This is a genomic window from Achromobacter sp. GbtcB20, from assembly GCF_019091095.1.
Classification (GTDB): Bacteria; Pseudomonadota; Gammaproteobacteria; order Burkholderiales; family Burkholderiaceae_B; genus Achromobacter; species Achromobacter mucicolens.
Genome location: NZ_JAGXJZ010000011.1, coordinates 1 through 57,671 on the forward strand (window position 1 = coordinate 1; position 57,671 = coordinate 57,671).

Genomic DNA, 57,671 nt, shown 5'->3' on the forward strand with positions numbered 1-57,671 from the left:
GTGCTTCGGCGTGCTTAAAACTCGGACACCGTATCGGCCCGACTACGCCTGAGCGCTTGACGGTCAAGACGGTATCTGGTCATCTTTAATCGAACTGATAGGCGTCCATCGCCAGCGCCCCGTACGACACCTCGTCGTTCAGGCGCCTTGCCGTTTCTCCGCCCGCGCCCAGCGCCACGTACAGCGGCATCAGGTGGTCGTCGTGCGGGTGCGCCTGCATCGCGCCGGGCGCCTGCGCCTGCCAGTCCAGCAGCGCGGGCACGTCGTGGTGCGCCAGCTTGTCGGCGTACCACGCTTGAAATCCCGGCACGTAGTCCGCCGCGGGCGCGTTCTGCGGCATGCGGACGTGGCGCAGGTTGTGCGTCAGCGACCCCGAGCCAATGATCAGGATGTCTTCGTCGCGCAGGCGCGTCAGCGCGCGGCCCAGTTCCATCTGGCCGGCCGCGTCGCGGCCCATGTCCAGCGACAGTTGCACGACGGGGACGTCCACGTCCGGATACAGATAGCGCAGCGGAACCCAGGCGCCGTGGTCCAGCGGACGGCGCGGATCGCGGTCGGCGGCGATGCCCGATTCCGCCAGCAGCGCCTGCACGCGCGCGGCCAGTTCGGGCGATCCGGGCGCGGCGTATTGCAGCGCATAGAGCTCGGCCGGGAATCCGCCAAAATCGTGCCAGGCAACCTGCTGGTCACGGGTCGACAGCGCCAGGCCTTCGCCCATCCAGTGCGGCGAAACCACCAGAATGCCGCGCGGCTTGCGGCCCTGCGCGGCGCTCCAATCGGCCAGCGCGGGGCCGGTCCGGCCGGGCTCGACGGCCAGCATGGGAGAACCGTGGGAAACGAAAAGCGTAGGCCAACGCATGGCGATGCCTCCAGAAGCAATTAACGATGCTCACATTGTCAGCCGATTCAAATGCGCAATAAACCCCCTTCGTGGGGATTGTCTGTTGCCCGATCAGCATCAATCCGTCATCTTGCAGATACTGCCGGCCGCCCCGGCGGCGGCGGTCGGCGCAGGGCGAACCTCGCGCCCCCGCCGCGAGTGGCGGGCGTTAAACTACGTCGTTACACACTGAATGGACGTCCCCCGAAGTTATGGCCCGATCCCGCAGCCAATCCGCTCCCCGCATGACCCGTGACGCCACCCGGCTGGTCGCGCTTGCCCAGTCGCTGAATCGCTCGGGCAGCCGCGTCGAAGACGTCTTTTGGGAGACCCAGCTTGGCGAAGCGATCCCGAAGCTGCTCAAGGCCGGTCAGGATGCGCCGCTTGAAGCGGCGCTGGACCACCTTGCCCAAAGCGACGTGGGCGCCTACGAGGTCCTGATCGAACAGGCCGAAACCCTGTCCGAATCGATGAAGATCGAGAAAAACGGCGTTCGGTACGACGTGCTGCTGATCGTCGCGCCCATCGTCGCCTGGACCCGCTATGCCATTCCGACCGGCCCGATTTCCGCCAGCGCGCAGCAGGCCCTGCTGGCGCAGCTTCATGGGCACGTCCTTTCCAGCAACGCGCGCACCGCGCTGATGCCCATGCTGGTCAGCGTGGACCAGATGCCGCGCACGTTCTCCGAGACCTGGCAGTGGCTGCAACGCCTGGGCGCACAAGCGCTGGGCGCCGAAACCACCAAGCCGGCGCTCAATACCGACACCGAAACGGCCAACATGCTGGCCGACACGCGCTACATCGTCGGCACGGTGGCCGTGCCCGAGGGCGAGCCGATCTTCCGCTGGCAGGAACACGTGGGCGATGCCGACGCCAGCCGCGATGCGTGCCTGGCGCAATGGGCGGCGCAAGCGCAGCCCACCCTGGCCGCGCTGCTGCCCGGCTGCGGTTTTGAAGCCCTGCTGCCCGATGCCTACTACGTCAGCAATCGCGAAGCTGATCGCCAGGTTCGTCCGCTGTCGCTGCGCGCGGCGGTCAGCTGGCTCGAAGGCGCCGTCAACCTCGAAGCCGCGCAATTGCGGGCCGTCGTGGCCGGCTGCGGCGAAGGCCGCATCGACGAATACCGCATCGGCTTTACCGCGCGCAACAGCAACGACGTGTACTACGGCTGCGTCTGGCCGCTGTACGGCCGCGAGGAAGACCTGGTCATGGACGAGGGCCAGCCCGACGTGGTCGACGAGATCGCGGCGCTGCTGAAGGAATACGGCGTGACCGACGTGCGCCGCATCCCCGGCGTGCTGCCGCCCGAATACTGCGAGGACTGCGGCGCGCCCTACTTCCCCAATCCCCTGGGCGAACTGGTGCACGCCGAGCTGCCCGAGGACGCCGAGGCCGCGCCCGCCCAGTTCCACTAGGCCTGCCATGCAAGCGGACATCTTCTGCCGGGTCGTCGACAACTACGGCGACATCGGCGTGTGCTGGCGCCTGGCGCGCCAGCTTGCGCGCGATTTCCACTGGGATGTCCGCCTGTGGGTCGATGACCTGGCCAGTTTCGCGCACATCCAGCCCGGCATCGTGCCGGGCGCCGCGCGCCAGCAACTGGCAGGCGTCGACATCGTGCACTGGCGGGAAACGCCCGACGCCGCGCTGCAGGCGCGCGACGTCGTGATCGAAGCGTTCGCGTGCGACCCGCCCGAGGCATTCATCGCGTCCATGCGCCGCACCCATCCCGTCTGGATCAACCTGGAATACCTGAGCGCCGAAGCCTGGGTCGAAAGCTGCCACGGCCTGCCGTCGCAGCGGCCGGACGGTCTGGTGAAGCACTTTTTCTTCCCCGGCTTCACTGCCGCCACCGGCGGCCTGCTGCGCGAGCCGGCCCTGGCCGCGGAACGCGAAGCGCTGCAAGGGTCGGCCGGCTTGCAGGAGGCCTTCCTGCGATCGGCCGGGGTGCCGGACGATGCGCTGGCCCTGCGGCGCGATGGCGCCCGTACCGTGTCCCTGTTCTGCTACCCGTCCGCGCCGGCGGGTGAACTGGCGCAGGCGTTGGCGGCCGATGCGCGTCCGACCTTGCTGCTGGTTCCGCAAGGCGTCGCGCCGGCGCTGGAAGCCGCCTGCCAGACTGCAGGATCGCCACGCGTCGTCCGCCTGCCCTTTCTTGCCCAGCCCGATTACGACCGCCTGCTGTGGTGCGCCGACCTCAATTTCGTGCGCGGCGAAGATTCCTTCGTACGCGCCGCCTGGGCCGCGCGCCCGCTGGTCTGGCAGATCTATCCGCAGGACGAAAACGTCCATCTGGAAAAACTCGAGGCCTGGCTGGCGCGCTATCCGGCCCCCGAATCCGCCCACGCGCTGATCCGCGCCTGGAACCAGTCCGAACCAGGCCGCACGGCCCCGGCCATCACGGCCGCGCTGGCGCCCGACGCCTGGCCGGCATGGGTGGACGCGGCGCACGCCTGGAACGCCAGCCAGTCCGCGCTACCCGGTCTGGCGGAAAATCTGGCCGCATTTTGCGCAGAGTTGGCCAAGAAACGCTAGAATAGAGAGTTTTCTGAGTCGCCCTGAATGTGTCGGGCCTCAACTATGACGCCTCCCGGGGTGTGCAAAAGCCTGATGCGGCTTATGCAAGCACGGCGAGTGCACCCATCACCCCCGGAGTTTTATCGATGAAAACCGCTCAGGAATTGCGAGTCGGCAACGTGGTCATGGTCGGCAAGGATCCCCTCGTGGTCCAGAAGGCCGAATACAACAAGTCGGGCCGTAACGCCGCCGTCGTCAAGCTGAAGTTCAAGAACCTGCTGACCGCCTCGGCCAGCGAATCGGTCTACAAGGCCGACGAAAAGTTCGAAGTCGTTCAACTGGATCGCAAGGAATGCACGTATTCCTACTTCGGCGACCCGATGTACGTCTTCATGGACGAAGAGTACAACCAGTACGAAATCGAAGCCGAAAGCATGGGCGACGCCCTGAACTACCTGGAAGAAGCGATGCCCGTGGAAGTGGTCTTCTACGACGGCCGCGCCATCTCGGTTGAACTGCCCACCACGCTCGTGCGCGAAATCACCTACACCGAACCCGCCGTCCGTGGCGATACGTCGGGCAAGGTGACCAAGCCGGCCAAGATCAACACCGGCTACGAACTGAACGTGCCGCTGTTCTGCGCCATCGGCGACAAGATCGAAATCGACACCCGCACGAACGAATACCGCAGCCGCGTCAACAACTGATCCGGCCCAGCGTCAAAAAAGCCAGACCTCGCGGTCTGGCTTTTTTTATTACTGCAGCCGTTCGTCGTCCAGGAAGTCGGGCACGGCCATGACTTCAATGCCGTCTTCGGCGAGGGCTGCGCGTTCTTCGACGGTGGCGGTGCCGCGGATCGGGCGGTCGTCGGCATCGCCTTCGTGGATGCGGCGCGCTTCTTCGGCAAAGCGCGGGCCGACGTTTTCAGTGCTGCGCACCAGCGCCCGGACCTGACGCATGACGGCGGCCTGCAGGGCGGCCATCTTTTCGGCGTCGGACGCGCCGGGCGGCACCAGGGGCTGAGCGGCAGGCGCATGCAGGTGCGCGACGTTCAGGCGGGGCGCGGACAGGCGCTTGGTGATGGTGGCCGACCCGCAGACCGGACACGTGACGAGGCCACGCGCCTGCTGCGCATCGTAGTCTTCGTGCGAACCGAACCAGCCTTCAAAAATGTGGCTGTGGTCGCACTCGAGGTCAAAAACTTTCAGTGCCATGGCGGGTATATGGAGTTCCGCACGCAGAATACAAGATTTGATCGGCCAGCGCTGCAAGACGTCCCCACTTCTGTCGGGACGCCTTGATAACCGGATCAGGCCGCTTCGGGCGGCCCGAAGTGCAGGCGCGGCACCGCGGCCAAGAGGCGGCGGGTGACTTCCTGGCGCGGCGCCAGCAACACCGCCTCGGCCTGTCCCAGTTCGACGATGCGGCCCTTGTCCATGACCGCGATGCGATCCGCCAGGTATTCGACCACCCCGAAATTGTGGGTGATGAACAGATAGGCGATGCCCAGTTCGGCCTGCAGTTCGCGCAGCAGGTCCAGGATCTGTGCCTGCACCGACACGTCCAGCGCCGATGTGGGCTCGTCGCAGATCAGCACCTTGGGTTCGACGGCCAGCGCGCGGGCAATCGCGATGCGCTGGCGCTGCCCGCCCGAGAACTCGTGCGGATAACGCGTCAGCGTGTTGGCCGGCAACCCGACCCGCTCGATGAGCTGCGCGGCATGCTTCTCGCGGTCCGGACGGCTCATGCCGCGCTTGAGCGACGCCAGCCCCTCGTCCAGGATCTCGCCGATGCGCATGCGCGGGTCCAGCGACGCATACGGGTCCTGGAACACGATCTGGATGTCCTGGCGCAGGCGCTGCAACTGGCGCCGGTCGGCGGTCAGCAGGTCCTGGCCTTGCAGCATGGCGCGGCCCGACACCCGCGCGCCGTCGATCAGCCGCAGCAGCGCCTTGCCGGTGGTGGTCTTGCCGCAGCCGGACTCGCCCAGCAGGGCCAGGGTTTCGCCCGCGCGCAAGGTGAAGGTCACGCCGTCCACGGCCTTGACCCACGACACGATGCGGCGCAGCGGCCCCTTGCGCACCGGGTAATGAACTTTCAGGTCCTGCACGTCCAGCACCACGCCGCCGGCCTTGGCCGGTTCGCCCCGCGCGCGCTCCTGCGCGGCCGCGGCGCGACCGTGTTCGGTCAGCGGCACGCCGCGCTTGTCGAACGTGGGGATGGCTTCGAAGAGCTGTTTGGCGTAGGGATGACGCGGCGCGCGGAAGAATTCCTCGGCGCTGGCGCTCTCGACGATCTCGCCGCCGCGCATCAAGGCGACGTGGTGCGCCACGTTCTTGACCACGGCCAGGTCATGCGTGATCAGCAGCACGGCCATGCCCATTTCCTGCTGGATGGTGGCCAGCAGGTCCAGCACCTGCGCCTGCACCGTCACGTCCAGCGCAGTGGTGGGCTCGTCCGCGATCAGCAGCAGCGGCTCGGCCGCCAGTGCGATGGCGATCATGACGCGCTGCTTCTGGCCGCCGGAAAACTGGAAGGGATAGTCGTCGATGCGGCGCTCGGGCTCGGGGATGCCGACCCGGCGCAGCCAGTCGATGGCCCGCGCGCGCGCAGCCGCCCCGCGCAGGGGCGTGTGCGCGGTCAGCGTTTCGATGATCTGGTCGCCCACCCGCATGACCGGATTCAGGCTGGTGGCGGGTTCCTGGAAGATGATGCCGATGCGTCCGCCGCGCACGCCGCGCATGGCGCTCTCGGGCAGGCGGTTGAGGTCTTCGCCGTCCAGGTCGATCTGCCCGCCCACGATGCGTCCGGCATCCGGCAGCAGCCGCAAAAGCGCCAGCGCGGTCATGCTCTTGCCGCAGCCCGATTCGCCCACCAGCGCGAAGGTCTCGCGTTGGGAGATGGCCAGCGCCAGGCGCTTGACCGCGTGGGTGATGCCGGCTTCGCCCGCGACGTCGACATCCAGGCCCTGCACGGTCAGCAAAGGGGTGCCTTCGCTCATGGCGCCTCCCCGGTCTTGGAGGCGCGGCCGTCGGCCGCCAGCATGGCTTCCGGACGGCGGCCCATAAAGCCCAGGCGCGCGAGGCGGCTGGGCTTGTAGCGGCGCGTGCGCGGATCGAAGGCATCGCGCACCGCGTCCGCAAACAGGTTGGCGGCCAGCACCAGCGCCAGCATGAAGATGAAAGCGGTCATCAGGTTCCACCAGATCATGGGATCGCGCGACATTTCCAGCCGCGCGCCGTCGATCATCGAGCCGAAGGAATTCATGCTGGGATCCACGCCGATGCCCAGATAGGACAGCACGGCTTCATACAGAACGAGCCCCGAGAATTCCAGCACCACGGTGATCAGCACCAGATGCGCGACGTTGGGCAGCAGGTGGCGCGTCATGATGCGCCAGTGCGAAACCCCAAACGCGCGCGCGGCCTGCACGTATTCCAGCTCGCGCAGCTTGAGGGTCTCGGCGCGCAGCAGGCGGCACAGCCCCGCCCAGCCCGTCAGCCCAAGAATCATGCACAAGAGGAACAGCCGAAGGTCGGCGCGCGCGGCGGACGTGTCGAAGAGATCGGAATGGTTGTCTATGTAGACCTGCATCATCAGCGCGCAGGCGGCCACCAGCAGCACGCCGGGAATCGACGTGATGGTGGTGTAGAGGTATTGGATGGCGTCGTCGACCTTGCCCTTGAAATACCCGGCCGCGATGCCGAAGACGATGGCGGGCGGCAGCATCGCCAGCGTGGTGAGGCTGCCGATGACGAGCGCCGTGCGGATGCTTTTCAGCGCCTGCCACAGCACGTCGTTGCCGATGCGGTCGGTGCCCAGCGCGTGGTAGCCGCTGGACAGGCCGGCCAGCGCGCCCACGGCCAGGCACAACAGCGCAAAGGTGATCGTCATGGCGCGCCACGGGATGTCGGCCCGGCCGGCCAGCAGTTCCTCGGCGGCGTGGGACGCCGACCCGGTGGCGCGCGCCAGGCACGCGAACAAGAGGACCGCGCCCGCCAGCGCCACGGCCAGCCCGGCGGCCAGGCCCCAACCCAGCCGCATGGCGATGTCGCCCCCGCGTTCCTTCTCCGGATCGGTCAGGTGCAGCGCGGCGCCGCGCAGCCGCGGAAAGTCGCGCACCGGCTTGTCGTCGATCAGCATGGTCTCTTTGGTGAACTGATGCGCGGCCAGCGGCTCGGAATAGGTTTTTTCGGGGCGGGTCAGCACGGTGCCGGCCAACAGGCCGTCCAGCGCCGACCGCACCGCCGGCGCATAGACTGGCGGGGCGTCGGCCGCCGCGCCCGGTGCGGGCGGCAGCAGCGGGCGGTAGTGCACGGAATCCAGCAGGCCGATCACCGAAAACGCGACCAGGATGACGGCCGAGCACATGGCGGGGGTATCGCGCGCCACGCGCGCCCAGGTCGCGCGCAGGTTGGGACTGCGGCGCACGTGCCACACATAGGCCAGCGCGCCGGCCACCATCAGCCACAGCGCGATATCGGTCCAGAGAAAGACGAACTTGGGCATGGCGGCTACTCGAAACGCACGCGGGGATCGGCCAGCGTGTAGGAAATGTCGGCCAGGATCAGTCCCACGATGTACAGGGCCGCGCCCAGGAACACCATGGCGCGCACGATCGAGAAATCCTGCGCATTGATGGCGTCGATGGTGTAGCTGCCCAGGCCGGGAATGCCGAAGAACGACTCGGCGATCAGGCTGCCCATGAACAGCAGCGGCAGCGCGGCGACGGTGCTGGTCAGGATGGGCAGCATCGCGTTGCGCAGCACATGGCGGAACAGCACCACGCGTTCGGCCAGCCCCTTGGAACGCGCGGTGCGCACGTAATCCTTGCCGATTTCTTCAAGAAACAGCGTGCGGTAAAAGCGCGCCTCCGGCCCCAACCGCGAGACGATCGCCACCAGCACCGGCAGCGCCAGGAACTTGATCACGTCCAGGCCGCCCGAATAGCCCGAGAACGGCACCAGCCGCAAGAGCTTGGCGAACAGCCATTGGCCCGCAATGATGTAGAACAGGCTGGATATCGACAGCAGCATCACGCACAGCACGACGCCCCAGAAATCCAGCCGCGTCGCCCGGAAGTACACCAGCGTGAGCGAAAACACGATGCTGGCGAACAGGCCCAGAAAGAACGTGGGCACCGCCAGCGCCAGGCTGGGCCCCATGCGCGTCTTGATCTCGCGGCCGATGTCGCGGCCGCCGTCGGAGGCGCCAAAGTCCATGACCAGCAGCGGCACCGAGCGCCGGTAGAACACCGTGTCCGTCAACTGTGCCGTGCCCTGGGCCTGGGCATTGAAGAAGAGCGGCTTGTCGTAGCCGCGCTCGGCCTTCCATTTTTCGACGGCGTCCTGGCTGACACGCTGTCCGCCGATGGCCAGCCGCGCCATGTCGTCCGGCGTGTTCACGGCGAAGAACAGGATGAAGGTGAAGAGATTGACGCCGATCAGAATCAGCACGCCATACAGCAGCCGGCGGATCACATAGCCGATCATGATTGATGCTCCTTGCGTTCGGGCGGCACGAATGCCGTCTGGCGTTCACGCCGCTTGAGCGCCACGTACGAAGGCCAGATCGCCAGCGCCAGCAGCAGAATGAAAACGCCGATGGGCCACCAGATGGGCGAATTCCATTCGTCGATCTTCTGCTGGCGCAAGGCCGGATCGATCTTCATGTACTGCAGCGTGTTGCGCACCATCTGCGTGGGCTTGGCGTTGCCGACCCACTGCTGGTAGGCCCCGCCCGACATCGGGAAGTAGCCGAACATCCACGGCGCATCGCGCTGGACGACGGCGATCATCTGGGCGATCAGTTCGGCCTTTTCGGGGCCGTCGTCCAGGAATTTCATCTGCTCGAACAGTTTGTCGAACTCGGGGCTGGCGTAGTTGGCCGCGTTTTCGCCGCCGCCCTTGGCCTTGGCGTTCGGGCCGTAGAGCAGGAAGAGGAAGTTTTCGGCGTCGGGGTAGTCGGCGTTCCAGCCCCACAGGAAGATCTGCGCGGCGCCGCGCAGCATCTTGTCCTGGAAGCGGTTGTAGTCGGTGGCGCGCACGTCGAGCTGCACGCCGATCTTGGCCAATTGGCGCCGCATCCAGTCGAACTGCGGGTTGGACCCGCCGCCGCTCATCGAGTCGAAATACAGCACCAGCGGCGCGCCCGTCTGCGCGTTGCGGCCATCGGGGTAGCCCGCCTCGGCCAGCAGCCGCTTGGCCACGTCGATGGACTTGCGCACGGGCTTGCCATCGACCAGGTCATACACCACCGGATTGATGCCTTCGGGCGGGTCGCGATAGCCCAGCACGCCGGGCGGCACCGGGCCGTATGCGACGGACGCCTGGCTGTTCTCGAACACGGCCACGTATTCTTCCCAGTCGAAGGCAATGCTGATCGCCTGGCGCAGCTTGCGGTTGCGCTCCTGTTGTTCGGGCGTGTCGCCCTTGCCCACCACCGGATCCAGCCAGTTAAACCCCATGTACCAGTTGGCGGTCTCGACCGTGGTGGGCAGCTTGATGCCGTGTTCCTGGTATTTGCGCGCCTTGTCCTGGCTGTCGCCGGCCGCCACCAGCATCGCCACGCCGTATTCGCCGCGCTCGATCTGCGGCACGTCGTAATAGCCCTGCATGAACTTGCCGGTCAGCGGAATGGCTTCTTTTTCGACGCTGAACTCGGCGCGGTCGATGAAGGGCGTGGGCTTGCCGCAGTCGGCCAGCAGGCCGGCGGCCTTGTCGCCGGGCTCGCCTTCGCAGGGATAGGGCTCGCCGTGGTAATTGGGGTTGCGGCCCAGCACGTGGCGGCGGTTCTGCAGCGATTCGACCAGCATGTAGGGGCCGGTGCCGACCGGCCAGGTGTTCAGCGACAGGTCGTGCGCGGCCATGCCGGGCTGACTGTAGAAGCGGTCCGCCTCCCAGGGAATGGGCGCGGTGAAGGTCATGGCCAGCCAGTATTTGAACTGCGGATACTTGCCATCGACGCGAATGCGCAGCGTGTGGTCATCCAGCGCCTCGACGCCCTTGAAGCCGTCGTCCTCGCGCAGATCCAGCCAGGGCAGCGTGCCGCTGCCGCCCGGCACGTCGCGCCGCAGATCCTGGTCGCGCTGGCGCAGCCGGTCGCCGTAGTCCTTCAGGCCCTGCACGTGCTCGGCCATGAGCGAATAGATGGGCGACACGACCCGCGGGCTGGCCAGGCGCCGGAAGGCATAGGCGTAGTCGTGGGCCGTGAGCTCGCGGGTGCCCGTAAGGGGGAAATCGGGGATGTAGAACTTGTCGTCCAGTTCGCCCGGGGCGAGCGGATAGTAGGCGTAGCTGCCATCCTGCTTGCGGGCAAAGGCCGGGTGCGGCGCAAAGCGTATGCCGGGACGGATCTTGATGTCGTAGACGCTTTGCGCGATCTGCTCGCCGGGCGCGTCCTCGGGCAGCGGGTTGCCCGCCTTGTCCAGGTAGACCGGCGGATCGATCGACGCCGCCGCGCGCGGCACCAGCTCGTAGGGCCGCTTCAGGTAGTGATACCCGTAAAGCGGCTCATAGATGTTGTAGGTGTAGGGCGTCTCGTCGCCGGAATAGGAGCTGGCCGGGTCCAGGTATTTGGGCGAGCGTTTGACGAAAGCGGAATACAGCGTGTTCTGGCTTTCGGCGCCGGATGGATAGGGGCTGTTGATGGGGCTTTCCTGCGAGCAGCCCGCCAACGCCAGCGACAGCAGCATGGCCGACGCCCAGAGCCGCTTCAGTACACCCATGGAAACCTTCCCGTCGTTTTGTAGCGACAGAGGATAGCAAATGGGGGGCCCGGGAAGTACCCCGGCATCCCCCTAGGGACGAAATGCGGGGGTGGCGGCCTTCAGCCGCACTGGCGCTGGCGCCAGCAGTCGTAGCGCCACTTCCAGGGCTGCACGGGGTCCGGACGCGCCCACAGCCCGCGGCCAGCCGCCTTGGCCTGGCGCTGCAGGTCCGGCATGGCCTTGTCGCGCAGGTAATCGCCCTTGCGGGCCGTGTAGGCCCAGGCGTAGCCGGCTTCGACCTGCACGCGGTTGGCCGAGCGGCCGTCGGCCAGGATCAGCGCGCAGACATCGCGGCCATACTGGTCCTGCTCGTAGCACTGCGCCGTGAGCGTCTTGCCGGCCACCAGATCTGCCAGGTGCTTGCGCGACGCCTCGGCGTCGGGCTGGCCGGGCTGGTCCGTGCCGTGGCCCTCCTCCGGCGCGTCGATGCTGTCCATCCGGATACGCCGCTGGCCGTCAGGCGCCCGCAACGTCACGGTATCGCCGTCCGCCACGTTCACGATCGTGCCGGTCAGCGCATAGCTGCCCTGCGGCACACTCCCCGCAGGCGCCACGGCCGACGGTTTGCCTGCAGCCGGCGCCGAGGGCTTGCCGCTTGCCGTCGGCCCCGGGCGCTGCGGCGCCGAATCCTGCGGTTCAAGCCAGTTCACGATGGCACCCGCCACCGCCAGAACCAGGGCAACGACAAGGGCGGTCAGCTTGCTGCCGCCACGAAAGGGAGATTTGGGGCGCATCACAACCAGCCGGACTTGCGGAACCGCCAGTACAGCACCGAGCAAATGGACGCGATGACGCCCAGCGTGATCGGATACCCCCACGGAGACTTCAGTTCGGGCATGAATTCGAAGTTCATGCCATAGATGCCGGCGATGGCGGTAGGCACGGCCAGGATGGCGGCCCAGGAGGCCAGTTTGCGCGTGGTGTCGTTCTGCGCCGCCTGCCCGATCATCAGGCTGGCTTCGAAGGCGAACGCCAGCGACTCGCGCAGTGAATTGAATAGTTCATCCACCCGCAGCACCCGGTCGGCCACTTCGCCGAAGTAGGGCCGCGCATGCTCGTCGACGGCGGACATTTCGACCCGCGCCAGCCGGCGGCAGATCTCGGCCAGCGGCGAGACCACCGTATGGATGCGCAGCAGGTCGCGGCGTTGACGGTACAGCCTGCGGATATCCGAGTCTTTGGCGCCGCGGATCAGGAGCTTTTGCTCCGCGCCTTCGACGACGCTCTCGATCTTGACGGCCGCCGAGACATAACGGTCCACCAGCCAATCCAGCAGTTCGGACGCCACATAATCGCTGCCGCGCTTGAGCAGGTCGGGCGAGGCCTCCAGACGCTCGCGCAGCGGGCTGTGGCCCGCCGTGGCGCCGCGCCGCACCGTGACCAGAAAGCCGTCGCCGATGAGGAACTGCGTCTCGCCGAAGATGGGACGTTCAGCCTCGACCTCGACCGTGATGGCGACGATCAGGATCATGTTGCCGTAGTCGATGATCTTGGGACGCCGGTGGGTTTCCAGCATCTCTTCCTGGTTCTTGTCGCAGGCGCCCAGTTCGCGCGCCACCTTGGCAAGCGTTTCGGGGCTGGGGTTGCGCAGGCCGATCCACAACATGCTCTGACCCTGGCGCTGGGCGACGTACTGGCCGGCTTCTGCAAGGGGGACCTCGCGGTCCCGCCGTCCGTTCACGTAGGCGATCGATGCCACGACCTCGCCCTTGGGCGCGTCGGCGGCTTGTGCTTCAGTAGACATAGACTTCCTCGGACAAATCGATCCCTGCCGCGCAGCGTGTGGTTATCGGCCGATGATAGCCCAGCCCGCTGACGGGCCGCTGGCTCAGAAAAGGCTGCGCACCCGCTTGGCCACGTCGATGCGCGGGGCCTGCGGCTCGCGCGGCTCGGCCCGTCCGGGCGGCAGGTCGGGCAGCTTGGGCAGGTGGTCAAAGAGCGGCAGCATCGCGTTGGTGATGAACCGCGTGCGCGAGCCATAAACGTGCCGGTCGCCCATGCCCGTCTGCTGGTGCACGTAAAAGCGCTGCGGCACGACGAGCTGAAGCCGTTCCTTGGCCCGCGTCATGGCCACGTAAAGCAGCCGGCGCTCTTCCTCGATCTCTTCGGCGGTGCCCGTGCTCATGTCCGATGGAATGCAGCCATCCACGACGTTCAGCACATACACCGCCTTCCATTCCTGGCCCTTGGCCGAATGGATGGTGGACAGGATCATGTAGTCCTCGTCGCGCAGCGGCGCGCCAGATTCGTCACTGGTGGCGTCGGGCGGGTCCAGCGTCAGCTCGGTCAGGAAGCGCTCGCGCGACGGGTAGCCCGACGCGATGCGCACCAGCTGGTCCAGATCGGTCTTGCGCACGCGCGCATCGTCGTACAGGCGCTCGAGCTGGCCGTTGTACCAGCGCAGCGCCAAGTCCACGTCGGCGGGCCACTTCAGGGTGGGGTCGCATAACGCGGCGTACGTGTCGGCAAAAGCGCCCCACTCTTCCTGGGCCGCCGCGCCCGGCTTGAATTCGCGCAGCGTGCGCAGCGGCTCGGCCGAGGCGGACATGGCGTCCATCAGCTTGCCCGCCGTCGCCGGCCCGATGCCCGGCATCAGCTGCGCAACCCGGAAACCCGCCATGCGTCCGCGCGGATTCTCGGCCCATCGCAGGATCGACAGTAGATCCTTCACGTGCGCCGCTTCCAGAAAGCGCAGCCCGCCAAATTTGACGAAGGGGATGTTGCGGCGGGTCAGCTCCAGTTCCAGCGCGGCGCTGTGGCTGGCCGTGCGAAACAGCGCCGCCTGCGACTTGAGCGTCGCGCCGCCCTCGCGCTGCGCGAGCACCTGGTCAGCCACCCAACGCGCCTGGCCGGCCTCGTCGCTCACCGTCACCAGTTCGGGCATCTGCGAGGACTTGCGATCGGTCCACAGGTCCTTGGCATAGCGTTCGGTGGCCTGCGCGATCACCGCGTTCGAGGCGTTCAGGATGGGTTGCGAGGACCGGTAGTTGCGGTCCAGCGTGATGACGCGCGCCGGCGCGGGAAAGAGATTCGGAAAGTCCAGGATATTGCGCACCGTGGCCGCGCGGAACGAATAGATGGACTGTGCGTCGTCGCCCACCACCGTCAAGCCCCGGCCGTCCGGCTTCATGGCCAAAAGAATGGCCGATTGCAGCCGGTTCGTGTCCTGGTATTCGTCAACCAGCACGTGGTCGAATCGCGCACCCACGTCGGCCGCGATTTCCTCGTCCGACATCATTTCGGACCAGTACAGCAGCAGATCGTCGTAGTCCAGCACCTGCTGATCCTGCTTGGCCGCGACGTACGCGCGGAACAGGTTCTTGAGCTCGTCCTCCCATTGGGCGCACCACGGAAACGAGGTCTTGAGCACGTCGCCCACGGGCGTCTGGCTGTTGACCACGCGCGAATAGATCGCCAGGCATGTCCCTTTGAGCGGAAAGCGCGATTTGGTGGAGGACAGGCCAAGTTCATGGCGCACCATGCCCATCAGGTCCTCGGCATCGCCGCGGTCGTGGATGGTGAAGGCCTCGGACAGACCGATGCGCTGGGCGCAGTCGCGCAAGAGCCGCGCGCCGATCGCATGGAAGGTGCCCGCCCACGGCAGCGACGGCGCCTGCTGCGACGAGCGCAAGTTCATCACGCGCTGCAGCACCGATCCCACGCGCCGCTCCATTTCCAGCGCCGCGCGGCGCGAGAACGTCAGCAGCAGCATGCGCTGCGGGTCCGCCCCGTTCAGGATCAGGTGGGCCACGCGATGCGCAAGCGTGTTGGTCTTGCCCGACCCCGCCCCCGCGATGACCAGCAGCGGGCCATCGTTGCCGGGCGCGCCGGCCACGCCGAATTCGGCCGCTTCGCGCTGGGCGGGATTCAGGTCGGCCAACGGATCGGGCCGCTCGGCCGCTCGCGCGGCGGCGTTGTCGTTGTCGGGAGTATGGGAAAGAGGATCTTGGTCTGGCATGTAGCGGAGCCGCAGCGCTGCGGCCGCAAAAAGGAAGGAGCCAAGGCCGGCTCCGGATGAACACTGTATATTTATACAGAATTTTTGCGAATCCGTCTGAACCGCCTGGCGCCATGCCCGATTTCCCCCGCATCCTGACCGGCACCGCCTCCTGGACCGACCCTACCCTGCTGGCCTGCGGCCGCTTTTATCCGCCCGACGCCCGCAGCGCCGAATCCCGGCTGCGCTATTACGCGTCGCGCTTTTCGCTGGCCGAGGTCGACTCCAGCTTCTACGCGATGCCCACCCCCGACAACGCGCACCGGTGGGCCACGCGTACGCCGGACGATTTCGTCTTCAACATCAAGGCCTTCCGGCTATTTACCGGCCACCAGACGCCGCTCTCGGCCCTGCCCGGCGACATCCAGCGCGAATTGGCCGATTGGCCGGATCCGGTCATCTACCACGACCGCGTGCCCGCCGACCTGCGCGACGAACTCTGGCGGCGCTACCAGTTGGCCATCGAGCCCTTGCGGATGCCGGGCAAGTTGGGTGCGGTGCATTTCCAGTTTCCGCCCTGGATACGGCGGGACGCCCGGGGCATGGCGCGCGTGGCCGACTGCGCGCGGCGCATGGAGGAACACCTGGTGTCCGTGGAATTCCGCCACCGCAGCTGGTTCGAGACCGCTGGCGCGACGGCGAACACGCTGGCCTTCGAGCGCGATCTGGGCGTGGTGCACACCGTCGTGGACGCGCCGCAAGGCTTTGACAACACGGTGCCTGCGGTCTGGGAAAGCACCCATCCGGACCTGACGCTGCTGCGCCTGCACGGGCGCAACGCGGCTACCTGGAACGCCTCGGGCGCCGCGTCGTCGGGAAGGTTCCAGTACGAGTACTCGGAAGCGGAACTGGCCGAACTGGTCGCCCGCTTCACCCGGCTGGCCTCGCAATCGGGACAGGCCCACGCGGTGTTCAACACCAACTTCGAAGACCAGGGCATGCGCAACGCCGCCGCCTTCGCCTCGGCGCTGACGCTGCCGGGCGTGTAAACGGGTATCAGGCTCCCGCCTTGGCGGCAGGCCGCGCCAAGGGCCGCGCCACTTCGGCCAGACTCTCCAGCAGCACCTCGAACTTGCGTGCGATGTCGTGCTCCGGCACGCAGGCGTAGCCCAGCAACAGCCCCGGCCGGCGTCCTTCGTCGTTTACGTAGTAGCGCGATAGCGCCCGCGTCAGCACGCCCTTGCTGCGGGCCACCTCGACCACGCGCAGGTCGTCCATGTCGGGCGGCAGGGTCAGCACCAGGTGCAGGCCGGCCATGCTGGCGTCGCGATGCAGCCAGTCCGGTCCCAGCCGCCGCTCGATCAGGTTGACGAGCATGGCGCGGCGGCGGCCATACAGCATGCGCATGCGGCGGATGTGCGCCGCGTAATGGCCTTCGGAAATGAACGTCGCCAGCGCCGCGTGCGTCATCAGGTGACCCTCGCGGTACAGCTCGGCGTGCGCGGCCTGGAATGCCGCGGTCAGCGGCTTGGGCAGCACCAGATAGCCCACGCGCAGCCCGGGGTACAGCGTTTTGCTGAACGTGCCCATGTAGATCACCGGCGCGTCGGACTCCAGGCCCAGCAGCGACGCGATCGGCCTGCCCGAGAAGCGGAATTCGCTGTCGTAGTCGTCCTCGATGATCCAGCTGCCGCATTGCCGCGCCACCGCCAGCAGTTGCCGCCGGCGGGCCAGCGACATGACCGGCCCCAGCGGATACTGGTGCGAAGGCGTGACGAAGATGAAGCGCGGCGGTGTGCCCACGGTGTCCGGCAACCGCATGCCTTCTTCGTCCACGGGCAGGTGCACCGTGCGCAGACCGTTGGCCTGCAGAATGGTGCGCGCGCCCCAGTAGCCGGGGTCCTCGACCCACGCCGTTTCGCCCGCCTCGCCCAGGATGCGCGTGGCCAGGTCGATGGCCTGGTGCGAGCCTTCGGTGATGATGATCTGTTCGGGATCGCAGTCGATCGACCGGGTCAGCGCCAGATGCTGCGCCAGCGCCTCGCGCAGCGCCGGCAGCCCGCCGCCGTAGGAATACGTCAGCAGGTCCGGCGCGGGGTTGCGCCAGAGCGCGCTGAAGATGCGGCCAAACTTCTTGTGCGGAAACTCGGTCAGGTCGGGCACGCCCGGCATGAACGCCCCCCATTGGTAGGGCGAGGCCGACACGCCATCGACGATGGCCGCGCCGCGCGGCGACAGCGAGGGACGCGAAGCCGCCTCGTGCGCCTGGCGCGCGCGGCGGCCGCTGGCCAGGTAGGAGTCCGGCACCGACGCATTGACGAACGTGCCGTTGCCTTGCCGGCTGCGGGTATAGCCCTCGGCGAGCAGCTGGCTGTAGACATGCACGACCGTGTTGCGGGCAATGCCCAGCTCGGCCGCCAGGTCCCGCGTGGCGGGCAGGCGCGAGTCCGCGGCAATGGAACCATCGAGGATGGCTTCACGGATGCCGCGGTAGAGCCGCTTGTTCATGGGCTCGCTGGCGCCATCGGCCAGGCGCAGCAGCAGCAAGTCACCGACGATGGACCGCAATTGGTTCTACCTGAATTATTAAAGTGGTTCCCACAAGTGGGGCCATCGTAGCATTAAATAAGTGCTTTACCGCCCATCACTCTCATCGAGACCGAGATGAAGAATCAGGATCTGAATACCCGCCGTTCCCTGGCCACGCCCCGCGGCGTCGGCGTCATGTGCGACTTCTATGCCGTGCGCGCGGAAAACGCCACGCTGTGGGATGCCGAAGGCAAGGAATACATCGACTTCGCAGGCGGCATCGCCGTGCTGAACACGGGCCACCTGCACCCGAAGGTCAAGGCCGCGGTCGCCGCGCAGCTGGACAACTTCACGCACACGGCCTATCAGATCGTGCCGTACGAAGGCTACATCTCGCTCGCCGAGCGCATCAACCGCGTGGCCCCCATCGATGGCCTGAAGAAGACCGCCTTCTTCACGACCGGCGTCGAAGCCGTCGAGAACGCCGTGAAGATCGCACGCTCGGCCACCGGCCGCTCGGGCGTCATTGCCTTCTCCGGCTCGTTCCATGGCCGCACGATGCTGGGCATGGCGCTGACCGGCAAGGTCGCCCCCTACAAGCTGTCGTTCGGCCCCATGCCCGGCGACATCTATCACGTGCCGTTCCCCAACGCCACGCAATCGATCAGCGTGGCCGATTCGCTCAAGGCGCTGGACCTGCTGTTCAAGGTCGACATCGATCCGAAGCGCGTCGCGGCCATCATCATCGAGCCCGTGCAGGGCGAAGGCGGCTTCAACATCACGCCGCCCGAACTGATGACGGCGCTGCGCAAGGTCTGCGACGAGCACGGCATCTTGCTGATCGCCGACGAAGTCCAGACGGGCTTTGGCCGCACCGGCAAGCTGTTCGCGATGGAGCATCACACCGTGCAGGCCGACATCATCACGATGGCCAAGAGCCTGGGCGGCGGCTTCCCCATCTCCGGCATCGTCGGCCGCGCCGAGATCATGGACGGCCCTGCCGCGGGCGGCCTGGGCGGCACGTACGCCGGCAATCCGCTGGCCGTGGCCGCGGCGCACGCCGTGCTGGACGTCATCGCCGAGGAAAAGCTGTGCGAACGCGCCACCCAATTGGGCGACAAGCTGCGCGCCCACCTGGAAGGCCTGCGCGGCAAGGTGCCCGGCATCGCCGACGTGCGCGGCCTGGGTTCGATGGTCGCGCTGGAACTGAACGACGCGGCGGGCAAGCCCGACGCCGAAGCGGTCAAGCGCGTGCAGAAGCGCGCCCTCGACGCCGGCCTGATTTTGCTAAGCTGCGGTGTATACGGAAACGTCCTGCGCTTCCTGTATCCCTTGACCATTCCCGACGCCCAGTTCGCACGCGCGCTGGACATCCTGTCCGAGGCGCTTGCCGCTTGAGGCGCGAGCCCTGACTAACCGGTTATTCGGCCGGCGGGCATAACGATTGCGGGCGTAGCAGGTTCCCGGCTTGGATCTCAAGCCTGAACCCTGCCGCGCCCGTCGTCGCTTGGCCCGCCGCACCCATCAAGGAGACTCCCAAATGACAGCACTGTCCCATCCCCTCGCCCGTCCCGACCTGCTGCGCGACGCCTGCTACATCAACGGCAAGTGGGTTGGCGCCGGCGAAGGCGCATCGATCCCCGTCGACAATCCGTCCACCGGCAAGACCATCGTGTCGGTGCCCAAGCTGGGCCGCAAGGAAACCGAACAGGCCATCGCCAGCGCCCAGGCCGCGCTGCCCGCCTGGGCCGCCAAGACCGGCAAGGAACGCGCCGCGATCCTGCTGAAGTGGGCGCAACTGATGATGCAGAACCAGAAAGACCTGGCTGCCATCATGACGTCCGAACAGGGCAAGCCCGTCACCGAGGCGGCCGGCGAAATCGCCTACGCGGCCTCGTTCCTGGAGTGGTTTGCCGAGGAAGCCAAGCGCGTCGACGGCGACATCCTGCAAAGCCCCAAGGCCGGCCAACGCCTGGTGGCGCTCAAGCAGCCCATCGGCGTCACCGCCGCGATCACGCCCTGGAACTTCCCGGCCGCGATGATCACCCGAAAGGCCGGCCCGGCCCTGGCCGCCGGCTGCACCATGATCGTCAAGCCCGCCCAGCAGACGCCGCTGACCGCGCTGGCGCTGGCCGTGCTGGCCGAAGAGGCCGGCGTGCCGGCCGGCGTCTTTCACGTCATCACCGGCAGCTCGCGCGACATCGGCGCGGCCCTGTGCGAAAGCGACGTGGTGCGCAAGCTGAGCTTCACCGGCTCGACTGAAGTCGGCCGCACGCTGATGGAGCAATGCGCGCCCACCATCAAGAAGCTGTCGCTCGAACTGGGCGGCAACGCGCCCTTCATCGTGTTCGGCGACGCCGACCTGGACCGCGCGGTCGACGGCATTCTGGCCTCGAAATACCGCAATGCCGGCCAGACCTGCGTGTGCGCCAACCGCATCTACGTGCAGGCCGGCGTGTACGAGGAAGTCGCCAAGCGCCTGGTCGACAAGGTCAACGCCATGAAGGTGGGCGACGGCTTTGAAGACGGCGTGACGCAGGGTCCGCTGATCGACCGCAACGCGGTCGAGAAGGTGCAGGAGCACATCGCCGACGCCACCTCGCACGGCGCCAAGGTCATCGCGGGCGGCAAGCCGCACGCGAAGGGCGGCACGTTCTTCGAACCCACCGTGGTGCGCGACGTGACGCAATCGATGCGCTTTGCCAGCGAGGAAACCTTCGGCCCGGTCGCGCCGCTGTTCCGCTTCGAGTCCGAGGACGAAGTCATCGGCATGGCCAACGACACCATCTTCGGCCTGGCCGCGTACTTCTTCACGCGCGACTACGCCCGCATCTGGCGCGTGTCCGAAGCGCTGGAATACGGCATCGTCGGCATCAACACCGGTCTCATCTCCAACGAGGTCGGCCCGTTCGGCGGCGTCAAGCAGTCGGGCCTTGGCCGCGAAGGCTCCAAGTACGGCATCGAAGAGTACCTGGAGATCAAGTACCTCTGCGTCGACCTCGGCGCATGAAACCAGGCGCGCGCGGCGGCCCGCCGCGCGCGCCTGTCGACCGCGTGGCCGATGTGCGCGCCGTGTTCATTCCGATACCATCCAGGCGTGTTAGATTTGCGCGTTCCCTGGAAGAGTCCGTATGAGCAGAACCTTCACCCTTGAGGACACCCGCAGGCTGGCGGCCATCCTGGCGGAAACCGCGCAGGCGGAAGTCATGCCGCGGTTTCGCAACCTGCCAGAAGGCGCCGTGCGCGGCAAGACCTCCCCGCGCGATCTGGTCACCGACGCCGACGAGGCCGCCGAACGCCTGATCGCCGCGCGACTGGCCAAGCTGCATCCCGGCGCCGTGCTGATCGGCGAAGAAGCCTCGGCGCGCAATCCCGCCCTCTTGAACATGCTGGTCGACGCCGACCTCGCATTCCTCATCGACCCCATCGACGGCACGCGCAACTACGTCGCGGGCCTGCCGCTGTTCGGCATGATGATCGCGGCCTGCCATCGCGGCGACGTGATCGCTGGCGTGATCTACGACCCGGTCAGCCGCGACAGCGCGCTGGCGGTGCGCGGCGAAGGCGCCTGGCTGGAATTCGAAAACGGCAAGCGGGCGCCGCTGGCGGTTGCCAGCCCCGCGCCCCCGCATGACATGGACGGCATGATCTCCACCGGCGCCCTGCCCGAGCCGCTGCGTACCACCGTCAATGGCAACCTCTCGCAGCTGGGCAGCACAGCCTCGCTGCGCTGCGCCGCGCACGAATACCGCATGCTTGCCGCGGGCCATTGCCATGTGGCGCTGTACAACCAGCTGACCGCGTGGGATCACGCTGCCGGCTGGCTGCTGCATCGGGAAGCGGGCGGCTATGCGGCGCATTTCGACGGCTCGCCCTACAAGCCCACCCACCGCACGGGCGGATTGCTCTACGCCCCTGACGCCGGAAGCTGGCATGCGGCGCGCAAGGCGCTGCTGGGGGACGCATTGGAATCCATCGAGACTTGACAGCGCGCTTGAAACCACCCCGAAAAACTGGGGTTATCCCTAGGAGTTATCCCCAGTTCCTGTGGACAACCCTATGGAAAGGTCTGTAACCGGCCGAAAAAAGCGTTGCCGGGCAAGCACTTGCTTAGACCGCTCAAAAACCGGCCGACCCGCTTCTTCTTAAAGCGCTTCCAGCGCCACCGCGCAGGGCAGTTCCACTTTCAGGGTCAGCAGGCTGTCGGCGCGGGTGCGTCCCAGATTGATGGCGGCGATGGGCAAGCCGTTACGCGACGCGGCGGTGACGAAGCGGTAGCCCGAATACACCATCAGGGACGAGCCCACCACCAGCACCGCGTCGGCGCTTTCCAGGCCCGCATTGGCGCGCTCCACGCGCTCGCGCGGGACCGTCTCGCCGAAGAACACCACGTCGGGCTTGACGATGCCGCCGCAGCGCGGACAGGGCGGCACCGCGAACCGCGAGAAGTCGTGGCCGTCCAGGTCGGCGTCGCCGTCGGGCGCATCGCTGGCCTCCAGCTGCATCCAGTCCGGATTCAGCGCGTGCAGTTTTTCCTGCCAGTCGTGGCGGCCGCCCCGCCAGTCGCAGTTCATGCAGCGCACGGCGTCCAGGCGGCCGTGCAGGTCCACGACATCGCGGCTGCCCGCGGCCTCGTGCAGGCCGTCCACGTTCTGGGTCACCAGGATGTCGACGTTGCCGCGCGCCTGCAGACGCGCCAGCGCCAGATGGGACGCGTTGGGCCGAACGTGCCCGAAGCGGCGCCAGCCCACCATGCTGCGCGCCCAATAGCGCGCGCGGGCCAGTTCGCCGCCCATGAACATCTGCAGCGTCATGGGCGGCTGGCGTTTCCATTCGCCTTCGGTGTCGCGATAGTCAGGGATGCCCGAGTCGGTGCTGACGCCGGCCCCGGTCAGGACGAAGAGCCGCGGATGGCGGTCGATGAAGCCGCGCAGCGCGGCCAGCTCCGGAACTGCTGTATCCAATCCTCGCTCCTCGAATTGACGCACCCGCGATGGCCACACCCGCGCGCCGCAGCTCGCGCCGCGCGAGCCGCGGCCCTCAGCCGCCCAGCCCGCAATCGGGCATGTCGCTGACCAGGCTTGCCTGCGTCACATTGCTGCCCGGCGGCACGCTGCGCGTGAGCCACACATTGCCGCCAATGGTCGATCCCTTGCCGATCGTCACGCGGCCCAGGATCGTGGCGCCCGCGTAGATCACGACATCGTCCTCGATCAGCGGGTGGCGCGCCAGGCCCTTCTTGAGTTCGCCGTTTTCGCCAGGCGGGAAGCGCTTGGCGCCCAGCGTGACCATCTGGTAGAGCCGCACGCGGTCGCCAATGATGGCGGTTTCGCCAATCACGACGCCCGTGCCGTGGTCGATGAAAAAGCTGCGGCCGATGGTCGCGCCCGGATGAATGTCGATGCCGGTGTCGGCGTGAGCGATCTCGGCCACGATACGCGCCAGCATCGGCACGCCCAGGCGATACAGGACATTGGCAAGACGATGATGGATCATTGCCGCCACGCCGGGATAGCACAGCAGCACTTCGTCCACGTTGTGCGCGGCCGGGTCGCCCTGATAGGCGGCCATCACATCCAGGTCGAGCGCGGCGCGCACGGCCGGCAGTTGGGCGCCGAACTGGCGCACGATCTCCGTGGCACGCTGTTGCGTGTCGGCCTGCAGGGCCGGGTCATGCCGGCCTTCGTATTGCAGTTCCAGACAGACCTGATGCAGCAGCGCATCGAGCGCGGCGCCAATGGTGTGGCCGACGTAGAAGTCCTCGACTTCCTCGCGCAGGTCGATGGGACCCAGGCGCATCGGGAACAAGGCGCCACAGAGATCCTTGACGATCTGGCGCAGGCTCTCTTGAGAAGGGAACTCGCGCAACCCGGCATCGTCGCGCAGGCGGCCGCGCGGGCCGCGCCAGGCGACGCGGGCCTCACGCAGGCCGGACACGATGCCGTCCAGGTTCCAGTGCGCGGTGGGGAAATGGGTGGGGCCGCTCATTGCCGGACTCCGGACAGGGAGCCGGCGGTTCCGGCAGTCGGATGGATAACGAACATGGGTTTGCCTCGCTGACGGTGCGAAGCCCCCGGGGCAAGGCTCCGGGCAATGCTGCTTCGCAATAATTCCGTCAACTGTAACCGCTCTGGCGCGCAGGCCGAAAGTCATCCGATATGGCGTTGGGGTTATGCCGTTGCCGGCTCGACCTCGTAGCCCTGCGGATTGCCCTGCTGCCAGCGCCACCCGTCCGCGCACATGGCGTCCACGCCGTGCGTGCTGGACCAGCCCAACAGCGACGCCGCCAGCGCCGGATCGGCCCACATGCGCTCGACATCGCCCGGCCGCCGCGGCAGGACGCGCAGCGGAATCTTGCAGCCATTGACACGCTCGAACGCGTGGACCAGTTCCATCACGCTGGTGCCCTGCCCCGTTCCCAGGTTGACCGCCACGAACCCCGGATGGGTTTCCGCATAGGTCAGCGCCTGCACATGGCCGCGCGCCAGATCCATGACGTGCAGGTAATCGCGCACGCCGGTGCCGTCGGGCGTGTCGTAGTCGTCGCCGAACACGCGCAAAAACGGCTGGCGCCCCACCGCCACCTGCGTGATGAACGGAAAGAGATTGTTGGGCAGGTCGCGCGGGCTCTCGCCGATCAATCCGCTGGGATGCGCGCCGATGGGATTGAAGTAGCGCAGCGTGACGGCGCTGAAGGCGGGATCGGCCACGCAGACGTCCTTCAGCATTTCCTCGACCATCAGCTTGGTGCGGCCATACGGATTGGCCGGCGCCAGCGGATGGGCCTCGGTGAACGGCAGGTATTGCGGTTCGCCGTACACCGTGGCCGACGAGCTGAACACCAGCCGCGACACGCCCGCCTCACGCATGGTGCGCAAGAGAACGAGCGAACCCTGCACGTTGTTGTCGTAATACTTGAGCGGGTTCGCCACCGATTCGCCCACCGCCTTGCACCCGGCCAGGTGCAGCACCGACTGCACGGGCATGCCGCGTGCCGCCGCCTGCGCCAGCACGCCGGCCACCAGCCCGGGCGAACGGATGTCGCCTTCGACCAGCGGGATCGGCGTGCCGCAAAGCTGCTCCACGCGGCGCACGGCCTCGCGGCTGCCGTTGCTGAAGTTGTCCAGCACCAGCGGCCGCAGGCCGGCGGCGATCATCGCCACCAGCGTGTGGGTGCCGATATACCCTGCGCCGCCCGTCACCAGCACGTGCGTGTCCGGCATGTCGATGCTCCGTCAGAGATGGGCCGCCATGCCCGGCACCCACGCATGGCGGGGACGCGGGGCCTGCGCATGGCTGCGGTAGCGGTCGATCCAGTACGACGTGGAGGCATCATGGCCCCAGTCGACCACGCCCGCCGACACCGGCACCGCCAGCTCGCGCTCGATGCCGCTGGCAAGCCGCTTGCCCAGTTCCACGCCGTACTGGTCGAAGGGGTTGATGCCCCAGACCACGCTCTGCACGAACACCTTGTGCTCGTACAGGGCCAGCAGCGCGCCCAGGCTGCGCGGATCGAGCTGGCGCAGGACGATCAGCGTCGACGGCCGGCCGCCCGGATGCACCATGTGCTGCGCCAACGTCAGCGCGCGCTCCTGGTTGTCGATGTGCGCCACGTCCAGCATCGCCTGCTCCAGGCTCTTGCCGCGCAACAGCGCCTGGCGCTGCGCGAGGCAGTTGGCCAGCAGCATGCGATGCGCATCGGGGCTGTCGGCATGCCCTTGCAGGCTGGCGATGAAGTCGACCGGCGCGCCTTCCTCGCTTTGATGCAGCCACTGGAAGAACGTGTGCTGGCCGTCGGTGCCCGGCATGCCCCAGATGATGGGGGCCGTCGGCACGCCGACTGCCGAGCCATCGCCCGCGACCCGCTTGCCCAGCGATTCCATCTCCAGCTGCTGCAGATAGGTCACCAGGTGCAAGAGGCGCCCGCTATAGGCCGCGACGTTCAGCGAGTTGAATCCCAGCACGCTGCAATTGACCAGCCCGGCCAGCGCCAGTTGCACCGGCGCGTTGGCTGCGAACGGCGTCTGCAGGAAATGCTGGTCCATCGCCTCGGCGCCCGCGCGCATGCCGATCAGCACGTCCACGCCCACCGTCAGCGCGATCGACAAGCCGGCGACCGACCAGACGGAATAGCGCCCGCCCACCCAGTCGCACATCTTGAAGACCTGGCTGGACGGCACGCCCAGCGCGCGCGCGGCCGGCGCATTGGCGGTGACCGCCGCCAGATGGTCGGACACGTCGGCCACCCCGCCCTGCTTGAGCCATGCAATGGCGGCGCGGGCGTTGTGCAGCGTTTCCGTCGTGGTGAAGGATTTGGACGACACCACCACCAGCGTGCGGCGCGGGTCCAGCCCGGCCACGGCGTCATGGAACGCATGGCCGCAGATGTTGGAGACAAAGCGGATCTGCCGGCGCTGCAGCGGTCCGCCGAAGGCCTGCACCGCCAGGCGCGGGCCCCAGTCGCTGCCGCCGATGCCGATGTGCAGGACGGTGGAGAAGTCCGCCGTCTGGTCCACGCGCCGCACAAAGTCGGTCATGCGCGAATACTCGCAGACGGAATCCGCGTCCTGCCCTTCGGGCTGTTCGCGCGTGCGTCCCGCGCGCAGCGCGGTATGCCATGCCGCGCGGTTTTCAGTCCAGTTGACCGGTTCCCCGGCAAACAGCGCGCGGCGCGCCTCTTCCAGTCCGCGCGCCTGCAGCAGCGCCATGCCGGCGCCGTCCAGCGACGGCGACTGGCGCTGCATGGTCAGGTCCACGCACAAGCCTGCCGCCTCGATCACCTTGAGCGCACTGGCGTCCAGTTCGGCGTTCTGCGCAGCCTGCGCGAAAGCCATCCACTCGGGGCTGTTTGCCAGTCCGGAGTCTGCCCTTAACGCCTCAATCGCCTGTTGAGCCTTTCCCATCGCGTGATGCTCCTTAGAACGGTAAACGAATGTGAGGTGCAATGCGCTTGAACGCCTTGCGAAAGTCCTCCTCGATACGAGCCAGCGCGGCCACGTTGTCTCCTTCGAACCGGAGTACCACCGTTGGCGTGGTGTTGGACGGTCGCGCAAGGCCGAAGCCATCCGCGTAATCCACACGGATCCCGTCGAGCTCGTTGATCGACACTGCGCCGGGGAACTCCCCTTGATCGCGCAGCGCCTGCACAAGCTCGACGCCTTCCGTGGTCTCCAGTTTCAATTCGGGGGTGGCGCAGGACTGCGGCAAGCTTTCCAGCAAAGCCGAGGGGTCCGGCGCCGACGAGAGGATTTCCAGCAGGCGGGCGGCGGCGTAGATACCGTCGTCAAAGCCATACCAGCGCTCCTTGAAGAAAATGTGGCCGCTCATCTCTCCAGCAAGTAGCGCTCCCGACTCCCGCATCTTGGCCTTTATCAGGGAATGCCCTGTCTTCCACATGGTCGCCTTGCCGCCCGCCTCGGTGATGGCGCGGGCCACATGGCGGCTGCATTTCACGTCGTAGATCACCTCGGCGCCCGGGTTGCGCGCCAGCACGTCGCGGGCGAACAGGATCAGCTGGCGATCCGGCCAGATGATCTGTCCCGATTTTGTGACCACGCCCAGCCGGTCGCCGTCGCCGTCGAACGCCAGGCCCACCTCGCAATCCGAATAGCGCAGGCAATAGATCAGGTCCTGCAGGTTGTGGGGATCAGCCGGATCCGGGTGATGCCCCGGAAAAGAGCCATCCACTTCGCAGAACAGTTCGGTGACCTCGCAGCCAAGCGCCCGAAATAGCCCCGGCGCCACCGCGCCCGCCACGCCACTGCCGCAATCGATGGCGATCTTCATGGGCCGCGCCATGCGGATGTCGCCCACCAGGCGCGCCGCGTAGCACGGGGTGATCTGCATCTGCGTGCGCCCGCCCGCCACGGGCGCCGAATCGATCGGCTCGCGCATCGCATCGCGCAGCGCCGTCAGCCCGTCGCCGTACAACGAACCGCCCTCCATCACGATCTTGAAGCCGTTGTGCGTGGGCGGGTTATGGCTGCCCGTCACCGCAATGCCGGTGCCGGTGTCCATCAGCCGGGTCGTGAAATACACCATCGGCGTGGTCGCCATGCCGATATCGATGACGTGCATGCCCGCCGAACGCAGCCCCGCCTGCAACGCCGCGGACAGTTCGACGCTGCTCAGCCTGCCATCGCGGCCCACCACGATCGACCGCACGCCCTGCTCGTGGGCCTTGGCGCCCACCGCCATCCCCAGGCTGTGGGCAAACCTTGCATCCAATTCGTCCGGTACTGTTCCCCGTATGTCGTAGGCCTTGAAAACCGCATCCAGAATCTGCGGCGTGTCCCAGCCAAAAGTTCCGTGCATGCCAGTTTCTCCGGGTGGCGTTCACTTGGGACCGTTGTGTTTGAAATCACCGTAGTACGCCGCACGGGAGTAGCGATAACCGCCGTACTTGGACCGGAAGCCAAAGCGTTCCGGCATCAGCTTCAAGCCATTGAAGAGCACGCCGTCCACCGGGGCGCCCGCCTGGATCAGGCGCTTGGCCGTCTCGCGGATCTCGCCCACGGTGTTCATGCCGGACCGCACCACCACCATGACGGCCGCGGCGTGCGTGCCGACCACAGCCGCGTCGGGCGAGGACAGCACGGGCGCGGTGTCCAGGATCACCATGTCGTACTGCGTGGCCAGTTCCCGCAGGGTTTCGCCGAAGACGGGCGACGCCAGCAGCTCGGACGGATCGAAGGTGACGGCGCCCGTGGCGATGAAGTCCACGCCCTCGGACACGCTGTGCTTTCTGACGCGGCTGAGCGGGATCGTGCCGGTCAGCACTTCGAACAGGCCATCTTCCTTGGGCACGCCGAAATACCGGTTGAGCTGGCCCTTGCGGAAGTCGGCATCGATCAGCAGCACGCGCTTGCCGACGCCGCCCTGGATGAAGGCAAAATTTGCAGACAGGAAGGATTTACCCACGCCCGCCACCGGCCCCGTGAACATGACCATGTTGTTGGCCGACTGGCGCAGCGAGGCCTGCAGCACGTTGCGGAACGACCGCAAGCTTTCGATGGGTGGCGAGTTGCCCTGGCTCTGGGCCAGCAGCGCGGGCACGGTGGCGTTCTTGCGCCGGCTGCGGCGCCAGAGCTTGTCCTGCACGTCGCTGTACGGAATGGCCGCCAGCACCGGCAGGCCGGTATGGCGCTCGACGTCTTCCGGCTCGGACAGGCCGCCGAACAGGGCGTTGCGCACGAACGCGCACAGGATGGCGAAGATCAGGCCGGCCGCGGTGGCCACGCCAATGATGATCGCGGCCTTCGGACGCACCGGCTTGTCGGGCTGCACGGCTGCATCCAGGATGCGCACGTTGCCCACCTTGCCGGCGCGGATCAGCTTGAGCTGTTGCGTGTTGTTGAGCAGCGCCGTGTACAGCTCGGTGTTGACGCGCACGTCACGCACCAGGCGCACCACGTCCTGTTCCAGATCGGGCAGCTGCTTGATGTTGTTGCCCAGGCGGTTGACGTCGCCGGTCAAGGACGCGATCTGACGGTCGATGCCCACGATGCTCGGGTGCGTCGGCGCAAAACGCGTGATCAGTTCCTGGCGCTTCTGGCGCAGTTCCATCACGCGAGTCTGCGCATCCACCGACTGCCCGAGGATCAGCTTGGCCTCTTCGCTCAGGTCGATCGTGCCGCGCTTGTTGCGCAACTGGTTGTACTTGGTTTCCGCGGCGTCCAGCTCGGCCTTCAGCTGCGGCAGCTGCTGCTCCAGGAACACCAGCGACTTCTCGGCCTGGGCCGACTTGCGGTTCACGTTCTGCTGCACGTATTCCTGGCCGATCTGGTTCAGCACCGCGGTCGTCAGCGCCGGATCGTTGCCCTCCAGGGTGACGCCGATCACGCCCGACGTACGCCCGCGCTCAAAGATGCCCAGGTGCGACTGCACGTTCTCGATGGCCGCCAGGCGCGAGCTGCGCGACACGGTGAACTCGGTGCCCGGACGGCCCGACAACGCGTCCACATGCACGTCCATGGCGCCGCCGCCCGGCAGCAGGAAGCGTTCGGGCTTGCCCACCGTGCCGGTGAACGTTGCGCCGGTCAGCTTGTCGCTGAGCGTGTAGCGGCCTTCGCCCAGCGTGGTCAGGCGAAACGGCTTGCCCAGCCATTCGTTGGGCACGTCCAGCTGCGAGATCGCGATGGTCTCGCCGCCCCACGCATAGCCGCCGCGCGGCAAGCCGGACGGATACGGCAGGCTTTCATAGCGCTGCGCAAGCCACTCGCCCACCACGGGGAAATAGCGCGGCTTGGCGTGGATGTAGAGCAGGAATTTGTCGACCGCGGGACCGACGACCATGCGCGAACGCAGCACTTCCATTTCGCCGGACGTTTCCGCCTTGGTATCGAACATCGACGACACATCGCCCAGCAGGCTTCGCGCCTGCCCGTTCGGAAGCTCCTCCTCGACCTGCACGATGATGTCAGCCGAATAGACCGACGGCGTCACCATCACGTAGGCCAGCGCGCCGAGAAACGCAAACAGGGTGATCGCAATGATCATCCAGCGGTTGGAAAAAATGGCGTCCACGTGGGACGACAAGGGGGTTTCCTGCTGACGGGCCGGTACTGACGGCTCGAACGATTCGATGGGCAACGACATGCAGCTCTCCAGGAGAGGGCGCCGCCGCGGTAGCGGCGCCCCCAAAGGCGGGTTTTTCAGGCGGACTAATCGATGGACTTGACGGTCTGTACGGTTTGCGCGCTCGGGAACAGGTTGCTGATGAAGCGGTTCCACCGCACCAGGCTGGCCGTATCCACGAACACGACGTCTTTGGGTTGCAATTCAAACTTCGCGCCGACCGCAAGGGCTTGCGGCGATGCGGCGTTCAAGTGGTAGACCAAAGGCTTTGCCTCCTCCGTGGCGCGCACGACGAAAATTTGCGAAGGGTCGGCCGTGAGCTGGTTCGGCCCGCCCGCCAGGCCCAGTGCTTCGGTCAGCGACATGCGGCCATCGCGCATGACCGAGGCGCCGGGCAGGAAGACTTCGCCCATCACGAACACCTTGCTGTCGTCGCGCGGCGTGACTCTCACGATGTCCCCTGCCTTGAGCATGACCTGGTTCAGATCCTGGCCGCGCTCGATCAGCGCGGGAAGGTTCACGCGAGTACGACGGCCATCGCGGATCACATAGACCGCACTGCGATCGCCGGTAGGCAGAATGCCTCCGGCCCTGTTGAGCGCTTCCAACAGGGTCATGGGAACATCGTTGATCGCAACCGTGCCCGGCGTCGTTACCTCGCCATCGACGAAGATGCGCTTGCTGCGAAATCCCAGAACGCGTACGGTGATCTGCGGGTCCTGTATGTACTTGCTAGAACTGTTGACTATGAGATTGCGCGCCTGAAGTTCAGTCAACCCCGCCACTTTCAGCAGTCCCGTATACGGAAACTGGATATATCCCGTGGATGAGACCGTATAGCCCGGAATGCCCGAGGCGGTATCCCCGATGGCTAATTCCGTTGCCCCTGATCCGATGGCGTAGGTTTGCGTCGGAAGCACGAGCTCGGGGTGATCCCACACGACGATCGACAGGATGTCTCCCGGTCCGATGAGGTAGGGACCGGGCTTGCCAACCAGGTGGCCAATGCCTTCGTTGTCCAGCAGCGCTTCACGCGCGCGCTGCTCATCAAGCACCAGCGACGGCGTGATTTCCTTGATGACAGCCTTGGAGTTCGGGTCCAGCGGATCCGCGAGTTGATTGGCGCTGAACGTCATGCCGGGAGACAAGGCGCAAGCGCTCAGCGAGGACACGAGCGCGATAGCGGCTATGGCTCGGCTCAACGTTCCGAAAAGTGTAGTCATGGCGAATCCACTGTGAATGACTTCGTTGCTTGGAAAGGAGCCCGATGCGTAACGGGTTGAGACATTCCACACGCTTTTCCTAGTCCCGCACATTCGACGGATGCCCTAAGCCTTCTCCTACATCGTTTGGAGGTTTCGGGTGCGTTGCGCTCTCAATAAGATTTTGTCGGTAGCCACATGCTTTGCGGCACTGCACAGTCGTTGCTTGCCGCAGGGCGCTTCCCCCGAACAGGAGTGCGCGATGGACCCGTCCCAAACGGACACGTCGGCAAGGTTCAGCGGAGCAAGCTATCTGTATCGCTTGCTCGACGCCGCGATCGTCATCACCTGCGGCCTGACTGCCACCGGTTTGAAATTCTCGGAAGAGGCCTTGACGGATCCTCCGCAGATTCATCTGTTCCTGATCTACCTTTGCGGCCTGGGTGCGATCGCGATCTTCCCGGCCTTCCGCCTGTATGTGTCGTGGCGCGGACGCCTCCTGACCGATTTGGTGGTGCGCAGCCTGGCTGCGTGGGCCACCGTGTTCGCGTTGGGCATCTTCGTCAGTTTTCTCATGCACCAGACCGGCGCGATATCCCGCTTATGGGCTGCAACCTGGTTCGGCATGACGGCGCTGGCGCTGGCCGGCGTGCGCATCGCCGTCTATGCGGCGCTGGGCGCGGCGCGCGATCGCGGCATGGACAAGAAGCGCGTGCTGCTGGTGGGCTTTGGCGCGTTGGGCCACGACATGTGGCGCCGCGTGGAAAAGTACCGCGAGGCTGGCTACCAGATATCGGGGATCTACGCCGAACCGCATGAGATCCTGCCCCCGCAGGTCCGCCGTCTGCATGACCTGGACAACCTGACCACCTTCGTGCGCGAAAACAACGTGCGCGAAATCTGGATCGTGCTGCCGATGGAAGCCGGCCAGGAGCTGCGAGAGGTGCTCTATCACCTGCGCAACGACCTGGTGGACATCCGCTGGATTCCCGATGTCATGTCCATTCAGCTGCTGGGCCATCGCATCGGCGAATTCCTGGGGCTGCCCGCCATCCAGTTGAACAGTCTGCCAGCCGCCGGCGTGCGCGGCTGGGCCAAGGAGGCCTTCGACCGCAGCTTTGCGCTGTGCGCGCTGATTGGCCTGGCGCCCGTGATGCTGACCGTGGCCTTGCTGATCAAGCTGACCTCGCGCGGCCCGGTCTTTTTCACGCAGCCGCGTCTGGGCGTGGACGGCAAGGTGTTCCACGTCTACAAGTTCCGCACCATGACCGTGCACCAGGAACAGGGCGTGGTCACGCAAGCCACGCGCAACGACAGCCGCGTCACGCGCATCGGCGGTTTCCTGCGCCGCACCAGCCTGGACGAGCTGCCGCAGTTCCTGAACGTGCTGATGGGCGACATGTCGGTGGTGGGCCCGCGCCCGCATGCGCTGGAGCACAACGAAATGTACAAGGACCTGGTGCAACGCTACATGATGCGCCATCGCGTCAAGCCGGGCATCACCGGCTGGGCGCAGGTCAACGGCTTTCGCGGGCAGACCGACACGCTGCGCAAGATGAGCGACCGCGTCGAGCACGACATCTACTACATCCAGCATTGGACGTTCCGGATGGATCTGCTGATCATCGCGCGCACGGCGGTATCGGGTTGGACGGGCCGCAATGTCTACTAAACCGTTGGGATGGCCTGTGCGCGAAGCGCCGGCGCCGCGGGGCGGAGTGCTGGCCCGCGCGGACTTCCGCCAGGCGGTGGAGATGCTGCCGCTGGTGTCGATCGACCTGCTGCTGCGCGACGGCGCCGGCAACTACCTGACCGGGCTGCGCGCCAATCCGCCCGCGCAGGGCGCGTGGTTCGTGCCCGGCGGCCGGATCCGCAAGAACGAATCCCTGCAGCGCGCGCTGCGCCGCATCGTCCAGGACGAGCTGGGCCTCTCGCTGCCCGATCTCGCCTGGACGCCGCGCGGCGTGTACGAACACTTCTATGGCACGAATTTCGCGGGTGAGGCGGGTCGCTCCACCCACTACGTCGTCCTCGCCTACGAGGCCGAGCTTTCTCTGGATACCGCAAGCCTTCCCTTGGCGCAGCACAGCGGCTACCGCTGGCTGCCCGGGGAAGTGATCGCCGCCGATCCCGGCGTGCATCCGTACACCCAGGCCTACTTCAAGGAGTGAGAGCCATGACCAACCCCCGTCCCCCGTACCGGGCTGTGATTCTTTGCGGCGGTTCAGGCTCGCGCCTGTGGCCGCTGTCGCGCGAACTGCTGCCGAAGCAGTTCATCCGTTTGACCGATGACCGCAGCCTGTTGCAGAACACCCTGCGGCGGCTGGACTCGGCCGGCGCGCAGGCCCGTCCCATCCTGGTCTGCAACGAAGCGCACCGCTACATTGCGGCGGAACAGGCCGAGGAGCTGGGCATCAAGGACGCCGAGGTCATCCTGGAGCCGTTCGCGCGCAACACCGCGCCGGCCATCGCCGCCGCCACGCTGCGGGCGATGCAGGATGGCGAAGACCCGATCATGCTCATCATGCCGTCGGACCACGTGCTGGAGGATGGCGAAGTGCTGAGCGCGGCCTTCGCCCAGGCGTACGACGCCGCCCGTCAGGGCGCGCTGGTGACATTCGGCATCAAGCCGACCGCGCCGCTCAGCGGATACGGCTACATCCAGGCCGACGAGCCCGGCGCCATGGCGCCCGCGCGCCGCGTGCGCCGGTTCGTGGAAAAGCCGTCGCCCGAGGTCGCCCAGCGCTTCATCGACGACGGCGGCTATTACTGGAACAGCGGCATGTTCGCCTTCCAGGCCTCGGTCTTCCTGGCCGAACTGGGGCGGCTGGCGCCCAAGATCCTGGAGCAGGCCGAGGCCGCCGTGCTCACCGGGCATGGCGACAACGGGCTCTTTCACCTGGACGGCCCGGCGTTCGAGGCCTGCCCCAGCGATTCGATGGACTACGCCATCATGGAGCGCACCGACAGCGCGGTGGTCATCCCGCTGGCGGCCTCGTGGAGCGACGTGGGCGCGTGGGACGCCGTCTGGGGCATCGCCCAGAAGTCGGTGGAAGGCAACTCCACCACGGGCGATGTCATGGTGGAGGATTCGCGCAACTGCCTCATCCATTCGACCAGCCGGCTGGTCGCCTCGGTGGGCCTGGACGACATCGTCGTCATCGAGACGGCCGACGCGGTCCTGGTGGCGCACAAGTCGCGCTCGCAGGACGTCAAGCGCCTGGTCGAGGTCTTCAAGGCGCAGCACCGCAGCGAGCTCAACCACCACCGCGAGGTCCAGCGGCCCTGGGGGTCGTACGACTCCGTTGGCCAGGGACCGCGCTACCAGGTCAAGCGCATCACCGTCAAACCCGGCGCGCGCCTGTCCTCGCAGATGCACCATCACCGTGCCGAGCACTGGATCGTGGTGTCCGGAACGGCCCGCATCTACAACGGCGACAAGCAGTACCTGCTGACCGAGAACCAGTCGACCTACATCCCGCTGGGCGAGATCCACAGCCTGGAGAACCCCGGGAAGATTCCGCTGGAGATCATCGAGGTGCAATCGGGCGCTTACCTGGGCGAAGACGACATCGTGCGATTCCAGGATATGTACGGTCGTGTCTGAGCAGGTTTCAGTTCCCTTCTGGCGCCCGGGCATGGCAAGGATTTGCCTGCCCGCGGCGGCCCTGTTTTTCATCGTGCTGGTCACGGTGGGCAACCTGCCAGGGCTGGCGGCGGACATGTCCGATGCCTTTGGCGACAAGCGGCTGCACCTGGCCGCCTACGCCTGCCTGACCGCGCTGATCTACCTGTCGGTGAACCGGCGTCCCGCGCTCGTGGCCATGCTGGCGGTTACCGCGTTGGGCGCGCTGGATGAATCAATCCAATCCTTTTTTCCCTACCGACAGGCGGATCTCTTAGACCTTTTGGCCGATATCTCAGCGGCTGGTGCAACAGTAATCTCTTTGCACATTGGTAACGCAGCCATCGGCTCCTTTCGTGCAGTCACTAAGTCTTAAGGACACAACCATGCCAAAACGGGCACTGATTACCGGCGTAACTGGCCAAGACGGGGCCTATCTGGCGGAGCTTCTGCTGGCCAAGGGCTATGAGGTCCACGGCATCAAGCGGCGCGCTTCGCTGTTCAATACCGCGCGGATCGACCACCTGTACCAAGATCCGCACGACCAGCCCCGTAATTTCGTGCTGCATCACGGCGACATGACGGATTCGTGCAGCCTCATCCGCATCGTCCAGTCGGTGCAGCCCGACGAGATCTACAACCTGGCCGCGCAAAGCCACGTGGGCGTCTCGTTCGAGGAACCGGAATACACGGCCAACGCCGACGGCCTGGGCACCCTGCGCCTCTTGGAAGCGATCCGCATCCTGAAGCTGGAAAACAAGACGCGCTTCTACCAGGCGTCCACGTCCGAGCTTTACGGCCTGGTGCAGGAAACGCCGCAGAAGGAAACCACCCCCTTCTATCCGCGCAGCCCCTACGCCGCCGCCAAGCTGTACGCCTACTGGATCAGCGTCAACTACCGCGAAGCCTATGGCATGTACGCCTGCAACGGCATCCTGTTCAACCACGAATCGCCCAAGCGCGGCGAAACGTTCGTGACGCGCAAGATCACCCGCGGCCTCGCGCGCATCGTGCTGGGGCTGCAGGAATGCCTGTACCTGGGCAACCTGTCCGCGCTGCGCGACTGGGGCCACGCCCGCGACTACGTCGAGATGCAGTGGCTGATGCTGCAACAGGACACGCCCGAGGACTACGTCATCGCGACCGGCATGCAGTACAGCGTGCGCGAGTTCATCAACACCGCGGCGCGCGAGCTGGGCATTCTGCTGGCGTGGGAAGGCGAAGGCCTGGAAGAGACGGCGACCGTGCTGTTCTCGCCGGTGCACGACGTCAAGGCGGGCCAGGTGATCGTGCGCGTCGATCCGCGCTACTTCCGTCCGACCGAGGTCGAAACCCTGCTGGGCGATCCCACCAAGGCCCGCGAGAAGCTCGGCTGGACGCCCCGCACCTCGTTCGCGCAGCTCGTCAAGGAAATGGTCGAGAGCGACCTGAAGGAAGCGCGGCGCGATGCGCTGGTCGAACAGAACGGCTACGAAATCTACGCGTACAAGGAGTAGCCCGCCATGACGAACCTGGACCAACGCGTGTTCGTCGCCGGCCACCGCGGGATGGTGGGCGCGGCGATCACCCGCGAACTGCATCGGCGCGGCTACGAGAACGTGCTGACCCGCAGCCGCGCCGAACTGGACCTGGAAAACCAGAACCAGGTGCACCGCTTCTTTTCGACCACGCCGGTCGATGTGGTGTACCTGGCCGCCGCCAAGGTGGGCGGCATCCTGGCCAACCAGACGCATCCGGTGGACTTTCTGTACAAGAACCTGATGATCCAGTGCAACGTGATCCGCGCCGCGTATGCGGCCGGGGTACGCAAGCTGCTGTTCCTGGGTTCGTCATGCATCTATCCGCGCGAGGCGCCCCAGCCCATCCGCGAGGACGCGCTGCTGACCGGTCCGCTGGAATCCACCAACGAGCCCTACGCCATCGCCAAGATCGCCGGCCTGAAGCTGTGCGAGGCCTACCAGCGCGAGTTCGGCGCGCGCTTCATCTGCGCCATGCCGACCAACCTGTACGGCCCGCACGACAACTACGACCTGCACAGCAGCCACGTGCTGCCTGCCCTGATCCGCAAATTCCACGAGGGCCGCGAGGCCGGCGCGGAAAGCGTGACGATCTGGGGCACCGGGGCGCCGCTGCGCGAGTTTCTGTATGTGGACGACCTGGCGCAGGCCAGCGTCATGCTGATGGAGCATCCGGACGCCGAGGGCATCTACAACATCGGCGCCGGCCAAGACATCTCCATTGCGGACCTGGCGCGGCTGGTGGCGCGCGTGATCGGCTACGAGGGCAAGATCGTCTACGACACCTCCAAGCCCGACGGCACGCCGCGCAAGCTGATGGACTCGTCGCGCGTGCAGGCGCTGGGCTGGCGGCCGGAAATCTCCCTGACGCACGGCATCACGCTGGCCTATGGCCATTTCCTGCGCGAGCGCACGCAACAGGCGCTGCCGGTCGCCTGACGGCCGCGCCAGCATGACAGACAGGGTTACCGATGCTTGGATTCGTGAAGAAACACATCGCCGGCAATGCTTCCTTCTGGGGGCTGGTGGAATACGGCATCGGTCCCGTCGCGGCGCTGGTGGCGCTGCCGATCCTCTTTCGCCAGCTCGGCACGGTCGGCTTCGGCCAATATTCCATGATCATCGCGCTGGCCGGGTTCGGCAACGCGGCGAACCTGGGCGCGGCGGTGACCGCGACCAAGCTGGTCTCCGAGAGCATGCACGAGCCCGGCGGCGCCTATCGCGCGGCCGGCGTCAGCATGTCGCTGATCGGCTGTGCGCTGGCCGTCGTCACCTTGGCCGCCGTGCTGCTGTGGGGCGTCGTGGGGCTGGGCTGGCCGGACGCCACGTTTGGCGGCGTGGCCGTCACGATGCTGGCCATGCCCGCCCTGGCCATCTACCTCACGCAGCAGTATGACCAGCTCTTTTCCGGCTGCCTGAAGGGACGCGAGGACTTTCGCGCCACCGCGCTGTGCGAGGTCTTCAGCCGCACCGGCACGATGGCGCTGGCGTGCGCGGCCGCCTGGTACACCGCCTCGCCCACCTGGACCGGCTTGGCGCAGGCGCTGGGCCTGCTCATCGCGGGCAGCGTCAAGATGCGCGTGTTCTCGCGCGCCTATGACCGATTCATCGTGCGGCCCGTGCGCGACCGCGGCGCCATGATGGCCGCCTTCCGCTTCTCGCGCTGGTCGTGGCTGAACAGCCTGAGCGCGCTGGCTTTCGGCTCGGTCGACCGGGTGCTGGTCGGCAGCCTGATGGGACCAGCGGCGCTGGCGATCTACACCGTCGGCGTGCAGGTCGGCCAGATCATCCATACGGCGTCCGTCGCCATCTTCCAGAAGGCGATGCCGCGCGTGACACGCCTGTCCGTCTCGCCGCCCTACCCCGGCGCCGCGGAACGCGAAATCCGCCGCATGATGCTGTGGAACCTGGCGCTGTCCGCCAGCGCCACGCTGGCCGTGCTGGCGGTCAGCAAGCCGCTTCTGAACGTGCTGCTGGGCGAGAACGTCGCCAGCGGCCATCTGGGCACCTTCCAGTTGCTGATCGTGGCGTCGGGCCTGTTGTCCCTGAACGCCGCGGCGCACTTCTCCCTCCTGGGGCTCGGCAATTCCCGCGCTGTCGCAATCCTGAACGGACTGGGCGGCCTGGCGATGCTGTGCGTCATGGCGGGACTGGTTCACGTGGCGGGGGAACACGCCGCAGCCTGGGGCCGCATGGCCTATGCGGCGATCACGCTGGCCGGCGTGGCCCTCGCCATCCGTCAATCCCGCCCCGACTTTCCGGGCGCCATGCCTGCGGCCACCCGATAACCAACATGCTGAGGTCCTACATGCGCAAGCGCCATAACGAGTATTCACGCCAGCTCATCGACTTCGTCCGCGAGCTTCGTCCGCCGGCGCCCATCGCCAGCGGGCTGCTGCCCAAGGTGACGATCGTGACGCCCTCGTTCAACCAGGCCAAGTTCCTGGAGCGCACCATCCTGTCCGTGCTGAACCAGGGGTATCCGCGGCTGGAATACATCATCATCGACGGCGGCTCCACCGACGGCAGCGTGGACATCATCAAGAAATACGAGCGCTACCTGTCTTATTGGGAAAGCACCCCGGACCGGGGCCAGTCGCACGCGATCAACAAGGGGTTCGAACGCGCCACGGGCGACTACGTCGGCTGGCAGAACTCGGACGACCTGTACTTCCCGGGCGCGCTGCGCAAACTGGGGGCCGCCGCGGCCAAGGGCCGCGCGCCGATCGTCAGCGGCAACCTCTTCGTGGCGGATGCCGACAACCGCATCTTCCGCAAGATCCACTACACGCCCGTCAACCGAGGCACGCTGACGGTGGTAAAGGCCTCCATCCCGAACCAGTCCGCCATCTTCCGGCGCGACCTGCTGCGCAAGTACGGCCTGCTGCAGGAAAGCATGCGGTACTGCATGGACCTCGAACTGTGGAGCCGGCTGCTGCGCGAGGGCAAGAACCTGATCGTTCCCGACGCGCTGGGCGTGTACACCGCCCACGACGAGACCAAGACCGCCCTAATGCAGGACGTGCTGCTTGAAGAGCGCGAACAGATCGTCAGCCGCATCCGCCGGACCGAGCCGGGGTTGGGAAAGCTGTTCGAGCTGTCCTGCCGCGCCTCGAAGGTGGCCGCGCATGCCCGGCAGGGCGACCTGACCTACCTGCTGGAAAAGCTGACCACCAAGATCTTCGGCCGGGACGACTGGGCCGCGCACTAGGCGGCCCTCACTGATACGGAACCGCAATGACCACGCGCCGCCTTTCCACCCTGCATCTCCTGGGCCTGTTCGTCTTCACCGCGCTGGCGCTGAACGACGACAAGTTCATCGTGGGGGTGGGCAGCTTCAAGCTGTCGCCCTTCGATCTGCTGTTCGTGGCCATGCTGGGGGTCAAGGCGCTGCGCCTGGCCGACCCGCGCGCCTACGCGCTGCCACGCGGCGCGCTGGGCGTGTTGCTCGGCATCCAGGCCATCTCGGTGATCTACCTGCTGCTGGTCTCGGCCCACCATCCCGGGATCGAGACCGGCGACGTGGCGCGCGATCTGCGCATCGTCTTCTATTTTCTGTGCACGCCGTTCCTTTGCTACAAGGACATCGACAGTCCCCACGCCTATGCCATCCTGCAGAAATACATCGTGGCGGCCAGCCTGGCGGTCGCCACGCTGATGCTGCTGGAACAGGCGACCGGCTTCAGCGTCGCCAATCCGCTGCGCAACGTGCGCCTGGGCGTCTGGGCGATTCCGATGGGCGTGGTGTCGTTGCTGTACTTCAGGCGCACGCTGAACGTGTCGGGCCCCAAAGCCTATGCGCTGACGCTGTACATGGTGATGGCGCTGGTGTTCTCGCTGAACCGCAGCCAATACCTGCAGCTTGCCATTTCCGTGGTCATCGCCGTGCTGCTGGCAGGCAATGCCGACATCCGCCGCCGCGCCGTCATGATCTTCGCGCCGGCCGCCGTGGCCGGCGTGCTGATCTTTGCCAGCATCGGGTACCTGGACGTGCTGACCCAGCGCATCTTCAGCGTCGAGCGCCTGGACGAAGACTCCAGCTACGGCGCGCGGGTGCAGGAAATGGAAGGCCAGATGCAGTTCTTTGCCGAAAGCCCCGTCTTTGGCAAGGGTGCGGGCTTTCGCAGCTGGGTGATGGGCGAGAACGGCTTTGAACTCAGCACGTTCGCGCACAACTCCTGGGCGTTCTACCTGATGAAATTCGGGGTGGTCGGCACGATCATGATCATGCTGCCGCCGCTGCTCATCCTGCTGTTCTCGCTTTTTCGGCGCTACGCCCATCCCGGGCTGGAGATGCACCGGCGATACCTGCTCGCCACCGCGCCCATCTACATCTTCATCGACTCGATGTCCGGCGGCCTGGCCTATGCGCCCAAGACCGCGTTTACCGGCTTTCTGCTGTGTTACTGCCTTTCGCTGATGCGAAATGCCCAGATCATGCCCGTGCCTCGCCAAGAATCTCCCGCTCCCAGCCCCCGCCCGGATATCGTGCGCCGGGCGCCACCCACGCGAGTAATACCCCATGTCTGATGTCTTGTTTGTCGCACCGGACTTGCATGGCGGCGTCGGAAGATGCGTCGCCTTCATTGTGGATGCGTTGCCGGAACAGGGGGTGGACTCCGCCCTGTTCCTGCTGCGCTCGCGCAACCGCGAGTATCCCATCGCCAATCCCAAGGTCACCCGCGCATTTCCGATCATCGAGTCTCCCACCAAGCTGCGGCTGGCGCTGCCCGTGGCGTTCTTCAAGCTGCTGCAGCACATACGCCGCGAAAAGCCCGCCATCGTCTGCTCGCACGGCCTTTTGTGCAACATGCTGGTCGTGCTGGCCAGAAAGATCCTGCGCGGTAACTTCCGCACGGTGGCCTTCGAACACAGCAGCCCGGCCATCCACTACGGCGCCTCCAAGATGCGCCGCCTGAAGTGCTGGCTGGTCAGCCAGACCTATCGGCGGCACGATGCGGTGGTCGGCGTGTCGCGCGGCGTGAAGGAAGACCTGGTCAGCATGTTTCCGCCGCTGCGCGGCAAGGTGCACACCATCTACAACGGCGTGCCGCTGGACAACGTGCGGCGCCAGGGCGCCCAGCCGAAGACGGCCGATGGCGGCGACTCGCCCTATCACGTGGTGGCCGTGGGCCGGCTCGAAGCCGTCAAGGACTACGCCACGCTGATCGACGCGGCCGCGCTGCTCGACGACCCGCGCATTGCGTTCACGATCCTGGGCGAAGGCTCCGAGCACGCCGCCCTGCAAAAGCGCATCGACGACCGGCCGTCCCGCACGCAGGTCACGCTGGCCGGCCACATCGACAATCCGTTTCCGGTCATTGCCGGCGCCGGCGCCTTCGCGCTCACCTCCGTGCGCGAGAGCTTCGGCAACGTGCTGGTCGAGGCCCTGTGCCTGGGCGTGCCCGTCATCTCCACCGACTGCCCGCACGGCCCCGCCGAGATCCTGGATGCCGGCCGCTACGGGCTGCTGGTGCCGGTAGGCGACGCCGAGGCGCTGGCCGAGGCGGTGCGTCGACTGGCCTACGACGGCGAGATGCGCGAGAAGCTTGCGGCCCAGGGCCCCGAGCGCGCGGACGCCTTTTCCCTCGAGCGGCACTGCCGCAACGTCATCGATCTCTTCCGCCCGCTCATGCAGCGCGGAACGCCCTGAACAGGACAGCATCATGCAGAAGATACCGGTATCCGTCGTGGTGATGACCAAGAACGAGGAACGCAACATCGCGAAGTGCCTGAAGGCGCTGGTGGAGTTCGACGAAGTCTTCGTCGTGGACTCCAACAGTACGGACGCGACCTGCTCGATCGCCACGGCGATGGGCGCGCGTGTTTCGAATTTCCAGTGGGACGGCAAGTATCCGAAGAAAAAGCAGTGGTGCCTGGAGCAGCTTCCCTTTACGCACCCCGTCGTGCTGTACGTGGACGCAGACGAAGAAATGACGCCGGGCCTGGCCGCCGAGATCCGCGAGGTCCTGCCGCGCTTTGCCGCGGGGGCTGGCGGCGCTTTCGTGCCCTTCGACTACGTGTTCTGCGGCAAGAAGCTGGAACATGGCCATCGCGTGTACAAGCTGGCGCTCCTGGCGCGCGACCGCTCGCGCTTTCTGGACTACGACGACCTGGACGTGGCCAACATGTGGGAGGTCGAGGGTCACTACCAGCCGCAGGTCCAGGGCGAGACCTTTGCGCTGCGCCAGCGCATGGTGCACAACGACCACGACTCGCTGTATCACTACTTCGACAAGCACAACCGCTATTCGGACTGGGAAGCGAACCTGCGCACCAAGGGCCTGATGAACGATCCGCGAGAGGCCAACGTCGGCGGCCGCGCGTTGCTCAAGCGCATCTTCCAGGCCATGCCATTCAAGGCGCCGATCTCGTTCCTGCACTCCTATGTCTTCAAACTGGGATTCCTGGATGGAAAGGCCGGCTACGACTATGCGGTCGCGCGCGCCATGTATTACTGGCAGATCCGCATCAAGACCGAAGAGATCCAGAAGGCGCGCCAGGCCAGCGAGGCCGCATCGCGGCGCGATGCCGTTGCGGGAGCGGCCAAATGAGCACCTTGCAACGCCTGGACCAGTTCGCGCTGGCGCCGGGTCAGCGCGGACGGTCGGCGCTGACCGTGCAGTTGTGGTGGATGGTGCAGGGCACCCTGTTCCGCTGGTCGCCGCAGGTAGCCTACGGCTTTCGCCGCTGGCTGCTGCGCCGCTTCGGCGCGCGCGTCGGGCACAAGGTGCTGATCCGGCCCACGGCCACGGTGACGTACCCCTGGAAAGTGGAAATCGGCGACTACGCCTGGATCGGCGACGACGCCGTGATCTACAGCCTGGGCCCCATCCACATCGGCGCGCACGCCGTGGTGTCGCAGCGCAGCTATCTGTGCGCAGCCGATCACGATGCCGGCCGGCCCGACTTTCCGCTGCGCGAACGCGCCGTGCGTGTCGAAGACGGCGCATGGGTGGCCACGGACGTATTCGTCGGTCCGGGCGTGACCATCGGACGTGAGGCCGTGATCGGCGCGCGCAGCTCGGTGTTTCGCAACATGCCCGCCGCGATGGTTTGCCACGGCAACCCGTGCCGCCCCATCCGGCCACGCACCGCCACGCCAACATGAAAATACTCATCTATGGCATCAACTACGCGCCCGAACTGACCGGCACTGGCAAATACACTGCCGAACTGGCCGAGTGGCTGGCGGCGCGCGGACACGAGGTCGGCGTGGTCACCGCCCCGCCCTACTACCCGCAATGGCGGGTCCACGACGGCTACCGCGGCACACGCTACACCAAGGAAACGCGCCGGGGCGTGACCGTGCGGCGCGCGCCCTTGTGGGTCCCCGAAAGACCGGGCGGCGCCAAGCGGCTGGTGCATCTGGCCAGCTTTGCGCTGTCCAGCCTGCCGTCGCTGCTGCGCGCGGCAATGCGGCGGCCGGACATCATCCTGGTCGTCGAACCCGCCCTCTTCTGCGCCCCGGCCGCCTGGCTGACCGCCCGCCTGACCGGCGCCCGCGCCTGGCTGCACATCCAGGACTTCGAAGTCGACGCGGCGTTCGAACTCGGGCTGCTCAAGGGCGGCGTCCTGCGCTCGATGGTCAAGCGCGCCGAACGCTGGCTGATGTGCAGGTTTGACCGCGTGTCCACGATTTCTAACCGCATGCTGGACCTGGCGCTTTCCAAAGGCATCGACCCCGCCCGCGCCGTGCTGCTGCCCAACTGGATCGACGTCAATGCCATCACGCCCTTGGCCGAAGGCGGCGACTATCGCGCGCAGCTCGGCATTCCGGACAACGCCATCGTCGCGCTGTATTCGGGCAACATGGGCGGCAAGCAGGGCCTGCAGATCCTCGCCGACGTGGCACGCCGCCTGAACCGCGAAGACCGCCTGTGGTTCCTGTTCTGCGGCCAGGGCCCCGAGCGCGCGGCGCTGGAGGAAAAGTGCCGCGGCCTGACGCGCGTCATCTTCCTGGACTTGCAACCGGCAGAACGCCTGGGCGCGCTTCTGGGTACGGCCGACATCCACCTGCTGCCGCAACGCGCCGGCGCGGCTGACCTGGTCATGCCGTCCAAACTGACCGGCATGCTGGCCACCGGCCGCCCCGTCGTCTGCGGCGCGGCGCGCGGCACCGAGCTCGCCAACGTGGTGTCGCGCTGCGGCCTGCTGACCCCGCCCGAAGACGCCGCAGCGATGGCCGAAGCCGTGCGCAAACTCAGCTACAACGCACAGATCCGCGAAACCCTGGGCGCCGCCGCACGTCAGTATGCGATGGCGCACCTGCATGTGGATGCGGTGCTGGGCGCGGCGGAGCGGGAGTTCATGGCAATTGCGAAAAACAAGGGCCGCGCGACGCCGGCGGGAACGCGAGCGAGTGAGGGGGATGTTTGAAGGGGGGGGTGTGAGGGAATTGGCGCAGGTGTTGGCGGGTGCGGGGCGGCATGGAGAGCGACTTGCCCCGCGCGTTTTGCTTAGCCCGTTGAAAAACCACAATGTCGATTGTTCTCTTCCGGAAATTGGATCTCCGGATACTGGAGAATGATCAGTTGCGGCAAGGCCCGGGATGGCAGGTATAGCAGCAGAATCGCGAGATCAACCCAGATCATTAGAGGCAAAAATCGTCGCCCTTTCCTTGTGGTGATGGACCACATGACCAAGCGCCCCCCGTAACGCATCAGCACATCGCTCGGCTTTTGAGGAAGATTGATGATTTTTGGTGCGGGCAAGCCTCCAACCTGCCCGGCCATGAAACGCTGAAGCCATGCCCAAATATGGCTTGCGAAAAATTCGTGATTCGCCATTATGGGTATCTTTACCAGTTTCGGCTCGGGCAGATTGCAGGTGTAGCCCACCAGGTAAAGATACGATTGCGCTCGCCCCGTCATCCACCTAATGCCCTGGAGCCGATCCCAATCAAGTTCCCATATCGCGTCCAAGCTTTCCTCGGGATACGGGAAGTAATAAACACGACGGCTACGGCGATCGAAACGTACTTTCGAACATCGGTATCGATAGCGCGGCCTCAAGACACAAGAAAGGAAAAACAACACAACTCCCAAGCCGGGCAGGCCGAGAGAAAAAATTAAAACGCCTACAGACCAGCCGCCAAAGCCCCCCATCACCGCAAACAGCAACGAAAAAAGCCCTGAGAAAGTAAATGCCTGAAGGATCACCCCCTCATGGTCATTTTGCAAGGTATCGGAAACCACTTCGATGCAATTGTCATTGAATCGTGTTGCTTCGATGGCGGCGGTCTCATGCATATCGAGCCGCAATGGCAGCAAAGTACTTGCGAAACGAAACAGTCGCCACTTGTTCTGAATTTCACTAAACGATGGGCGCGGCTGCCGAAATTGTTTGGTGGTTCGCATTACTTTGATGCATTCTTTTTATTTACCCGTTGAAAAACCACAATGTCGACTGTTCTCTTCCGGAAATTCGATCTCCGGATACAGAAGAACAATCAGTTGCGGCAAGCTCCATGACGGCATGTACAACAGCAGAACCGCGAGATCAACCCAGATCATCAAAGGCAACCATCGCCGCCCCTGCTTTGTAGTCAGGGACCATTTGATCCAGCGGCCCCCATAACGCATCAGCACATCACTCGGCCTTTCAGGAAGCGTGATGATCTTTGGTGGAGGTAGGGCTTCAACGTTATCCATGAAACGATGAAGCCAAGCCCAGATATGGCTCGCCCAAATCTCACCGTTATACATTACGGGTATCTTCACCAACTGAGGCTCCGGCAAGTTGCAGGTATAACCAACAAGGTAGAGATACGGTTGCGATCTACCTGTTGTCCAATCAATGCCCTGCAACTGGTCCCAATCCAGTTCCCATATTGCGTCCAAGCTTTCCTCTGGATAAGGGACGTAGTACACGCGCCGGGAACGGCGGTCAAAACGTACTTTCGAAGATCGGTATTTATATCGCAGCAGCAACACGCGCGGAAGGCAAAACCCCAAAAGCCCTAGGATCGGCAGACCTAGAATAGGCACCCAAATCAGTCCAAACCCATCGTCGACGCCCGCGATTAATGCAATATAAAAAACAACTAGCCCGAATAAAGTGAGCAGTCGAAGACCCACTCCCTCAAGTTCCCCTTGTAGCGTATCGGAAACCACTTCGATGCAATTTTCATTTAAACGCGTTGCTTCGATAGCTGGTACTTCGTGAGCGGCAGGATCCAAAGGCAATAACGTACTTGCGAAGCGAAATAGCCGCCACTTTTCCTGGATCTTTCTAAACGACGGGCGCGGCTGTCGGGCGTGCTTGGTGGCTTGCATTACTCAGGCTTCTGGGCGAGGGATGGGAAACACTTGAAATGGCGTGGGCCGGGTTTTTGCAGGCGTTGGCGGTCGCGGGACAGCATGCGATTCGTCGCCCTTACCTGCCATTCATATTCAATCCGTAGAAAAACCACAATGTCGATCGTTCTCTTTCGGGAATCGGATCTCCGGATACAGAAGAACGATCAGTTGCGGCAATGCCAGGACGGGCATGAACATCAGCAGAACCACCAAATCCACCCAGATCATCAAAGGCAACCATAGCCGTCCCTTCTTTGTGGTGAGGGACCATGTGATCCAACGACCACCGTAGCGCATCAGCACATCACGCGAATTTTGAGGGAACGCGATAATTTTGGGTGCGGGCAAGGCTTCGACCTTGTCCATAAAACCGTGAAGCCAAGCCCATATGTGGCTTGCGAAAATTTTCTCATTAAACATTATGGGTATCTTGACCAATTGAGACTCAGGCAGGTTGCACGTATAGCCCACAAGGTAAAGATACGCTTGCGCTTGACCTGTGGACCAGCTGATGCCCTGAAGCCGATCCCACTCGAGTTCCCATATTGCATCCGAGCTTTCCTCAGGATATGGAACGTAGTAGACGCGACGGCTACGGCGGTCAAAACGTACTTTCGAACAACGGTATCGATAACGTGGCGCCAAAAGGCATGGCAAAAAGAACCATATAAGCCCCATGCAAGGTAGACCGAGTGAAAGTATGAGCACACCTGCAGACCAGCCACCGAATACACCGATCACTGCCAAAAAAAATGAAAGCAGTCCAAAGAAGGTGAAAGGTCGAAGTAAAAATCCCGCGCCTTCAGTCTGCAACGTATTGGAAACGACCTCGACGCAATGGTCGTTCAACCGTGTTGCTACGATGGCAGCGGGTTCCTGCGTATCGGGCAGCGCTGGCAACAACGTGCTCGCGAAGCGAAACAGCCGCCACTTGCTCTGGATCTCATCGAACGATGGGCGGGACTGCCCCATTTTTTTAGCAGTCCGCATTATTTGGGCTCCTGGACTGGAGCGACCAATTTTTCGTCAATGGGATCTGTGAGCCACGTACCGCGCGTGAAGATGAGCGGCTCCTGCTGTGGGAACAACGCGAGACTGGGCTGGTTCAAAATGTCTGGCCGATAACAGTAGTCCAGCATGACCTCCGTATCTTCACGCATCGTTATCTGCCAACTCAACTGGCGAGTACCCTCTCGAATGAAGTCCTTACCACTGACTATGCATTCCGCGTCAAAAGGGAATTGGTACCCCGGTGCCACAGCGAGTGGGCCCCGCACCATATTTAGGATTTGGCCATTCCGCATCGCTTTGAGCGTGTATTGGAAAACATCGGCGTGTTGTGTAGGCGGCGATTCTTCGCCTAAAGAGGGGTAGCCAGGGAGGACTATAGACAGCGAAAGAGTTCCTATGCCTTCCTTGCCGACAACGCGCTGTAGAGCAACGCTGTCTTGCCAGAGTCCGTAAATAGGAATGCTGCGGATTGCAATATCGCGCACCGACATCGAGGGAGTTTCCCAATTTGCTACCGCGCGGACGCCGTAAACCGCACCGTGAAATGCGGTAAGTTCCTCGTCTAGAGATTTATAACGATATGCTCGCCCGCCCCGACTCCAATAGCTGTGTGCCAACCAGACTTCGTCAGGCTGAAATTTGGCGAGAGCGGCCTGGATGCTGAAGTAAATCACTCCTACAGTGGCAATGAAGGCCAGCACCAGCCAGCCGACTGGGCCGACCACGCCAAGGAAGACGCCTGCGGCACCCAAGAACAACCCTGCAGCCGCCAACGCTCCAAACCCAGCGGACGCGAGATATAGTCGGCCAGCCTCGGAGTTTTGTTGAGTTGTGAGCGCGTGTGAGGCACGAACCCCGTCCGCGATGGCTCCTAATGCAGCAGTCAAGGCGCCAGCTTTCGCAGCTAATGTTCGAGCAGGCAGAACGGCCTTTCGAGCTGCGGCAAGTGATTCGCCTTTGGCCAACGCATGTAGTTGGAGCACGTCGGCCTTGACGAAAGAGCCCGAGCTAATTACGGCTGATACTGCCGCCAACGCGCTAGCCCCGTTGGCGAACCCAGAAACTGATCGATCAATCTTCCCGTTCGCGAGATCTTTGATCGACGACCGAAGTGCCATGATGGCGGAAATGGCGGCCAGGCCTGTGAACCCATATTCCCCCCGCACGATTCCAGTCTGCGCGGCGCCGTAGGCTTTACTTTGACGAACCTGATCCAGCATCCGCTTGAACACATTTCCTTCAAGTTGGAACGGCTGCGGATTGTGCACAGACGGTTGGGCAGATGAAATACGGGTTGCTTGATCACCGATGCGCACGGTTTCGTAAAGGAGCACCGTCGCTGGCTGATTGCGCAATGGCTGCTTGACGGTAATACCCCACTTCCTTAGTTGTTCGGTGTTCATGCTTCGTTCACCGTGGAACTGGGAGTATTGGAAATTCGCCTCGGCGCTAGACACGCGGTACGTGACAATGGTGTTGCCAACGCGGACTTCTGCGTACAGGCGTAATCGCCGGACGATGCTGCTGGCTGTGGCCTCGGGCAAACGCGTATCACCAAGCTCAGAAAGCATCTGGCTTACAAGTACATCTGAGGACTGGGTCGCTGGATAGGAGACGTTCAGTTGAAAGATGGGCGCAAAGGCCGCAATCCCAACATCCAGCACGTTCTTCAGCGGCGCAGGGTTGGCGAAATCGGCGTGCAACTCAGGGATGCCGTGCGCTAGCGCCAACCAGACAGGACTTCTTTCTGGTGGGGCCAGCAACAAACTCCGGTACGTCGATCGACCACTTTCGCTGTGAGTCAGGTTACCCACGCAGTGTGCAACAACGCGCTCGTAGTCCTGTGCATTCTTTTTTGCACCCAAGTCAAAACAGGACAGCGCCTTGCCAAACCATCCATCCTGCCAATCCTTGGCGATGGCGCTGCCGCCAGTCCTGATCCAGCCTTCAAGGTCCTTCACCAGTGTGTCAATGTCGGCCTGTTTCCGCCTGACTGTCTGTTCATACGAGCGCATGTATGGAACAGCATTGCCATGGAAGCGGTCCGCGTCATCGTTCGCGTCAAAGCGAACCAGATCTCGCCTTTTGGCATAGGCTTCTGGAGTCGCACGCTTTTGAACGCTCTGCAAGTACTGCTTTATGACGGTGGCGCTTGTGTAAGCGTGATTGTTATCGATTTCATAAGCTTGCCGATCTGCCGCCGCAACTGCGACAAGATGCGCCAGTTCACTCATGACGCCGATCGGGTCGTGCAGCACGACCGCCAGAGGAACGATATCCTTGATCGGAACAAGCTCGACGTAAGCGCCCGGGATGACGGTTTCGTAGGTGGGGAACGACTCCGGCGCTGATATCTCGCTCCACGTGTAGTACCCCGACCTGCCACTCAAGTCGGGTCGTCGCAGTTCCGGCGTCGCGTAGGCTAGCAACGCGATGTTGAACACATGGGGTTGCTCAACACCACCAGCGGGCCTGACCCTTGTCGCCAACCTGGAGCGGATGCCGCCCGTATCGTTCTCGATGCTCCAGAGCCTGGCATGGGTCAGCATCGTTTCGCTGGTCAGCAGGTAGACGACGTCTGCTTCTTGGGTCGCTGGGGCAGATAGATAAGGTTTGGCGCTGACCGTTTCGGGGCGAGCGAGCCGCCCGGGGATGGCATCGTCTTCGTCTGCAGAAGTCCACCAGATGCGCGCAAATCGCATGTCGTCGGTGACTTGATAGTGCTGCGTCCACATCCGGCCGTTCTGGAAGTAGCAGAGGTAAACGTAGGTGCCTGGACGCAGCACGCGCAAACCGTACGCCTTGCCAGCCGCCAGCGTGGGATAGCCCTCAGCGCTGAGCGTGGGAAACACGCCTTCATTCCAGGTGCGCTCAGCAACGCCGTAGCGCAAAGGGTAGATGGGCACACACCGCTGACACGATGGCGGTGAGATGGCCTTGCCCAGTTGTTTTTCATTAGGGCGGTCGGGACTCAGCGCTTTCTTGAGGGGCGTTGTCATAGCGGGGGCCTCATGGCCCACAGGCAACACGAAGGCCTTGGACAGACCTTCCCGCAAGGTGTACACGACGACGTCGAAGGACTTGTCGTCGATGGCAAATGCGAAGCGAAATCGGACTGGATAGGAATGTCGGGCTCCCGGAAACCACAGGCTTTCCACACCACCAATGCGTGCCCAGCCTGCGCGCGCCCATTACGGCACGCCTGCCCAGGCTTGGGTATCAGACAAGTACGATTTTGAAATTCGTCAGCTTCTATTGCGACAACTGTCAGGCGCGCAAAAAAGCCAGGGCCTGTGCGGGCGGCAGCGCCACCCGCACAGGCCCTGACTCACTTCCTCGTTTCAGCTCGCGTCGCCTTTGGCCGGCGCAGGCTGCCCATTCGAGCTGCGCACCAGTCCCATCTGCACCGCGATGTACGCGGCCTCGGCCTGGTTGCGTGCGTTCAGCTTCCAATAGAGCGTGCGCGCGTGGCTCTTGACAGTGGCGACCGAGATGCCGACCTGCTGGCCGATCTCGCGCATGGTCTTGCCTTGCACGAGCAACTGCAGGATTTCCTCCTGCCGCTGCGTGAGTTCGCGCAGCTCTTGCACGGAAGCGTGCGCAGTGCTGGGCGGCCGGCCGGCGGGTTGCGGGTAGCATTCGCCGCCCGCAATCACCAGGCTGACTGCCGCGGCCAGCGCATCGGGGCTGGAAGCCTTGGGCAGATAGCCCGCGACCCCGGCGCGCGCACACGCGGCCATCACGCTCTGGTCCAGCGCTGAATACAGCACCAGCACCAGCCTGGGCATGAAAAAGGCCATGGCCTGCGATAGAAGGCCGATGTCCTCTTCCGCGGTGCCGCTGCAACCGATCACTAGCAACTCCACTGGCTTGTTGATCGAGCTGGACATATTAAGGAGGTGGGCTGGCGAGATGGCCAGGATATCGTCGGCGTTGCGCACACGTTCCAGCACATGCTGAATTGCGACACGAAGCAGAGCGTAGTCTTCGATCAGTACGGTTGTCATCCCGGGAAGAACCTTGTGACGCATGGCCCATTACGGTTCCCATGACGCTGGCGCGACGCCGCGCAATGCGCGGGTTCACGCGCGTCGCCAGGTTCAGGGGAATCCTGCCCGCAGCCTTGGGATTGCAGTGGCGACACTAAGTGATTCGCCCTATCAATCCATGCTTGCGGACACAACTCATGCTATCAGCGGCTACGTTCGCTGAATCTCGTTCAGGAGGATGATTGGTGGCGGAAAGCGAGGCGACAGCGACGTGAACACCTGCTTTCTATGCCTTAGCCGTATTGGCTATGCGCGGTCCCGGCAGCGTTGGAACGGGCGTTCCTGCTGCCGGGCAGGCAGCGCAAACCTTGCTTAACCGAGCTTGCGCCCATAGATCTGCCCGGCATCCACTTCGCGACCATTCGGTTCATGCCATTCAAGGGTCGCGCCGCGTTGCAGCGCCGCGTACACGGCTTCGCCCTTGTTCTTGACATGCAGGCGTTGGTACAGCGTGCACGCGTGCGTCTTCGCGGTTGCCACCGAGATGTTCAACATCCGGCTGACGGTCTTGATGGGATAGCCCCTTGCAAGCAACACCAACACTTCGTACTGGCGCGGCGTGATCTGCAGGAGCTGTGCGCCCGCGCTGACCGGCATGGCGCCCTTCGCACCGCCTTCTTCCGCATCCCGCGACGGCAAGGCGCATACGGTGGAGGCCGGAGCCTGCAGCGCCTGTTCGCTCGGGAAGCATTGCCCGCCCGCCATCACCAGGCGGATGGCGGCCTCGAGGATCTCGACCGAAGCCGTCTTCATCAGGCAACCGTACACACTGGCGCCAGGCAGGCCTTGCACCGGCATGGGCAAGGGCATGACGTCCGTCAGAAGCAGAATCCGCTTGGGCGTCAGCACGCGCTGAATCTCGTGCAAGGCGCTCCATGCTTCATCGGTATCCACTGGCAATCCATAGATCAGAAGATCGGCGCCCGCGTGCACGCCGTCGGCCTTGGACACGTCCGCAAGGCCCATCCCCTCGATCTCCCACACATCATCCAACTTGCTAAGAATTTGCCACAACCCCAACCGCAGTAGCGGATGGGCTTCAATCAGGACCATCTTGGCCATGGTGTCCTCCCGGTTTTTCGACGGGCCTAGAAGGGATCTTCGCTGTGCTGAAGATATTATTTATCCAGCCCTGCGGGGGTGATCCGCATATCCCGGAATATCTAATGAAGCTGAACCGGGACGTTTAGGCTGGTCGACTTTGGTAGCCAACATAACGGATGGCATGGAACCCATCTTATGGTTCGGATTTGTCAAAATCAAGACGTTTCAGGGCGATATAATCCGACAAAATCAGAAATCAATCGTTAGCCTTAATCATGTTCCTAAATACGGATGAGGAACCCCATCTCGTCCTTTTTACCGCTAGGGTTTTCACCAGCATCGCCCCGTTGCACCTGCGGTTCTCCCTATGAAACGGCCGCGGTTTGCCGGCCGGCCACGCCCGGAATGCCCGTGTTACAGACGAAAAAAAGCCACGTCGGGGCATCTGCCTGACGCGGCCTTGGGGTGCCGGATGGAGAGGGAAAGCTGTCAACTTGTATCTGTCGACACATCACGCCGGTGAGCGATCCCTTCAATCGAAATAACGGTAACATTTTTATTTTTACGCCCGCAGGCGTATTTACTCCATATAGGCGAAGTCAAATACCGTATGTCCCCCCTGATGATGCCAATGGTGCATTGAAGCATGGCGTTTTCTCAGGAAGTTGGCGTAGTGGATCTCGCCATCGGTTTCGACATAAGTGGAAGGCGAAAGCTCCTCGATCTTGTTCAGCGAAACGCCCTTGCCGTAGTGACAGAAGCCTTGGTACTGGGCGCACCGGATCACGTCTCCGCCAGGCGAGACAACGATTCCGGCGTTGCGGGCGCGCATCGGGTTGCGCACGATCGGGTTGCAGGCGTGGGGCGTCCAGGACATCGAGCGGGGCGAATCCGAGAAGAACGCGAACAGCTCGTCGCAGTGGCTCTGGCCGTCAGTCCGGTCGATATTTGTCAATAGCCACCAGTATTCGCCGTGTTTAAAAATAATGGTATCCACGGCAGAAATATTGGTCATCAGATTAACATCCAGCTCCCATTTCAGCGGAAATTCCGTACATTTCCATAGCTCGATACTGCGATTTCCACACGTTTCCGGAACCATGTATGTCACGCCTTCGTGTTCAAAAATATACGGAAATGAAAGGTGATAAGGCAGGTTCAGCGCGGTGCCCAACAGCCGGAAAGCCCCGTCGGAGTAGGTCGCGACGGAGATCGTGCCCTTGCGGGACGTAAAATCATAGTCCTCGAAAAATATATATGGTTTTTTGTCGTGCGTATAAACGAAGGGGTCCGCGAAAAACCGCCCCTTGGGCGGCTGCAATACCATCGCCTCCGATACCACCGCCTGCTGTCGCGCGGAGGGAAACATACCGATCCGCCACCGGACATTGCGTTTCATGATGCGCCGCACAACCAGATCCGACATTAACCACGCCTGGCGCGCAATATATGCCGCGCTGTCCCACTCTGCCGGGTCGGCGCGGCGCGGACCGCTCATGATCTGCATGGCAGGCGGCGCGACGCCCGGCCGGTCGTGGGCCAGCGCCTGCAAGGCGTCATAGACCATGAAGTTTCCCAAACTGAAAGCGCGGGCCTGATTCTTCAGCCAGAACACTTCCGTGTTGAAACTGCGCTGGTCCAGGAGTTCGTCGTCTTCCTGCCGCGCGCCGATGCGCCAGAGTTTCACGGTGGTGTGATCTTCGCGCTGAAAGACCTCCCAGAAGCCGGCATAACGGCTGGTTGCCACCGCAATATCCGAATAGCTCAATTGCCACACGCCCAGCCGCGACCAGCTGGAAAGTTGCGAGCGTGTGGCGAGCGACGCGCCCAGCGTGATCACCAGGTCCAGCCCCAGCGCCTGCACCTCGCGGCGCGCCTGCGGATCCTCATCGCCGGGCGCCAGCGGAATCACCGCCGTGCCGGCCTGCTGCAGGCTGTCACGCATGTCGCGGCAGGCCAGCATGTCGCGCTGCTTCTGCGGCAGCAGCTTGCCTTCCAGGCGCGACAGCGTGCCGAACAGTGCCTTCACGCTCAGCCTCGGTGCACTGTCGGCGACCTCACCGTTCATCACCAGCAACGCCGTGAGCTCGAACTCCTGGCTGTGGAGTAGCCACTCAACCATCTCGTGCATCCAGCCGGGTTGCTCATACCCGTCAACCAGCAATCCCACCTTGTACGTCGTCATTTCTCGTGCTCCTGTATCAGGGCGATTGGCCTGCCGCGCCGTGACTGCGCAGGGCCTCGCCCGGCACACACCCGGGGCAATGCTTTTATGTTCTCGCGCTGATACTGCGGGCTTTTTAGCGTGCGTTCCAGAGCGCATTCATCCTAGGACTGGTGTCCGAGGACATTCGGCTAAATCTCAACCTCCCGCGCGGGCCGCGCCTCATGCTTCTTCGCGGCAGGGCCTCGTCCGTACGCACGATGCGAAGCGCGCTCGCGGCAAAAGCAACACCACGGCCGCTAGCGCTTAGGGGTAAACCCTATTGGGGATAGCAGAGGCTCGCCTCTCATCCAAGGCTCCCGCATAATGCATTGAAACAAACGTTTGAATTCAACCTTATGCAAGAAATCCGCTCCACACCCACGAGAGAAGCCATCCTGGACACCGCCGAGTCCCTGTTCGCGCAGCAAGGACACGAAGCGACGTCGATGCGCCAGATCACCGGCGCGGCCGGTGTGAACCTCGCGTCGGTGAACTATCACTTCGGCTCCAAGGAGTCACTCGTGCAGGCGGTGCTCAAACGCCGCCTGGAAGTGCTGAATCGCGAGCGCATGCGCCTTCTGGACGAACTGGAGGCGCAATCCGGCGGCAAACCCCTGAAGCCCTCGCAGATCGTCGATGCGTTCTTCGGCACGCTGCTGCGCCTGGCCGCCGATCCCGCGCAGGCCGGCAGCACGTTCCTGCCGCTGCTGGAACGCACGATGACCGATCCCACGGATTTCATCCGGGCACTGTTCGCCGAGGAATACGCCGACGTGCTCGCGCGCTACCGCAACGCGCTGTTCGCCGCCCTGCCGGACGTGCCCCGCGCCGAGATCATCTGGCGTTTCCAGTTCATGCTGGGCGCGACGTCGTACGCGATCATGGGCACCGACCTGCTGCGCTCGGTCACCGGCCTGGCCGGCGACGAAGCCGAACAGCCCAACGACCGCGAACTGCTTCTGCCGCGCCTGATGAGTTTTCTGCTGGGCGGGCTGCGTTCGCCCTTGCCGCACGTAAACGCAAGCCCCGGAGGCGCCTGACCGCCGTCCACCGCCCGCCCGGCCGGCGCGCCCTCCTTTGAAGGCCGCCACGCACCTGAAGAACAACGAGGAGACAAGAAAATGTACGCAGTCATCGTCGCGCTGGTTGTCATTGCGCTCCTGGCCGCCGTGTTGCTGGGCGTGCGCCCCATCCGGCGGGCGCTGTTGTCCGCGCCGATCTTCAACCTGTATCGCAAGGTGTTGCCGCAGATGTCGGACACCGAGCGCGATGCGCTCGAGGCAGGCACCGTCTGGTGGGAAGGCGAGCTCTTTCGCGGCCGGCCCGACTGGAGCCGTCTGCTGGCCTATCCCCGCCCGCAGCTGACCGACGAAGAGCGGCGCTTTCTGGACAACCAGGCCGAGACCGCGTGCCGCATGGTCAACGACTGGCACGTCACGCAAGAGCGCTTCGACCTGCCCGCCGGCGTCTGGAACTATCTGAAGACCGAGGGTTTCCTCGGCATGATCATTCCCAAGCAGTACGGCGGCCTTGCGTTCTCCGCCTACGCCCATTCCGAAATCGTGACCAAGCTATCCACGCGTTCTTCCGCGCTGGCCGTGTCGGTCATGGTGCCGAACTCGCTGGGTCCGGCCGAACTGTTGCTGCATTACGGCACCGAGGAACAGAAGAACCACTATCTGCCGCGCCTGGCCCGCGGCGAGGAAGTGCCGGCGTTTGCGCTGACCAGCCCGTGGGCGGGTTCGGATGCGGCCGCCATTCCCGACAGCGGCATCGTCTGCAAGGGCGAATGGCAGGGCCGCGAGGTGATCGGCATGCGCGTCACCTGGGACAAGCGTTACATCACGCTCGCGCCCGTCTGCACGTTGCTGGGCCTGGCGTTCCGCCTGTACGACCCGGACGGCCTGCTGGGCGGCAAGAAGGACCTGGGCATCACCTGCGCGCTCGTGCCGCACGACCACCCCGGCGTGGACACCGGCCGGCGCCACTTCCCGCTGAACGCCATGTTCATGAACGGCCCGACGCGCGGCGCCGACGTCTTCATGCCGCTGGACTTCATCATCGGCGGTCCCGCCATGGCCGGCCAGGGCTGGCGCATGCTGATGGAATGCCTGGCCGCCGGCCGCTCGATCTCGCTGCCTTCCTCGAACACCGGCATGTCCAAGCTGACGGCGCGCGCCGTGGGCGGCTATGCGCGCGTGCGCAGCCAGTTCCGCATGCCGGTCGGCAAGTTCGAAGGCGTCGAAGAGGCGCTGGCGCGCATTGGCGGACACACCTACATGATGGACGCGGCGCGCACCATGACGGCCGGCGCGGTGGACCTGGGCGAAAAGCCTTCTGTCGTGTCGGCCATCGTCAAATACCACGTCACGGAGCGCGCGCGCCAGGTCGTCAACGACGGCATGGACGTGATCGGCGGCAAGGGCATCTGCCTGGGACCGTCCAACTTCCTGGGCCGCGCCTACCAGCAGATCCCCATCGGCATCACGGTCGAAGGCGCCAATATCCT

46 protein-coding genes (1 of these 46 running past the window's edge) are annotated in these 57,671 nt (G+C 64.7%); 22 read left to right on the forward strand and 24 right to left on the reverse strand.

The features are described from left to right. Positions 1-85: 85 nt before the first annotated feature. Positions 86-859, reverse strand: a complete 774-nt coding sequence (locus tag KVT32_RS15515) for a class III extradiol ring-cleavage dioxygenase (RefSeq protein WP_175155884.1) — start codon at positions 857-859, stop codon at positions 86-88. A 233-nt stretch (positions 860-1,092) separates the two neighbouring features. Between KVT32_RS15515 and KVT32_RS15520 the strand changes: the two genes are divergently transcribed. From KVT32_RS15520 to efp, 3 genes are all read left to right on the forward strand, one after another. Then, complete coding sequence (locus KVT32_RS15520) at positions 1,093-2,295, forward strand: DUF2863 family protein (protein ID WP_152384947.1); 1,203 nt, start codon at positions 1,093-1,095, stop codon at positions 2,293-2,295. 7 nt (positions 2,296-2,302) lie between these two features. After that, on the forward strand, positions 2,303-3,415 hold the full coding sequence (gene earP / locus KVT32_RS15525; protein ID WP_217618474.1) for an elongation factor P maturation arginine rhamnosyltransferase EarP: 1,113 nt from the start codon (positions 2,303-2,305) through the stop codon (positions 3,413-3,415). A 128-nt stretch (positions 3,416-3,543) separates the two neighbouring features. After that, complete coding sequence (efp, locus tag KVT32_RS15530; protein WP_006225610.1) at positions 3,544-4,104, forward strand: elongation factor P; 561 nt, start codon at positions 3,544-3,546, stop codon at positions 4,102-4,104. A 48-nt stretch (positions 4,105-4,152) separates the two neighbouring features. Here the strand turns inward: efp and KVT32_RS15535 are convergent, their stop codons facing one another. From KVT32_RS15535 to KVT32_RS15570, 8 genes are all read right to left on the reverse strand, one after another. Continuing rightward, positions 4,153-4,611, reverse strand: coding sequence for a DUF1178 family protein (locus KVT32_RS15535; protein WP_152384950.1), 459 nt, complete (start codon positions 4,609-4,611; stop codon positions 4,153-4,155). Positions 4,612-4,706: 95 nt separating this feature from the next. Next, positions 4,707-6,398 carry an ABC transporter ATP-binding protein gene (locus KVT32_RS15540; RefSeq protein WP_152384951.1) on the reverse strand — a complete coding sequence of 564 codons (1,692 nt, stop codon included), beginning with the start codon at positions 6,396-6,398 and terminating at the stop codon, positions 4,707-4,709. Next, complete coding sequence (locus KVT32_RS15545) at positions 6,395-7,906, reverse strand: ABC transporter permease (RefSeq protein ID WP_175155887.1); 1,512 nt, start codon at positions 7,904-7,906, stop codon at positions 6,395-6,397. Before KVT32_RS15545 ends, KVT32_RS15540 begins: the two co-directional genes overlap by 4 nt. Positions 7,907-7,911: 5 nt before the next feature. Beyond that, positions 7,912-8,889, reverse strand: a complete 978-nt coding sequence (locus KVT32_RS15550) for an ABC transporter permease (protein ID WP_056323758.1) — start codon at positions 8,887-8,889, stop codon at positions 7,912-7,914. Next, positions 8,886-11,123 carry an ABC transporter substrate-binding protein gene (locus KVT32_RS15555; RefSeq protein ID WP_217618475.1) on the reverse strand — a complete coding sequence of 746 codons (2,238 nt, stop codon included), beginning with the start codon at positions 11,121-11,123 and terminating at the stop codon, positions 8,886-8,888. The genes KVT32_RS15550 and KVT32_RS15555 overlap by 4 nt, the downstream gene beginning before the upstream one ends. 101 nt (positions 11,124-11,224) lie before the next feature. After that, the gene (locus KVT32_RS15560) at positions 11,225-11,902 is read right to left on the reverse strand and encodes a thermonuclease family protein (protein WP_217618476.1); all 678 of its coding nucleotides are present in this window, start codon (positions 11,900-11,902) and stop codon (positions 11,225-11,227) included. Beyond that, positions 11,899-12,909, reverse strand: a complete 1,011-nt coding sequence (locus tag KVT32_RS15565; RefSeq protein ID WP_152384954.1) for a magnesium and cobalt transport protein CorA — start codon at positions 12,907-12,909, stop codon at positions 11,899-11,901. The genes KVT32_RS15560 and KVT32_RS15565 overlap by 4 nt, the downstream gene beginning before the upstream one ends. A gap of 84 nt (positions 12,910-12,993) precedes the next feature. After that, on the reverse strand, positions 12,994-15,123 hold the full coding sequence (locus tag KVT32_RS15570; protein WP_081100893.1) for an ATP-dependent helicase: 2,130 nt from the start codon (positions 15,121-15,123) through the stop codon (positions 12,994-12,996). Positions 15,124-15,236: 113 nt separating this feature from the next. On the opposite strand from KVT32_RS15570, the gene KVT32_RS15575 reads away from it, so the two are divergent. Then, positions 15,237-16,151, forward strand: coding sequence for a DUF72 domain-containing protein (locus KVT32_RS15575; RefSeq protein WP_217618477.1), 915 nt, complete (start codon positions 15,237-15,239; stop codon positions 16,149-16,151). A gap of 7 nt (positions 16,152-16,158) precedes the next feature. On the opposite strand, the gene KVT32_RS15580 is transcribed toward KVT32_RS15575, so the two are convergent. Further along, positions 16,159-17,670: a PLP-dependent aminotransferase family protein gene (locus KVT32_RS15580; RefSeq protein WP_371825589.1), complete on the reverse strand. Its 1,512-nt coding sequence runs from the start codon at positions 17,668-17,670 to the stop codon at positions 16,159-16,161. A 96-nt stretch (positions 17,671-17,766) separates the two neighbouring features. Here KVT32_RS15580 and KVT32_RS15585 point away from each other — a divergent pair, with 96 nt between their 5' ends. The 3 genes from KVT32_RS15585 (at position 17,767) to KVT32_RS15595 (ending at position 21,617) form a co-directional block, all read left to right on the forward strand. Continuing rightward, a complete protein-coding gene (locus tag KVT32_RS15585) occupies positions 17,767-19,029 on the forward strand; it encodes a 4-aminobutyrate--2-oxoglutarate transaminase (RefSeq protein WP_217618478.1) in 1,263 nt (420 codons plus the stop codon). Between the two features lie 142 nt (positions 19,030-19,171). Continuing rightward, positions 19,172-20,641, forward strand: coding sequence for an NAD-dependent succinate-semialdehyde dehydrogenase (locus KVT32_RS15590; RefSeq protein WP_217618479.1), 1,470 nt, complete (start codon positions 19,172-19,174; stop codon positions 20,639-20,641). Positions 20,642-20,762: 121 nt separating this feature from the next. After that, a complete protein-coding gene (locus tag KVT32_RS15595) occupies positions 20,763-21,617 on the forward strand; it encodes an inositol monophosphatase family protein (RefSeq protein WP_056323738.1) in 855 nt (284 codons plus the stop codon). A 159-nt stretch (positions 21,618-21,776) separates the two neighbouring features. On the opposite strand, the gene KVT32_RS15600 is transcribed toward KVT32_RS15595, so the two are convergent. The 7 genes from KVT32_RS15600 to KVT32_RS15630 all read right to left on the reverse strand — a co-directional run bounded on the left by KVT32_RS15600 (position 21,777) and on the right by KVT32_RS15630 (position 31,430). Then, positions 21,777-22,595 carry an NAD-dependent protein deacetylase gene (locus KVT32_RS15600; RefSeq protein ID WP_175155893.1) on the reverse strand — a complete coding sequence of 273 codons (819 nt, stop codon included), beginning with the start codon at positions 22,593-22,595 and terminating at the stop codon, positions 21,777-21,779. A 76-nt stretch (positions 22,596-22,671) separates the two neighbouring features. Continuing rightward, the gene (gene epsC, locus KVT32_RS15605) at positions 22,672-23,619 is read right to left on the reverse strand and encodes a serine O-acetyltransferase EpsC (protein WP_056323730.1); all 948 of its coding nucleotides are present in this window, start codon (positions 23,617-23,619) and stop codon (positions 22,672-22,674) included. 182 nt (positions 23,620-23,801) lie between these two features. Further along, the gene (galE, locus tag KVT32_RS15610) at positions 23,802-24,854 is read right to left on the reverse strand and encodes a UDP-glucose 4-epimerase GalE (RefSeq protein ID WP_056323728.1); all 1,053 of its coding nucleotides are present in this window, start codon (positions 24,852-24,854) and stop codon (positions 23,802-23,804) included. A 12-nt stretch (positions 24,855-24,866) separates the two neighbouring features. Further along, a complete protein-coding gene (gene pgi / locus KVT32_RS15615; RefSeq protein ID WP_056323725.1) occupies positions 24,867-26,534 on the reverse strand; it encodes a glucose-6-phosphate isomerase in 1,668 nt (555 codons plus the stop codon). Positions 26,535-26,547: 13 nt separating this feature from the next. Beyond that, entirely contained in the window at positions 26,548-27,945 is a 1,398-nt protein-coding gene (locus tag KVT32_RS15620; protein ID WP_217618480.1) for a phosphomannomutase/phosphoglucomutase, read from the reverse strand. A 21-nt stretch (positions 27,946-27,966) separates the two neighbouring features. After that, on the reverse strand, positions 27,967-30,228 hold the full coding sequence (locus KVT32_RS15625) for a GNVR domain-containing protein (RefSeq protein WP_152384960.1): 2,262 nt from the start codon (positions 30,226-30,228) through the stop codon (positions 27,967-27,969). Positions 30,229-30,293: 65 nt separating this feature from the next. Then, a complete protein-coding gene (locus KVT32_RS15630) occupies positions 30,294-31,430 on the reverse strand; it encodes a polysaccharide biosynthesis/export family protein (protein WP_062839163.1) in 1,137 nt (378 codons plus the stop codon). Between the two features lie 241 nt (positions 31,431-31,671). On the opposite strand from KVT32_RS15630, the gene KVT32_RS15635 reads away from it, so the two are divergent. From KVT32_RS15635 to KVT32_RS15695, 13 genes are read left to right on the forward strand one after another with little or no spacing between them, the layout of a single operon-like run. Further along, entirely contained in the window at positions 31,672-33,081 is a 1,410-nt protein-coding gene (locus KVT32_RS15635; RefSeq protein WP_056323712.1) for an undecaprenyl-phosphate glucose phosphotransferase, read from the forward strand. Between the two features lie 46 nt (positions 33,082-33,127). Then, positions 33,128-33,580, forward strand: coding sequence for a GDP-mannose mannosyl hydrolase (locus KVT32_RS15640; protein WP_056323709.1), 453 nt, complete (start codon positions 33,128-33,130; stop codon positions 33,578-33,580). 5 nt (positions 33,581-33,585) lie between these two features. Continuing rightward, the gene (locus KVT32_RS15645; protein ID WP_056323706.1) at positions 33,586-35,016 is read left to right on the forward strand and encodes a mannose-1-phosphate guanylyltransferase/mannose-6-phosphate isomerase; all 1,431 of its coding nucleotides are present in this window, start codon (positions 33,586-33,588) and stop codon (positions 35,014-35,016) included. 31 nt (positions 35,017-35,047) lie between these two features. After that, on the forward strand, positions 35,048-35,410 hold the full coding sequence (locus KVT32_RS15650; RefSeq protein ID WP_056324604.1) for a VanZ family protein: 363 nt from the start codon (positions 35,048-35,050) through the stop codon (positions 35,408-35,410). Between the two features lie 10 nt (positions 35,411-35,420). Further along, positions 35,421-36,530 carry a GDP-mannose 4,6-dehydratase gene (gene gmd, locus KVT32_RS15655; RefSeq protein WP_056323703.1) on the forward strand — a complete coding sequence of 370 codons (1,110 nt, stop codon included), beginning with the start codon at positions 35,421-35,423 and terminating at the stop codon, positions 36,528-36,530. 6 nt (positions 36,531-36,536) lie between these two features. Further along, positions 36,537-37,490, forward strand: coding sequence for a GDP-L-fucose synthase (locus tag KVT32_RS15660; protein ID WP_056323700.1), 954 nt, complete (start codon positions 36,537-36,539; stop codon positions 37,488-37,490). Between the two features lie 44 nt (positions 37,491-37,534). After that, the gene (locus KVT32_RS15665) at positions 37,535-38,839 is read left to right on the forward strand and encodes a lipopolysaccharide biosynthesis protein (protein WP_223576223.1); all 1,305 of its coding nucleotides are present in this window, start codon (positions 37,535-37,537) and stop codon (positions 38,837-38,839) included. A gap of 5 nt (positions 38,840-38,844) precedes the next feature. After that, the gene (locus KVT32_RS15670; protein WP_226846353.1) at positions 38,845-39,762 is read left to right on the forward strand and encodes a glycosyltransferase family 2 protein; all 918 of its coding nucleotides are present in this window, start codon (positions 38,845-38,847) and stop codon (positions 39,760-39,762) included. Positions 39,763-39,788: 26 nt separating this feature from the next. Beyond that, on the forward strand, positions 39,789-41,081 hold the full coding sequence (locus KVT32_RS15675; protein ID WP_152384964.1) for an O-antigen ligase: 1,293 nt from the start codon (positions 39,789-39,791) through the stop codon (positions 41,079-41,081). Further along, positions 41,074-42,204: a glycosyltransferase gene (locus KVT32_RS15680; RefSeq protein WP_142054415.1), complete on the forward strand. Its 1,131-nt coding sequence runs from the start codon at positions 41,074-41,076 to the stop codon at positions 42,202-42,204. The genes KVT32_RS15675 and KVT32_RS15680 overlap by 8 nt, the downstream gene beginning before the upstream one ends. Before the next feature lie 13 nt (positions 42,205-42,217). After that, positions 42,218-43,105 (forward strand): glycosyltransferase family 2 protein, encoded by an 888-nt coding sequence (locus KVT32_RS15685; RefSeq protein WP_152384965.1) that lies wholly within the window; start codon positions 42,218-42,220, stop codon positions 43,103-43,105. Then, positions 43,102-43,662 carry a putative colanic acid biosynthesis acetyltransferase gene (locus KVT32_RS15690; protein ID WP_056323682.1) on the forward strand — a complete coding sequence of 187 codons (561 nt, stop codon included), beginning with the start codon at positions 43,102-43,104 and terminating at the stop codon, positions 43,660-43,662. The genes KVT32_RS15685 and KVT32_RS15690 overlap by 4 nt, the downstream gene beginning before the upstream one ends. Beyond that, positions 43,659-44,930, forward strand: coding sequence for a glycosyltransferase WbuB (locus KVT32_RS15695; RefSeq protein WP_217618481.1), 1,272 nt, complete (start codon positions 43,659-43,661; stop codon positions 44,928-44,930). Before KVT32_RS15690 ends, KVT32_RS15695 begins: the two co-directional genes overlap by 4 nt. An 80-nt stretch (positions 44,931-45,010) precedes the next feature. On the opposite strand, the gene KVT32_RS15700 is transcribed toward KVT32_RS15695, so the two are convergent. The 7 genes from KVT32_RS15700 to KVT32_RS15730 form a co-directional block, all read right to left on the reverse strand. Beyond that, positions 45,011-45,910 (reverse strand): hypothetical protein, encoded by a 900-nt coding sequence (locus KVT32_RS15700; protein ID WP_217618482.1) that lies wholly within the window; start codon positions 45,908-45,910, stop codon positions 45,011-45,013. An 18-nt stretch (positions 45,911-45,928) separates the two neighbouring features. Next, positions 45,929-46,828, reverse strand: coding sequence for a hypothetical protein (locus KVT32_RS15705; RefSeq protein WP_152384968.1), 900 nt, complete (start codon positions 46,826-46,828; stop codon positions 45,929-45,931). 117 nt (positions 46,829-46,945) lie between these two features. Next, positions 46,946-47,842 (reverse strand): hypothetical protein, encoded by an 897-nt coding sequence (locus tag KVT32_RS15710; protein WP_152384969.1) that lies wholly within the window; start codon positions 47,840-47,842, stop codon positions 46,946-46,948. Then, complete coding sequence (locus KVT32_RS15715; RefSeq protein WP_217618483.1) at positions 47,842-51,021, reverse strand: toxin VasX; 3,180 nt, start codon at positions 51,019-51,021, stop codon at positions 47,842-47,844. Before KVT32_RS15715 ends, KVT32_RS15710 begins: the two co-directional genes overlap by 1 nt. A gap of 183 nt (positions 51,022-51,204) precedes the next feature. Continuing rightward, complete coding sequence (locus KVT32_RS15720) at positions 51,205-51,870, reverse strand: response regulator transcription factor (RefSeq protein ID WP_056323669.1); 666 nt, start codon at positions 51,868-51,870, stop codon at positions 51,205-51,207. A gap of 354 nt (positions 51,871-52,224) precedes the next feature. Next, positions 52,225-52,974, reverse strand: a complete 750-nt coding sequence (locus KVT32_RS15725) for a response regulator transcription factor (protein WP_062839173.1) — start codon at positions 52,972-52,974, stop codon at positions 52,225-52,227. A gap of 562 nt (positions 52,975-53,536) precedes the next feature. Then, positions 53,537-55,141, reverse strand: a complete 1,605-nt coding sequence (locus KVT32_RS15730; protein ID WP_152384972.1) for a hypothetical protein — start codon at positions 55,139-55,141, stop codon at positions 53,537-53,539. 377 nt (positions 55,142-55,518) lie between these two features. Here KVT32_RS15730 and KVT32_RS15735 point away from each other — a divergent pair, with 377 nt between their 5' ends. Together KVT32_RS15735 and KVT32_RS15740 are read left to right on the forward strand one after the other, a co-directional pair. Further along, positions 55,519-56,202 carry a TetR/AcrR family transcriptional regulator gene (locus KVT32_RS15735; RefSeq protein ID WP_056323661.1) on the forward strand — a complete coding sequence of 228 codons (684 nt, stop codon included), beginning with the start codon at positions 55,519-55,521 and terminating at the stop codon, positions 56,200-56,202. Positions 56,203-56,283: 81 nt separating this feature from the next. Beyond that, positions 56,284-57,671: the 5' portion of an acyl-CoA dehydrogenase gene (locus tag KVT32_RS15740; protein WP_217618484.1), read on the forward strand. Its footprint extends 961 nt past the window's final position; the window shows 1,388 of its 2,349 coding nt (coding positions 1-1,388); the start codon lies at positions 56,284-56,286; its stop codon lies beyond the right edge, outside the window.

Bases quoted from the DNA above. Each gene is read 5' to 3' on its own strand.
- KVT32_RS15685 (WP_152384965.1), top strand. From the start codon at position 42,218: ATGCAGAAGATACCGGTATCCGTCGTGGTGATGACCAAGAACGAGGAA.
- KVT32_RS15590 (WP_217618479.1), top strand. From the start codon at position 19,172: ATGACAGCACTGTCCCATCCCCTCGCCCGTCCCGACCTGCTGCGCGAC.
- KVT32_RS15550 (WP_056323758.1), bottom strand. From the start codon at position 8,889: ATGATCGGCTATGTGATCCGCCGGCTGCTGTATGGCGTGCTGATTCTG.
- KVT32_RS15585 (WP_217618478.1), top strand. From the start codon at position 17,767: ATGAAGAATCAGGATCTGAATACCCGCCGTTCCCTGGCCACGCCCCGC.
- pgi (WP_056323725.1), bottom strand. From the start codon at position 26,534: ATGGGAAAGGCTCAACAGGCGATTGAGGCGTTAAGGGCAGACTCCGGA.
- gmd (WP_056323703.1), top strand. From the start codon at position 35,421: ATGCCAAAACGGGCACTGATTACCGGCGTAACTGGCCAAGACGGGGCC.
- KVT32_RS15730 (WP_152384972.1), bottom strand. From the start codon at position 55,141: ATGACGACGTACAAGGTGGGATTGCTGGTTGACGGGTATGAGCAACCC.
- KVT32_RS15660 (WP_056323700.1), top strand. From the start codon at position 36,537: ATGACGAACCTGGACCAACGCGTGTTCGTCGCCGGCCACCGCGGGATG.
- KVT32_RS15625 (WP_152384960.1), bottom strand. From the start codon at position 30,228: ATGTCGTTGCCCATCGAATCGTTCGAGCCGTCAGTACCGGCCCGTCAG.
- KVT32_RS15555 (WP_217618475.1), bottom strand. From the start codon at position 11,123: ATGGGTGTACTGAAGCGGCTCTGGGCGTCGGCCATGCTGCTGTCGCTG.
- KVT32_RS15540 (WP_152384951.1), bottom strand. From the start codon at position 6,398: ATGAGCGAAGGCACCCCTTTGCTGACCGTGCAGGGCCTGGATGTCGAC.
- KVT32_RS15520 (WP_152384947.1), top strand. From the start codon at position 1,093: ATGGCCCGATCCCGCAGCCAATCCGCTCCCCGCATGACCCGTGACGCC.
- efp (WP_006225610.1), top strand. From the start codon at position 3,544: ATGAAAACCGCTCAGGAATTGCGAGTCGGCAACGTGGTCATGGTCGGC.
- KVT32_RS15535 (WP_152384950.1), bottom strand. From the start codon at position 4,611: ATGGCACTGAAAGTTTTTGACCTCGAGTGCGACCACAGCCACATTTTT.
- KVT32_RS15680 (WP_142054415.1), top strand. From the start codon at position 41,074: ATGTCTGATGTCTTGTTTGTCGCACCGGACTTGCATGGCGGCGTCGGA.
- KVT32_RS15705 (WP_152384968.1), bottom strand. From the start codon at position 46,828: ATGCAAGCCACCAAGCACGCCCGACAGCCGCGCCCGTCGTTTAGAAAG.
- KVT32_RS15575 (WP_217618477.1), top strand. From the start codon at position 15,237: ATGCCCGATTTCCCCCGCATCCTGACCGGCACCGCCTCCTGGACCGAC.
- KVT32_RS15710 (WP_152384969.1), bottom strand. From the start codon at position 47,842: ATGCGGACTGCTAAAAAAATGGGGCAGTCCCGCCCATCGTTCGATGAG.
- KVT32_RS15695 (WP_217618481.1), top strand. From the start codon at position 43,659: ATGAAAATACTCATCTATGGCATCAACTACGCGCCCGAACTGACCGGC.
- KVT32_RS15670 (WP_226846353.1), top strand. From the start codon at position 38,845: ATGCTGAGGTCCTACATGCGCAAGCGCCATAACGAGTATTCACGCCAG.
- KVT32_RS15690 (WP_056323682.1), top strand. From the start codon at position 43,102: ATGAGCACCTTGCAACGCCTGGACCAGTTCGCGCTGGCGCCGGGTCAG.
- KVT32_RS15725 (WP_062839173.1), bottom strand. From the start codon at position 52,974: ATGGCCAAGATGGTCCTGATTGAAGCCCATCCGCTACTGCGGTTGGGG.
- KVT32_RS15675 (WP_152384964.1), top strand. From the start codon at position 39,789: ATGACCACGCGCCGCCTTTCCACCCTGCATCTCCTGGGCCTGTTCGTC.
- galE (WP_056323728.1), bottom strand. From the start codon at position 24,854: ATGCCGGACACGCACGTGCTGGTGACGGGCGGCGCAGGGTATATCGGC.
- KVT32_RS15700 (WP_217618482.1), bottom strand. From the start codon at position 45,910: ATGCGAACCACCAAACAATTTCGGCAGCCGCGCCCATCGTTTAGTGAA.
- KVT32_RS15720 (WP_056323669.1), bottom strand. From the start codon at position 51,870: ATGACAACCGTACTGATCGAAGACTACGCTCTGCTTCGTGTCGCAATT.
- KVT32_RS15630 (WP_062839163.1), bottom strand. From the start codon at position 31,430: ATGACTACACTTTTCGGAACGTTGAGCCGAGCCATAGCCGCTATCGCG.
- KVT32_RS15565 (WP_152384954.1), bottom strand. From the start codon at position 12,909: ATGTCTACTGAAGCACAAGCCGCCGACGCGCCCAAGGGCGAGGTCGTG.
- KVT32_RS15620 (WP_217618480.1), bottom strand. From the start codon at position 27,945: ATGCACGGAACTTTTGGCTGGGACACGCCGCAGATTCTGGATGCGGTT.
- earP (WP_217618474.1), top strand. From the start codon at position 2,303: ATGCAAGCGGACATCTTCTGCCGGGTCGTCGACAACTACGGCGACATC.
- KVT32_RS15645 (WP_056323706.1), top strand. From the start codon at position 33,586: ATGACCAACCCCCGTCCCCCGTACCGGGCTGTGATTCTTTGCGGCGGT.
- KVT32_RS15545 (WP_175155887.1), bottom strand. From the start codon at position 7,906: ATGCCCAAGTTCGTCTTTCTCTGGACCGATATCGCGCTGTGGCTGATG.
- KVT32_RS15595 (WP_056323738.1), top strand. From the start codon at position 20,763: ATGAGCAGAACCTTCACCCTTGAGGACACCCGCAGGCTGGCGGCCATC.
- KVT32_RS15650 (WP_056324604.1), top strand. From the start codon at position 35,048: ATGGCAAGGATTTGCCTGCCCGCGGCGGCCCTGTTTTTCATCGTGCTG.
- epsC (WP_056323730.1), bottom strand. From the start codon at position 23,619: ATGAGCGGCCCCACCCATTTCCCCACCGCGCACTGGAACCTGGACGGC.
- KVT32_RS15735 (WP_056323661.1), top strand. From the start codon at position 55,519: ATGCAAGAAATCCGCTCCACACCCACGAGAGAAGCCATCCTGGACACC.
- KVT32_RS15515 (WP_175155884.1), bottom strand. From the start codon at position 859: ATGCGTTGGCCTACGCTTTTCGTTTCCCACGGTTCTCCCATGCTGGCC.
- KVT32_RS15570 (WP_081100893.1), bottom strand. From the start codon at position 15,123: ATGCCAGACCAAGATCCTCTTTCCCATACTCCCGACAACGACAACGCC.
- KVT32_RS15635 (WP_056323712.1), top strand. From the start codon at position 31,672: ATGGACCCGTCCCAAACGGACACGTCGGCAAGGTTCAGCGGAGCAAGC.